This is a genomic window from Simplicispira lacusdiani (assembly GCF_003604195.1).
GTDB classification, from domain to species: Bacteria; Pseudomonadota; Gammaproteobacteria; order Burkholderiales; family Burkholderiaceae_C; genus Simplicispira; species Simplicispira lacusdiani.
Map to the genome: position 1 here is coordinate 1 of NZ_QXGR01000002.1, position 56,620 is coordinate 56,620.

General features: G+C 68.2%; 49 protein-coding genes and 2 pseudogenes (1 of these 51 cut by a window edge). 20 read left to right on the plus strand and 31 right to left on the minus strand.

Annotated features, from left to right (window positions below):
- From D8S75_RS17360 to D8S75_RS17570, 3 genes and pseudogenes are all read right to left on the minus strand, one after another.
- Positions 1-1,638, minus strand: a pseudogene (locus tag D8S75_RS17360) (hypothetical protein); the annotation flags it as partial.
- A 903-nt stretch (positions 1,639-2,541) separates the two neighbouring features.
- Positions 2,542-3,150: pseudogene (locus D8S75_RS17975) on the minus strand (DUF6531 domain-containing protein); the annotation flags it as partial.
- Complete coding sequence (locus tag D8S75_RS17570) at positions 3,071-3,256, minus strand: hypothetical protein (RefSeq protein ID WP_198673130.1); 186 nt, start codon at positions 3,254-3,256, stop codon at positions 3,071-3,073. The gene D8S75_RS17570 and the pseudogene D8S75_RS17975, both read right to left, overlap by 80 nt.
- A 286-nt stretch (positions 3,257-3,542) precedes the next feature.
- Between D8S75_RS17570 and gspG the strand changes: the two genes are divergently transcribed.
- The 10 genes from gspG to D8S75_RS02650 all read left to right on the plus strand — a co-directional run bounded on the left by gspG (position 3,543) and on the right by D8S75_RS02650 (position 12,799).
- On the plus strand, positions 3,543-3,992 hold the full coding sequence (gene gspG / locus D8S75_RS02605; RefSeq protein WP_119964400.1) for a type II secretion system major pseudopilin GspG: 450 nt from the start codon (positions 3,543-3,545) through the stop codon (positions 3,990-3,992).
- Between the two features lie 31 nt (positions 3,993-4,023).
- Complete coding sequence (locus D8S75_RS02610) at positions 4,024-4,500, plus strand: prepilin-type N-terminal cleavage/methylation domain-containing protein (RefSeq protein ID WP_119964401.1); 477 nt, start codon at positions 4,024-4,026, stop codon at positions 4,498-4,500.
- Entirely contained in the window at positions 4,497-4,859 is a 363-nt protein-coding gene (gspI, locus tag D8S75_RS02615; RefSeq protein ID WP_119964402.1) for a type II secretion system minor pseudopilin GspI, read from the plus strand. Before D8S75_RS02610 ends, gspI begins: the two co-directional genes overlap by 4 nt.
- 2 nt (positions 4,860-4,861) lie before the next feature.
- On the plus strand, positions 4,862-5,533 hold the full coding sequence (locus D8S75_RS02620) for a PulJ/GspJ family protein (RefSeq protein WP_119964403.1): 672 nt from the start codon (positions 4,862-4,864) through the stop codon (positions 5,531-5,533).
- Positions 5,530-6,525, plus strand: a complete 996-nt coding sequence (gspK, locus tag D8S75_RS02625) for a type II secretion system minor pseudopilin GspK (RefSeq protein WP_269813991.1) — start codon at positions 5,530-5,532, stop codon at positions 6,523-6,525. Before D8S75_RS02620 ends, gspK begins: the two co-directional genes overlap by 4 nt.
- The gene (gene gspL / locus D8S75_RS02630; protein WP_119964404.1) at positions 6,522-7,757 is read left to right on the plus strand and encodes a type II secretion system protein GspL; all 1,236 of its coding nucleotides are present in this window, start codon (positions 6,522-6,524) and stop codon (positions 7,755-7,757) included. The genes gspK and gspL overlap by 4 nt, the downstream gene beginning before the upstream one ends.
- Complete coding sequence (locus D8S75_RS02635; protein ID WP_119964405.1) at positions 7,754-8,320, plus strand: type II secretion system protein M; 567 nt, start codon at positions 7,754-7,756, stop codon at positions 8,318-8,320. The genes gspL and D8S75_RS02635 overlap by 4 nt, the downstream gene beginning before the upstream one ends.
- 81 nt (positions 8,321-8,401) lie before the next feature.
- Positions 8,402-9,145, plus strand: coding sequence for a type II secretion system protein N (gspN, locus tag D8S75_RS02640; protein WP_370807329.1), 744 nt, complete (start codon positions 8,402-8,404; stop codon positions 9,143-9,145).
- Between the two features lie 115 nt (positions 9,146-9,260).
- Entirely contained in the window at positions 9,261-11,399 is a 2,139-nt protein-coding gene (gene gspD, locus D8S75_RS02645; RefSeq protein ID WP_370807257.1) for a type II secretion system secretin GspD, read from the plus strand.
- Between the two features lie 11 nt (positions 11,400-11,410).
- A complete protein-coding gene (locus D8S75_RS02650; RefSeq protein WP_119964407.1) occupies positions 11,411-12,799 on the plus strand; it encodes a GspE/PulE family protein in 1,389 nt (462 codons plus the stop codon).
- 800 nt (positions 12,800-13,599) lie between these two features.
- Here the strand turns inward: D8S75_RS02650 and hisF are convergent.
- On the minus strand, positions 13,600-14,400 hold the full coding sequence (gene hisF, locus D8S75_RS02660) for an imidazole glycerol phosphate synthase subunit HisF (RefSeq protein ID WP_119964409.1): 801 nt from the start codon (positions 14,398-14,400) through the stop codon (positions 13,600-13,602).
- A gap of 184 nt (positions 14,401-14,584) precedes the next feature.
- Complete coding sequence (galE, locus tag D8S75_RS02665; RefSeq protein WP_119964410.1) at positions 14,585-15,595, minus strand: UDP-glucose 4-epimerase GalE; 1,011 nt, start codon at positions 15,593-15,595, stop codon at positions 14,585-14,587.
- Between the two features lie 260 nt (positions 15,596-15,855).
- Here galE and D8S75_RS02670 point away from each other — a divergent pair, with 260 nt between their 5' ends.
- Genes D8S75_RS02670 through D8S75_RS02705 form a run of 8 tightly spaced genes read left to right on the plus strand, consistent with a single transcriptional unit; the run spans position 15,856 to position 29,680 of the window.
- Complete coding sequence (locus D8S75_RS02670) at positions 15,856-18,708, plus strand: bifunctional glycoside hydrolase/polysaccharide deacetylase family protein (RefSeq protein WP_119964411.1); 2,853 nt, start codon at positions 15,856-15,858, stop codon at positions 18,706-18,708.
- Positions 18,668-22,573 (plus strand): tetratricopeptide repeat protein, encoded by a 3,906-nt coding sequence (locus tag D8S75_RS02675; RefSeq protein WP_232828859.1) that lies wholly within the window; start codon positions 18,668-18,670, stop codon positions 22,571-22,573. Before D8S75_RS02670 ends, D8S75_RS02675 begins: the two co-directional genes overlap by 41 nt.
- A gap of 22 nt (positions 22,574-22,595) precedes the next feature.
- The gene (locus D8S75_RS02680; protein WP_119964412.1) at positions 22,596-23,147 is read left to right on the plus strand and encodes a penicillin-binding protein activator LpoB; all 552 of its coding nucleotides are present in this window, start codon (positions 22,596-22,598) and stop codon (positions 23,145-23,147) included.
- Between the two features lie 17 nt (positions 23,148-23,164).
- Positions 23,165-24,541 (plus strand): PelD GGDEF domain-containing protein, encoded by a 1,377-nt coding sequence (locus D8S75_RS02685; RefSeq protein ID WP_119964413.1) that lies wholly within the window; start codon positions 23,165-23,167, stop codon positions 24,539-24,541.
- Positions 24,534-25,550 carry a tetratricopeptide repeat protein gene (locus D8S75_RS02690; RefSeq protein WP_119964414.1) on the plus strand — a complete coding sequence of 339 codons (1,017 nt, stop codon included), beginning with the start codon at positions 24,534-24,536 and terminating at the stop codon, positions 25,548-25,550. Before D8S75_RS02685 ends, D8S75_RS02690 begins: the two co-directional genes overlap by 8 nt.
- Positions 25,547-27,103, plus strand: a complete 1,557-nt coding sequence (gene pelF, locus D8S75_RS02695) for a GT4 family glycosyltransferase PelF (protein ID WP_119964415.1) — start codon at positions 25,547-25,549, stop codon at positions 27,101-27,103. Before D8S75_RS02690 ends, pelF begins: the two co-directional genes overlap by 4 nt.
- On the plus strand, positions 27,103-28,476 hold the full coding sequence (gene pelG, locus D8S75_RS02700; RefSeq protein WP_119964416.1) for an exopolysaccharide Pel transporter PelG: 1,374 nt from the start codon (positions 27,103-27,105) through the stop codon (positions 28,474-28,476). Before pelF ends, pelG begins: the two co-directional genes overlap by 1 nt.
- A gap of 34 nt (positions 28,477-28,510) precedes the next feature.
- The gene (locus D8S75_RS02705) at positions 28,511-29,680 is read left to right on the plus strand and encodes a spherulation-specific family 4 protein (protein WP_198673131.1); all 1,170 of its coding nucleotides are present in this window, start codon (positions 28,511-28,513) and stop codon (positions 29,678-29,680) included.
- On the opposite strand, the gene D8S75_RS02710 is transcribed toward D8S75_RS02705, so the two are convergent.
- The 8 genes from D8S75_RS02710 to D8S75_RS02750 form a co-directional block, all read right to left on the minus strand.
- Complete coding sequence (locus D8S75_RS02710; protein WP_119964417.1) at positions 29,646-30,527, minus strand: D-hexose-6-phosphate mutarotase; 882 nt, start codon at positions 30,525-30,527, stop codon at positions 29,646-29,648. The genes D8S75_RS02705 and D8S75_RS02710 overlap by 35 nt on opposite strands.
- A 166-nt stretch (positions 30,528-30,693) precedes the next feature.
- Positions 30,694-31,431, minus strand: coding sequence for a 1-(5-phosphoribosyl)-5-[(5-phosphoribosylamino)methylideneamino]imidazole-4-carboxamide isomerase (gene hisA / locus D8S75_RS02720; RefSeq protein ID WP_119964418.1), 738 nt, complete (start codon positions 31,429-31,431; stop codon positions 30,694-30,696).
- 87 nt (positions 31,432-31,518) lie between these two features.
- Positions 31,519-32,187 carry an imidazole glycerol phosphate synthase subunit HisH gene (hisH, locus tag D8S75_RS02725; protein WP_119964419.1) on the minus strand — a complete coding sequence of 223 codons (669 nt, stop codon included), beginning with the start codon at positions 32,185-32,187 and terminating at the stop codon, positions 31,519-31,521.
- Between the two features lie 50 nt (positions 32,188-32,237).
- Positions 32,238-32,861 carry an imidazoleglycerol-phosphate dehydratase HisB gene (hisB, locus tag D8S75_RS02730; protein ID WP_119964420.1) on the minus strand — a complete coding sequence of 208 codons (624 nt, stop codon included), beginning with the start codon at positions 32,859-32,861 and terminating at the stop codon, positions 32,238-32,240.
- The gene (locus D8S75_RS02735) at positions 32,858-33,976 is read right to left on the minus strand and encodes a pyridoxal phosphate-dependent aminotransferase (RefSeq protein WP_119964421.1); all 1,119 of its coding nucleotides are present in this window, start codon (positions 33,974-33,976) and stop codon (positions 32,858-32,860) included. The genes hisB and D8S75_RS02735 overlap by 4 nt, the downstream gene beginning before the upstream one ends.
- Positions 33,973-34,425, minus strand: a complete 453-nt coding sequence (locus D8S75_RS02740; protein ID WP_119964422.1) for a PIN domain-containing protein — start codon at positions 34,423-34,425, stop codon at positions 33,973-33,975. Before D8S75_RS02740 ends, D8S75_RS02735 begins: the two co-directional genes overlap by 4 nt.
- Positions 34,426-34,429: 4 nt before the next feature.
- The gene (locus D8S75_RS02745) at positions 34,430-34,654 is read right to left on the minus strand and encodes a CopG family transcriptional regulator (RefSeq protein ID WP_119964423.1); all 225 of its coding nucleotides are present in this window, start codon (positions 34,652-34,654) and stop codon (positions 34,430-34,432) included.
- Positions 34,655-34,703: 49 nt separating this feature from the next.
- Entirely contained in the window at positions 34,704-36,155 is a 1,452-nt protein-coding gene (locus D8S75_RS02750) for an aminotransferase-like domain-containing protein (RefSeq protein WP_119964424.1), read from the minus strand.
- 151 nt (positions 36,156-36,306) lie between these two features.
- Between D8S75_RS02750 and D8S75_RS17365 the strand changes: the two genes are divergently transcribed.
- The gene (locus D8S75_RS17365) at positions 36,307-36,618 is read left to right on the plus strand and encodes a DUF2917 domain-containing protein (protein ID WP_157982582.1); all 312 of its coding nucleotides are present in this window, start codon (positions 36,307-36,309) and stop codon (positions 36,616-36,618) included.
- Here D8S75_RS17365 and hisD read toward each other — a convergent pair.
- From hisD to D8S75_RS02815, 12 genes are all read right to left on the minus strand, one after another.
- Positions 36,608-37,927 (minus strand): histidinol dehydrogenase, encoded by a 1,320-nt coding sequence (gene hisD / locus D8S75_RS02760; RefSeq protein ID WP_119964425.1) that lies wholly within the window; start codon positions 37,925-37,927, stop codon positions 36,608-36,610. The two genes, D8S75_RS17365 and hisD, sit on opposite strands and share 11 nt — an antisense overlap.
- A gap of 9 nt (positions 37,928-37,936) precedes the next feature.
- Positions 37,937-38,599, minus strand: coding sequence for an ATP phosphoribosyltransferase (gene hisG, locus D8S75_RS02765; protein WP_119964426.1), 663 nt, complete (start codon positions 38,597-38,599; stop codon positions 37,937-37,939).
- Positions 38,596-39,867: a UDP-N-acetylglucosamine 1-carboxyvinyltransferase gene (gene murA, locus D8S75_RS02770; RefSeq protein ID WP_119964427.1), complete on the minus strand. Its 1,272-nt coding sequence runs from the start codon at positions 39,865-39,867 to the stop codon at positions 38,596-38,598. The genes hisG and murA overlap by 4 nt, the downstream gene beginning before the upstream one ends.
- A gap of 100 nt (positions 39,868-39,967) precedes the next feature.
- A complete protein-coding gene (locus tag D8S75_RS02775; protein WP_119964428.1) occupies positions 39,968-40,213 on the minus strand; it encodes a BolA family protein in 246 nt (81 codons plus the stop codon).
- A gap of 13 nt (positions 40,214-40,226) precedes the next feature.
- Entirely contained in the window at positions 40,227-40,982 is a 756-nt protein-coding gene (locus tag D8S75_RS02780) for an ABC transporter permease (RefSeq protein WP_119964429.1), read from the minus strand.
- Entirely contained in the window at positions 40,979-41,899 is a 921-nt protein-coding gene (locus D8S75_RS02785) for an ABC transporter ATP-binding protein (RefSeq protein WP_119964430.1), read from the minus strand. Before D8S75_RS02785 ends, D8S75_RS02780 begins: the two co-directional genes overlap by 4 nt.
- An 88-nt stretch (positions 41,900-41,987) precedes the next feature.
- Positions 41,988-42,260, minus strand: a complete 273-nt coding sequence (locus D8S75_RS02790) for an STAS domain-containing protein (RefSeq protein ID WP_119964431.1) — start codon at positions 42,258-42,260, stop codon at positions 41,988-41,990.
- 150 nt (positions 42,261-42,410) lie between these two features.
- On the minus strand, positions 42,411-43,046 hold the full coding sequence (locus D8S75_RS02795; protein WP_119964432.1) for an MlaC/ttg2D family ABC transporter substrate-binding protein: 636 nt from the start codon (positions 43,044-43,046) through the stop codon (positions 42,411-42,413).
- 301 nt (positions 43,047-43,347) lie between these two features.
- A complete protein-coding gene (locus D8S75_RS02800; protein ID WP_119964433.1) occupies positions 43,348-44,130 on the minus strand; it encodes an MlaA family lipoprotein in 783 nt (260 codons plus the stop codon).
- Entirely contained in the window at positions 44,127-44,609 is a 483-nt protein-coding gene (gene mlaD, locus D8S75_RS02805) for an outer membrane lipid asymmetry maintenance protein MlaD (RefSeq protein WP_119964434.1), read from the minus strand. Before mlaD ends, D8S75_RS02800 begins: the two co-directional genes overlap by 4 nt.
- Positions 44,610-44,627: 18 nt before the next feature.
- On the minus strand, positions 44,628-45,410 hold the full coding sequence (gene mlaE / locus D8S75_RS02810) for a lipid asymmetry maintenance ABC transporter permease subunit MlaE (protein WP_119964435.1): 783 nt from the start codon (positions 45,408-45,410) through the stop codon (positions 44,628-44,630).
- Positions 45,407-46,240 (minus strand): ABC transporter ATP-binding protein, encoded by an 834-nt coding sequence (locus D8S75_RS02815; RefSeq protein ID WP_119964436.1) that lies wholly within the window; start codon positions 46,238-46,240, stop codon positions 45,407-45,409. Before D8S75_RS02815 ends, mlaE begins: the two co-directional genes overlap by 4 nt.
- Positions 46,241-46,475: 235 nt before the next feature.
- On the opposite strand from D8S75_RS02815, the gene speD reads away from it, so the two are divergent.
- Positions 46,476-46,880 (plus strand): adenosylmethionine decarboxylase, encoded by a 405-nt coding sequence (gene speD, locus D8S75_RS02820; protein WP_119964437.1) that lies wholly within the window; start codon positions 46,476-46,478, stop codon positions 46,878-46,880.
- A gap of 86 nt (positions 46,881-46,966) precedes the next feature.
- Here the strand turns inward: speD and D8S75_RS02825 are convergent, their stop codons facing one another.
- The 6 genes from D8S75_RS02825 to D8S75_RS02850 all read right to left on the minus strand — a co-directional run.
- Positions 46,967-47,749 (minus strand): amino acid ABC transporter ATP-binding protein, encoded by a 783-nt coding sequence (locus tag D8S75_RS02825; protein ID WP_119964438.1) that lies wholly within the window; start codon positions 47,747-47,749, stop codon positions 46,967-46,969.
- Positions 47,730-48,383, minus strand: a complete 654-nt coding sequence (locus tag D8S75_RS02830) for an amino acid ABC transporter permease (protein ID WP_119964439.1) — start codon at positions 48,381-48,383, stop codon at positions 47,730-47,732. Before D8S75_RS02830 ends, D8S75_RS02825 begins: the two co-directional genes overlap by 20 nt.
- Before the next feature lie 172 nt (positions 48,384-48,555).
- Positions 48,556-49,350 carry an amino acid ABC transporter substrate-binding protein gene (locus tag D8S75_RS02835; RefSeq protein WP_119964440.1) on the minus strand — a complete coding sequence of 265 codons (795 nt, stop codon included), beginning with the start codon at positions 49,348-49,350 and terminating at the stop codon, positions 48,556-48,558.
- A gap of 252 nt (positions 49,351-49,602) precedes the next feature.
- Positions 49,603-51,081 (minus strand): glutamate synthase subunit beta, encoded by a 1,479-nt coding sequence (locus tag D8S75_RS02840; RefSeq protein WP_119964441.1) that lies wholly within the window; start codon positions 51,079-51,081, stop codon positions 49,603-49,605.
- A gap of 40 nt (positions 51,082-51,121) precedes the next feature.
- The gene (locus tag D8S75_RS02845) at positions 51,122-55,855 is read right to left on the minus strand and encodes a glutamate synthase-related protein (RefSeq protein WP_119964442.1); all 4,734 of its coding nucleotides are present in this window, start codon (positions 55,853-55,855) and stop codon (positions 51,122-51,124) included.
- Between the two features lie 179 nt (positions 55,856-56,034).
- Positions 56,035-56,620, minus strand: partial view of an REP-associated tyrosine transposase gene (locus D8S75_RS02850; protein WP_119964443.1) — the 3' portion only. 116 nt of this gene lie beyond the right edge of the window; 586 of the gene's 702 nt are visible here — the last part of the coding sequence; its start codon lies off the right edge, out of view — the gene reads right to left on this strand; it ends in the stop codon at positions 56,035-56,037.

Sequence of the window (56,620 nt, forward strand, 5' to 3'; positions counted from 1 at the left end):
GGCGCGTTCGCGCTGGCTGCTGGTGAGGTTGCCGTTGGGGTCGTATTGGTAGGTGGTGGTGTCCTTTGCATGGCCGCTGCCGCTGGTTTTGGTGAGGGCGCTCAGGCGCCCGGCGCGGTCGTAGCTGACGCTCCAGGTGGTGGGGCTTTGGGCGAGGGTGCTGTGGCCGCTGTCGGTGTCTGCGGGGTGCCACAGATGTTGGGTGAGGCTTTGGATGCGCCCTGCCCCATCGTACTGCTGGCTGGTGGTTTCTGTCGCGGTGGCCTGGCCTGCGCTGTTGTAGCTGCGGCTGGCGCTCAGGCTGGTGGCTGCGCCGGGCAGGGTCCAGTTCCAGCCCTGGGGCTGGCCCAGGGGGCTCCAGGTGATGGCTTGCACCAGGCTTTGGCCGGCCCAGGCCAGCGCGGTGATCTGGCCGGTGGCATCGCGCTGATATTGCAGTACCTGCCCGCCGGGGTAGATGGTGCTGGCCAGTAGGCCGCTGGCGTCGTATTGGTAGCCGATGCTACGGGTGTTGCCGCTGGCCAGGGTTTGGGTTTTGCGGGTGATGCGGCCCTGGGGGTCGCGCTCGTAGGTGGTGGTACCGCTGGTATCGGTGATGCTGCTCAGGTACCCCACGGTGCCCTGGTCGTACTGCAGGGTGGTGCTGGCGCCATCGGGGTGGGTGATGCGCGTGGGGCGGCCCAGCAGGTCGCGCTCATAGGTGGTGATGCGGCCCAGGGCGTCGGTCACTTGCTGGGGCAGGCCCAGGGCGTCGTACTGGGTGCGCTGCTGGCCGCTGTCGGGGCTGGTCTCCTGGGTGGGGTTGCCTTGTGCGTCGCGCTGGTAGGTGGTGCTGACGCCTTTGTAGTCTTTGGCCTGGATGATGGCGTCCTGGGCGTTGTAGGCCAGGGCGGCGCTGGCGTTGGCGGCGTTGGTGAGGGTTTGCACGCGGCGCAGGGCGTCGAGGCCGTAGTAGGTGGTTTCGCCCAGACCGTTGGTGGTGCTGGTGAGGTCGCCGTTGGCGTCATAGCCGTAGCGGGTGGTTTGCCCAGCCTGGATGATGCTTTCCACGCGGTTGAGGCTGTTGATGCTGCGCGCCAGTTGCCATACCTGGTGGCCCTGGGCATTGCGGATTTCTTCGCTGGTGCGGTTGCCCATGGGGTCGAGCTGGTAGCTGGCGCTGGCGCCGCGGTTGTCGCTCCAGCCCAACAGGCGCTGGGCGGCGTCGTATTGGTAGCTGATGCGGTGGCCGTGCGCAAAATGGGCGCTGGCCAGTTGGCCGCTGGGTGTGTAGGTGTAGTGGCTGGTGATGCCGCCCACGCTGGCGCTGAGCATGCGCCCGCGCAGGTCGTAGGTGTAGGTGCTGAGCACGCCGTTGGGGTCGGTCTGCGTGAGCACGCGGCCTGCACCGTCGTGGGTGTAGCGCTGGGTGTGGCCCAGGGCGTTGGTGCTTTGGGTGAGGTTGCCCAGGCTGTCGTACTGGTAGCTGGTCACCGCGCCGTTGGGGGCGGTTTCTGTGGCGACCAGGCTTTGGGGGGTGTAGGTCCAGCGCGTGGTGCGGGCGGTGGTGCCGTCGGTCACGGTTTGCGACAGGCGATTACCGCGTTCGTCATAGGTGTATTCGGTGGTGCGGCCTACTTCGGTGATTTTGGTGGGCAAGCTCCATTGGGGGTGCCATTGGTATTGAGTATTGCGGGATTCGGGCAGGCCTACAGCCTGTGTAACAGCAATGGGTAGGCGACGAGCGGTATCCCACTGGCGGGTTTGTCTGACCCCAAGGAAATCCACTTCTTGCTCGACCAAACCAAGGTCGCTGAGCTCGCGACTGGCGGCGCTGTCTTTGGCTGGATCATTTCCTGGCAGATTCCCCCCCTTGACAACCAACTGTCCCATCTTGCCTGCGTATTGGTAAGTGCGCTGCGTGCCCAAAGGGTCAACCACGGTTGCGCTGCCAGCGGCCGGACTTTCCATCCGGTAGGCATTGGCGCCACCTGCAAGACTGGTACTGACAGCCCGCCCTTGCCCATCGTAAGCAATCGTTGCCCAGCGCTGGCCGCTCTCATCCACGATGCCGGTCAAGGCATGGGGATAGCCGGCGTTTTCATACAGATAGTTGCGACTTGTACCGTTCGGGAAAACAACGGCGCTTAATCGACCCTTTTCATCGTAGGAATATCCGATCCGACTGCCATCTGGCGTGATCAGCGACGTGATCTTGTCATTGGTGTAAATAAAATCCAGCTTGCGACCGAAGGAGTTTTGCACAGAAGACAAACGCCCCATTCTGTCGTAGCTATAAGTTTTTCTCCATTGGTTGCGCTCAGTCTCTGATTGCAGCTTTCCATTGGCCGAGAAAATAATCGTTTTCCCGGAATCCCCGCCAAGGGCCAGACCCTGCCCCATATATACATACTTCCAACTGCCATCCGTCTCGCGATGCAGCATGTCGGCACTATTCAACGGCCGCCAAATGTCGCCCCCCGCCTTTGCAAAGGACCGCAGATTACCATCGGCAAAAATGATGCCTACAGATTCTGGAGCCATCACCGGCGCAAATGCCAATACGGGCGCATGGATATGACTCCATGCCAGCCCCAGGCCATTACCCATGCGGGAGGAATCCTTGGCTCGCAAACTACTGTAAATACGGACAAAGGAAAGAGCACCAGGCCCTTGCTCTGCCCAATCTGTTTCAACCAAAAACTCTTCGCCATACAGCGGAATGATGGGCTTCCCTCCGCTCTGCCCATCGGCACCACACATAGGCCTTAAAGGTCGACATTGATTGGTTGCCAGATCTTCCTGGTAATCATTATTGCAGTTGCACTTGCCGTCTATCAGTGTGCTGTTTTCTGGGCAGTCAGACCTTATGCGACTGTTCAATGATGTCTTGTGTGAGTTTTCGCCGCTCCATGGATTAACAGTCACCCAGACACATTCACCGACCCATGTACCATGCCATGGCCCTGTATTTTGCGGACCAACATATATCCAAGACAATAAGCCAGGATTATATCTCTCGCTCTGACTTCGCCAGTATTCATATTCATCCCGGCACGCAGCATCTCTGCTGTAAAACCATTTATTTCCATTATGGATATTTGAATTGTACTCCTTCAACAATCCCAAACCAGACCATGCCGACTGCATGAACAAGCACAAAATCGCCATGGCACCAGCCCATTTCAAGGAGAGAAGTAGCGCCATACAATTTCTCAGCCCCCGAAGCCACCTGGGATAATTTTTCATATTTTTCATATTTTTCATGCTTGCCCATGGATAATTTCTTCTGACGCCAACCATTCACTGTCTCCTATCGAGCGATGCGGCAGGTCTGCACTTCATAATATTGAACAACAAAGATACCTATGGGTCAGTGACCCGTATTGATATTTAGCAAAATTGAGCACAATGCCAATAAAAACCAACAGCAACGAAACAATGTGTAATTCAAGAGAATTTCTGAACCCGTCGCCCCAGGCACCTCACTTTCAAAGACGAGACCATCACGCGTCTATCATTCACGCCAAGCACTCTTTCGGAATCTCAGGACGATCACCGCCATGAACTCACGCTTCTTCCGCTCCTCACGTGTTCGCCGATATGCGACGACCGGCTTCACCCTGATCGAGCTGATGGTGGTGCTGGTCATCATCGGCGTGCTGGCAGCGCTCATCGTGCCCAACGTGCTCGACCGCGCCGACGACGCGCGCACCACGGCGGCGCGCACCGATGTCACCAACCTCATGCAGGCGCTCAAGCTCTACCGCCTGGACAACCAGCGCTATCCCACTTCGGAGCAAGGTCTGCAGGCACTGATCGCCAAGCCGACCTCGGGCCCACAGCCGCTGAACTGGAAGCCCTACCTCGAAAAGCTTCCCAACGACCCCTGGGGCCGCCCCTACCAGTACCTGAGCCCCGGCGTGAAGGGCGAGGTGGACGTGATGTCGTTCGGTGCCGATGGGCAGTCCGGCGGCGAGGGCAAGGACGCCGATATCGGCAGTTGGCAATAAACCGCTCGCCTTTTTCGGTCATCTCCAGCGCATGAAACGGGCTTCGTCCCCTGTCAGCGGACGCCGCGCAAGGGCCGCCGGGAGCGGTGCGGCGGCACGGGGCTTCACCCTGCTGGAGCTGCTGGTGGTCGTCGCCATCATGGCGCTGGCCACGGCCGGCGTGGGACTGGCGCTGCGCGACGGCGGGCAGGCGCAGCTCGAACGCGAGGCCGAACGGCTGGCGGCGCTGCTAGAAGCAGGCCGCGCCCAATCGCGCGCCAGCGGCACGCCGGTGCGATGGCGCGCCGTGCCCGGCGGGTTCCGCTTCGATGGCCTGCCCGCCACCGCGCTGCCCACGCAATGGCTGGTTCCCGAAACCCAGGTGCTCGGCCCGGCCGCGCTGGTGCTGGGCCCCGAGCCGCTGATTGCCTCCCAACAGGTGCTGCTGTCCCACCCCTCTCTTCCCGGGCGCATGCTGCGGGTGTCCACCGACGGGCTGCGGCCCTTCGCCGTGGAGGCCCAGCCATGACACGGCCTCAGCGCGGCTTCACGCTGGTCGAGGTGCTGGTGGCCCTGGGCATCGTGGCCATCGCGCTGATGGCCGGCTCCCAGGCCACCGCGGCGCTCACGCGCAACGCGCAGCGCCAGTCCGACGTGCTGCTGGCCCAGGTCTGTGCCGAAAACGAACTCATCAAGGCCCGCCTGTCGCGCCAGATGCCCGACGTGGGCGACAGCAGCCAGCCCTGCGAGCAGGCCGGGCGCGTGTTCAGCGTGGCCGTGATCGTGCGGCCCACGCCCAACCCGAGCTTCCGGCGCGTGGATGCGCAGGTGCTCGATGAAGCGGCCAGCCCGGTGCTGCGCCTCTCCACCATCATCGGGAGGCGCTGAACATGCGTCCAGGCGCCCGCTCCCGCGGCTTCACGCTGGTGGAACTGCTCGTGGCCATCGCGGCCATGGGCCTCATGGCCCTGCTGAGCTGGCGCGGGCTCGATGGCATGGTGCGCGCGCAGGAACAGACGCGCGCGCGCGGCGACCAGCTCCTGACCCTGCAGACCGCGCTGGCGCAGTGGAGCGCGGACCTCGACGCACTGCAACCCCTACCCCATGCCATGCCACTGGACTGGGATGGCCAGGTGCTGCGCCTGACACGGCGCGGCAGCGCCTTGGTGGACGAGGGCGCGATCGTGGTGGCCTGGACGCGGCGCAATGTGCAGGGCCAGGACCTGTGGCTGCGCTGGCAGTCGCCGCCGCTGCGCACCCGCGCGCAATGGCAGCAGGCCTGGCTGCAGGCCGCGACCTGGGCCCGCAACCCCGGCGAGGCCGAGCGGCGCGGCGAGGTGGCGCTGTTCCCGCTAGCGGGCTGGCGCGTGTATTACTACCGGGGCGATGCCTGGACCAACCCCATGTCCAGCGGCGACACTCCGGCCGACAGCGCCGTCGCCGCCAGCGCGCTCATCCCGGACGGCGTGCGCCTGCAGATCGAGCTGCCGCCCGGCCAGGCGCTTGCCGGGCAGATCACGCGCGACTGGATCAACCCGCGCAAGGGCGGAGGCAAGACGTGAGAACGCACCTCCCATCGCCCGAGCGCACGCGCGGCGCGGCGCTGCTCGCCGCCATGCTCACCGTGACGCTGGTCGCCACCTTCGCCGCCGCGGCCTTGTGGCGGCAGTGGCGCGCCATCGAGGTGGAGACCGCCGAGCGCGCCCGCGTGCAGTCGGCCTGGATCCTGCTGGGCGCGCTCGACTGGTCGCGCCTGATCCTTGTCGAGGATGGGCGCGCCGGCGGCGCCGACCACCTGGCAGAGCCCTGGGCCGTGCCGCTGGAGGAAGCCCGCCTGTCCACCTTCCTGGCGGCCGACCGCAACGTGGCACAGCAGGACGATGCCGCATCCGGCGTGCAGGACGCCTTTCTCTCGGGCCGGATCATCGACCTCCAGTCGCGCCTGAACCTGGCCAACCTCGTCAACGGCACCACGGTACACGAGGCCACGCTGGCCCAGTTCACGCGCCTTTTCACGCAACTGGGCCTGCCCGGGCAGGAACTGACCGTGCTGGTGCAGGGACTGCGCCAGGCACAGGAGCCCGCCGCCGGCAGCGCGAGCGCGCCACTGATGCCGCAGACCCTGGAACAGCTCACCTGGCTGGGACTGTCGGCAGCCACCATCGCGGCCCTGGCGCCGCACGTCACGCTGCTGCCCGAGCGCAAGCCACTGAACCTCAACACCGCCGGGGTCGAGGCGCTGCTGGCCGGCATCGAGGGGCTGGACCTGGCGGGCGCCAACAAGATCATGGCGGTGCGGCAGATGCAGCCTTTCAAATCCCTCGACGAAGTCACCGCGCTGCTCAATCCCACCGCGAGGGTGGACAGCAATGCCCACGCGGTGGCATCGTCCTTCTTCGAGGTCCATGGCCGCCTGCGCCTGGGCGACGCCGTGGTGCAGGAGCGCTCCCTGGTGCGCCGCCAGGGCCTGGAAGTGGCCACGGTCTGGCGCGAGCGAGGCGCACAGCTCCAGGCCGGCATGCCCCCTACAATGGCCCGCGAAAACCGTCCATGAGCACCCTGATCCTCACCCTGCCCCTGGCGCGCTCCGGCCCCGCCACCGAATACCGCTACACGCTGAGCGCCGACGGCCACGGCGCCACGCGCCATGCCAGCGCCCCGGCCGCCCTGCTGCCCGCCCCCGGCCGCGCGGGAGAAGTGGTGGCCGTGGTGCCGGCGCAGGCCCTGTCGTGGCAGCGCGTGCAGCTGCCGCCCGGCGTCGGTCTGCAGGCCCCACGCCTGCGTCCGGTGCTCGAAGGCCTGCTGGAAGAGCGCCTGCTCGATGAGCCCGCGCAGCTGCATTTCGCGCTGGAACCCGGTGCCAAGTCCGGCGCCCTGGCCTGGGTCGCCATCTGCGACCGTGCCTGGCTGCGCGAGTCGCTGCAGGCGCTCGAAGCCTCCGGCCGGCCAGTGGCGCGCGTGGTGCCCGAATTCGCGCCCGGCCCCACGGCGAGCGGCCAGTGCGAGCTGCACGCCCTGGGCACGCCCGAGGATGCGCTGCTGGTTCTCACCGGCCAGGGCGAGGCCCAGGCAGTGGCCGTGCTGCCACTCTCGGCCGCCGCGCTGGCGCTGGCAGGGCCCACGCCACCTGGGGAGGACCCGCTTCCCGTGCTGGCCGAGCCTGCCGTGGCCGCGCTGGCGGAGAAAACCCTGGGCCGCCCGGTGCACCTGCTGACCGACAGCGAGCGCGTCCTGCGCGCGGCGCGCGGCGGCTGGGACCTGGCGCAGTTCGACCTCGCCAATTCCGGCCATGCGCGCGCGCTGCGCAAGGCTGGCGGACTGGCCGGCGCCCTGCTGCGCGCGCCGCAATGGCGCGCAGCGCGCTGGGGCGCGCTGGTGCTGGCCCTCGCCCACCTGGCCGGCCTCAATGCCTGGGCCTGGCAAGAGCGCCAGGCGCTCGCCGCCAAGCAGGCCGGCGTGCACAGCACCCTCACGCAAACCTTCCCGCAGGTCAAGGTGGTGGTCGATGCCCCGGTGCAGATGGAGCGCGAGCTGGTCCAGTTGCGCCAGGCCGCCGGCACACTCTCGCCCCGCGACCTCGAACCCCTGCTCGCCGCGGCCGCCCAGGCCCTGCCGCCAGGGCAGCCCCCCACGGCCCTCGACTACGCCAGCGGCGAACTGCGCCTGCGCGGCATCACGCTCGACCCGCAGGCACTGGCCACGGCCGAGAGCACCGCGCACGCCAGCGGCCACCAGCTGCGCACCGAGGGCGACAGCCTGGTGCTGCGCACCACACCCACCCCATGACCCCCGGCATGCACCGCACCGACAGCCCCTCCTCCGCCCTGCAGGCCCGCTGGCAGGCCCTGGCGCCGCGCGAACAGAACCTGCTGCTTGCCGCTGGCGCGCTCGTGGCCGCCGCGCTGCTGTGGTGGCTGGCGCTGGCCCCGGCGCTGCAGACGCTGCGCGGCGCGGGCCCGCGCCATGCCGCCCTCGACGCACAGCTGCAGCGCATGCAGGCCCTGCAGGCCGAGGCCGTGCAGTTGCAGGCCCTGCCACGCGCCAACCCCGACGAGGCCCAGCGTGCCCTGCAAGCCTCGGTGACCGAAACCCTGGGCGCCAGTGCCCGCCTTGCCCTGGCAGGCGACCGCGCCACACTGACCCTCCGGGGCACGCCCGCCGATGCCCTGGCCGCCTGGCTGGCACAGGCGCGCGCCAACGCACGGGCCGTGCCCCAGGAAATGCACCTGGTCCGCGCCCAGCCCGCCGAAAGCCGTGCCGCGCGGACGGCCCCACAGCCCGAGCGCCCCCAGGCCACCGCCCCGGTGCGCTGGGACGGCACCATCGTGCTGGCCCTGCCGCAACGCTGAGAACGCGTGAACGACTACGCCGTGAGCCGCCCCCGCCGCCACACCCCGCCACCCGGAGCGCAGGCCCCGTGGGGCTGGGCCGTGGCGGGCTTGCTCGCTGGCGCCACCTGCGCGGTGCTCGCCTTCATGCCCGCGCGGTGGCTGGCCGCCGGCGTGGCCCAGGCCAGCGGCGAACGCGTGCTGCTGGCCGAACCGAGGGGCACGGCCTGGAACGGCTCGGCGCGGCTGGTGCTGACCGGCGGCGCCGCCAGCCAGGACCGCGCCGCCCTGCCCGGCCGCCTGCACTGGCGGCTGCGCCCCGGCTGGAGCGGGCTGCGGGCAGAGGTCCGCGCCGAATGCTGCACCCCGGCGCCGCTGCACCTGGCGCTGCGGCCACGCTGGAACGGCGCCCACGTCACCGTCGCCGATGGCCAGAGCCAGTGGCCCGCCGCCGTGCTGACCGGCCTGGGCACGCCCTGGAACACGCTGCAGCCCCAGGGCCAGCTCGCGCTGCAGACCCAGGGCCTGCAGGCCGACTGGGCCGCCGGGCGCCTGGTGCTGGCGGGCCAGGCGCGGCTCGATGCGCTGGAGATCTCCTCGCGCCTGTCCACGCTGCGCCCCATGGGCAGCTACCGCCTCACGCTGGCGGGCGGCGCCGCGCCCACGCTCGCGCTGCAGACCCTGCGGGGCGACCTGCAGCTCTCGGGCAACGGCCAATGGGTGGGCCAGCGCCTGCGCTTCACGGGTGAGGCCAGCGCCGCGCCCGAGCGCGAGGGCGCGCTGTCCAACCTGCTCAACATCATCGGGCGGCGCAATGGCGCGCGCTCCCTCATTTCGCTGGGTTGAACCTGGAAACCGTATGACCTCCCTGACCAAGCATCGCCTGCCATTCGCTATCACAACAATAGCTACCAGCGCTTTACTGGCAAGCTTTAGCGGCATAATCCATGCCCAAACCGCTGTGGGCACGGGCACGGCCAGCGTGCGCGCGGGCGAGCCCGTGACACTGAACTTCGCGGGCGCCGAGATCGAGGCCGTGGCACGCACCATGGCCACCATCACCGGCCGCAACGTGGTGGTGGACCCGCGCGTCAAGGGCCAGCTCAACCTGGTCACCGAGCGCCCGGTGCCGCCCGCTGCCGCGTTCCAGCAGTTCCTGGCGGCGCTGCGGCTGCAGGGCTTCACGGTGGTCGAGTCCGCCGGGCTCTACAAGGTGGTGCCCGAGGCCGACGCCAAGCTGCAGGGCGGCAGCGTGAGCGTGGCGCAAAGCGGCGGCAGCGGCCCGGCGGGCGGGCAGATCGTGACGCAGATCTTCAAGCTCAACTACGAGAGCGCCAGCAACCTCGTGCCGGTGCTGCGCCCGCTCATCAGCCCGAACAACACCATCAACGTGAGCCCCGGCACGAACGCGCTGGTGATCACCGACTACGCCGACAACCTGCAGCGCCTGGGCAAGATCATCGCGGCCATGGATGTGTCGAGCGCCAGCGACGTGGAGATCATCCCGCTCAAGCACGCCATCGCCACCGACCTCGCGCCGCTGGTCTCGCGCCTGATCGACGCGGGCTCCGCCACCGGCGCGCCCAGCGCGGCGGCGGCCGCGCCAGGCCAGGCCGACACCTCGTTCAAGACCACGCTGCTGGCCGAGCCGCGCAGCAACGCTCTGGTGCTGCGCGCCGCCAACCCGGCGCGCGTGGCCCAGGTGCGCGCCCTGGTGGAGAAGCTCGACCAGCCGCCGGCGCCCGGCAGCAGCGCCGCCAGCGGCAATATCCACGTGGTCTACCTGAAGAACGCCGATGCCACCAAGCTCGCCACCACGCTGCGCGCCGCCATGGCCGCCGGCACCGGCAACGCGGCCAGCGGCGGCGGCGCCAGCACCACCAGCCCGGCGGCCACATCCACCAGCATGGCACCGCAGACCAATACCGGCCTGGGCGGCTCCAGCAGCGGCGGCGGCCTGGGTACCTCCAGCACGGGCACCAGCAGCGCCAGCAGCAACCAGCCCTCGACGGGCGGGCAGATCCAGGCCGACCCGACCACCAACTCGCTCATCATCACCGCACCCGAGCCGCAGTACCGCCAGCTGCGCGCCGTCATCGACAAGCTCGACGGCCGGCGCGCGCAGGTGCTGGTGGAGAGCCTGATCGTCGAGATCACGGCCAACAAGCTGGCCGAGTTCGGCATCCAGTGGCAGGGCGTGATGGGCAAGCAGGGCGACGGCACGCTGGGCGTGATCGGCACCAACTCGGGCGCCTCGGGCGCCAACATCCTGGGCCTGACGACGGCGCTGGCCTCGGGCAGCGCCAGCAGCATCGGCACGGCCGTGAACTCGCTCGGCGGCGGGCTCAACCTGGCGCTGGCGCCGCGCGTAGGCGGCCAGTACTACCTGGGCGCGCTGGCCAACTTCCTGCAGAACAGCGGCGACGCCAACGTGCTCTCCACGCCCAACCTGATGACGCTGGACAACGAAGAGGCCAAGATTGTCATCGGCAACAACGTACCCTTCCCCACGGGCTCGTATGCCAACACCGGCGGCAACAGCGGCGCCGTGAACCCCTTCACCACCGTGGAGCGCAAGGACGTGGGCCTGATGCTCAAGGTGCGCCCGCAGATCAACGAGAACGGCACCGTCAAGCTCGCGATCTACCAGGAGATCTCGAAGGTGGACACGGCCACGCTCAAGGACACCAACGGCCCGACCACGAGCAAGCGTTCCGTCGAATCCAATGTGCTGGTGGAAGACGGCAGCATCATCGTCATCGGCGGCCTGCTGGAAGACAGCTATGCCCAGGGCGAGGACAAGGTGCCCTTCATGGGCGACATCCCGGTGCTGGGCAACCTGTTCCGCAGCGAGAACCGCTCGCGCCGCAAGACCAACCTGATGATCTTCCTGCGCCCCGTGGTGGTGCGCGACGCGGCCTCCAGCGATGCGCTCATGATCGACCGCTACGAGGCCATCCGCGCGCAGCAGCAGGTGGTGCAGCCCGCGCGCAGTTCGGTGCTGGGCTCGGTGTCGGGCGCGCCCGTGCTGCCGCCGCTGCGCCCCGCGCCCGCGCCCGAGACAGCAGCGCCCGCACCGGCCCCTACCGCCCCGCAGTGAGGCCGCCGCCCATGCGCCACCCCCTGCCTTACGCCTTCGCCCGCGCCGCCCAGCTGCTGCTGGAGGACGACGGCCAGCGGCTCGTGCTCTGGCACGGCCCCACGCCCGACACCGCGCTGCTGGGCGAGGTGCTGCGCAAGCATCCGGTGCGCCAGTTGCTGCCGCTGGATGCCCATGCGCTGGCCCAGCGCATCAGCGCCGCCTACGCCCAGGGCGAATCGAGCGCCGCCACGGTGGTGAGCGAGGTCGAGTCCGACGCCGACCTCTCGCGCATGATGCAGGAGCTGCCCGCCGTGGAGGACCTGCTGGAGGCCGCCGACGACGCGCCCATCATCCGCATGCTCAACGCCCTGCTCACGCAGGCCGCGCGCGACGGCGCGAGCGACATCCACATCGAGCCCTACGAGCGCCACAGCAGCGTGCGCTTCCGCGTGGACGGCACGCTGCGCGAGGTGGTGCAGCCCAACCGCGCGCTGCATGCCGCGCTGATCTCGCGCCTGAAGATCATGGCTGAGCTGGACATCTCGGAAAAGCGCCTGCCGCAGGACGGTCGCATCAGCCTGCGCCTGGGCACGCGCGCCATCGACGTGCGCGTCTCCACCCTGCCCAGCGCCCACGGCGAGCGCGCGGTGCTGCGCCTCTTGGACAAGAGCGAGAGCAAGCTGAGCCTGGAGGCCGTGGGCATGCAGGGCGACACGCTGCGCCGCTTCGAAGGCCTGATCGCGCAGCCGCACGGCATCGTGCTCGTCACCGGCCCCACGGGCTCGGGCAAGACGACCACGCTGTACGCCGCGCTGTCGCGCCTGGACGCCACGCGCAACAACATCATGACGGTGGAGGACCCGATCGAGTACGAGCTGCCCGGCGTCGGCCAAACGCAGGTCAACGGCAAGATCGACCTGAGCTTCGCCAAGGCCCTGCGCGCCATCCTGCGCCAGGACCCGGACATCATCATGATCGGCGAGATCCGCGACTTCGAGACCGCGCAGATCGCCATCCAGGCCTCGCTCACCGGCCACCTGGTGCTGGCCACGCTGCACACCAACGACGCCGCCAGCGCCGTCACCCGCCTGACCGACATGGGCGTGGAGCCCTTCCTGCTGAGCAGCTCCCTGCTCGGCGTGCTGGCCCAGCGGCTGGTGCGCAAGGTCTGCCACACCTGCGCCGGCAAGGGCTGCGAGGCCTGCGGCCACACGGGTTATGCGGGGCGCACGGGGGTGTTCGAGCTGCTGGTGACCAACGACGCCATCCGCGCGCAGATCCACAACCAGGCATCCGAGGCGGACATCCGGGCGGCTGCGCTGGCCAATGGCATGACGCTGATGCGGGACGATGGCGAGCGGCTGGTGGCGGCGGGCGTGACCACGCGCGAAGAAGTGTTGCGGGTGACGCGGGATTGAGTTCTTTGATCTCCAGCGCTTATGGGTTGTGCGCTGGCAGCTATCATTTTTGACAGTGCGCTTCGTTGAAGGGGAGAGGCCGGGATGTGCCCCCGGCGGGGCACCTTCTTTTCTTGTCTCGCCAAGAAAAGAAGGCAAAAGAAGGCGACCCCAAGTCTGCGACCCCTTCGCGTTGCGAAGGGGCAAACCTGCGCCGGGGCGCTTGCGGGGTGCGCCGTGAAACTCGCTACGCGCTGGCGCGCTGCGCTCGAACAACCACGGCGAGTCAGTCTACGCAAGCATGCGCGCTCCGACGCGCATGCCACCCCGCAAGCACCCCGCCGCAGGCGCAGCCACAAGGGGTTTGAAGTCCGCACGGGCCATCGCTGCGCTCGGCCCCCAAGGGCGCCGGCGCTTTGCGCCGCGCAAGCCAGGCCGAGCGCAGCGATGGCCCGTATGGATGTTGGATGTCTGGGTTCCCTTCTGGCCGTGCCGAGAAGCGCAGCGCAGGGAGTGGGCATGCGTGCCGAAGGACACGCATGCTTCGTGCTCTGGCTTGCCGTGGTTGTCCGAACGGAGCGCGCCAGCGCGCAGTGAGTTCCACGGCGCACCCCCTGCGCGAGCATCGCAGGTTGCCCCGGAGCGAAGCGCAGGGGTCACGGACAGTAGGGTCGCCTTTCTTTTGCTTACTTTTCTTTGGCGAAGCAAAGAAAAGTGAGTCGCCCGCCGGGGCGACATCCCGGCCTCTACCCTTAGCAAAAGCACCGCCGCAAACTATCAAAAAGATAGCTAGCACCGCAACGCCAATAAGGCCAAAAGCCTCACAGTCGCACCGGAATCCCCCGCTCCCGCATATGCCGCTTGGCCTGCTCCACCGTGTACTCGCCGTAGTGGAAGATGCTCGCCGCCAGCACCGCATCCGCACCGCCGATCTGGATGCCGTCGGCCAGGTGGTCCAGGTCGCCCACGCCGCCCGAGGCGATCACGGGCACGTCCACCGCGTCGCTCACGGCGCGCGTGAGGGCGAGGTCGAAGCCGGCCTTGGTGCCGTCGCGGTCCATGCTGGTGAGCAGGATCTCGCCCGCGCCGCGCCGTGCCATCTCGGTGGCCCACTGCACGGCATCCAGGCCGGTGTTCTTGCGGCCGCCGTGGCTGAACACGTCCCAGCCGGCGCCCACGGGCTGGCCGTCGGCACCGATGCGCGTCTGCTCCTCGGCGTTGCGGCGCTTGGCGTCGATGGCGACGACGATGCACTGCGCGCCGTATTTGTCGCTCGCCGCATTGATCACGTCGGGGTTGGCGATGGCGGCGGAGTTGAAGCTGGTCTTGTCGGCGCCCGCGTTGAGCAGGCGGCGCACATCGTCCACGGTGCGCACGCCGCCACCCACGGTCAGCGGAATGAAGACCTGGCTGGCCACGGCCTCGATGATGTGCAGGATCAGGTCGCGCCCGTCGCTGGTGGCGGTGATGTCGAGGAAGGTGAGTTCGTCGGCGCCTTGCGCGTTGTAGCGCGCGGCGATCTCGACAGGATCGCCCGCGTCGCGCAGTTCAACGAAATTGACACCCTTGACGACCCGGCCGCCGGTCACGTCGAGGCAGGGGATGATGCGTTTGGCAAGCATGCGCGGGGAATGTGGCTGTTGAAGACAAGGCCCGCAAGATACCACGCAGGCGGCCCCGGGCCGGAGAGCCGGTTTTCATGCTATTAAAAAAAGAGCTTATGGCGCTTTTATTCATTGAGTTTCAAGCATATTCCGCATTGAAACCCTTGAAAAACAAGCGCTAGCAGCTCCAAATTAAATAGCATCATTCCAGGCTGCATGCCTCGCCAGCCTGCCAGCGCCAGGCATCCTGGCACATGCGCTCCACACCGTGGCGGGCACGCCAGCCCAGCAGGCGCCCGGCCAGGGAGGGGTCGGCCCAGCACTGGGCCACGTCGCCCGGGCGGCGCGCCACCACCTGGTACGGGACGGCGCGGCCGCTCGCCTGCTCGAAGGCCCGCACCATCTCCAGCACCGAAATCGGGGTACCCGTGCCGAGGTTGACCGTCAGCAGGCCCGGGTGCCGCTCCAGGTAGCGCAGCGCGGCCACATGGCCCTCGGCCAGGTCACAGACGTGGATGTAGTCGCGCACCCCGGTGCCGTCGGGCGTGGGGTAGTCGTTGCCATAGACGCTCAGGCGCTCGCGTCGACCGGCCGCCACCTGCGCCACGTAGGGCAGCAGGTTGTTGGGCGGCCCCTGCGGGTCTTCGCCGATGAGGCCGCTCTCGTGCGCGCCCACGGGGTTGAAATAGCGCAGGCGCGCCAGCCGCCACAGGCCTGGCTCGGCGGCGTCGGCGTCGGCCAGCACCTGCTCCACCATGAGCTTGCTCCAGCCATAGGGGTTGGCGGCAGAGAGCGCGAAGTCCTCGCGGATGGGCAAGGCCGCGGGCTCGCCATACACCGTGGCCGACGAAGAGAACACCAGGGTGCGCACCCCGGCGCGCCGCATGGCATGCAAGAGCGTGACCGTCCCCGCCACGTTGTTGTCGTAATAGTGCAACGGCTCGCGCACCGATTCGCCCACGGCCTTGAGCGCGGCGAAATGGATCACGGCGCGAATCCGGTGCTGCGCCAGCACCCGGTTCAGGAACGCGGCGTCGCGCACATCGCCCTCGACATGCATCGGCCGGTGCCCGGTGATGCGCCCGATGCGCTCCAGCACGGACGGCTTGCTGTTACAAAAATTGTCCAACACGAGGTAGGGCATGCCCGCCTCCGCCAGGGCCACGCAGGTGTGCGAACCGATGAAGCCGGCTCCGCCAGTGACAAGAATCAAGCTGCTGCTCCTCGCCGGACAACCCCGGCTTCCCAATACAAGCACATGGTGAAAACCATCAAATTCTATTTAGAATCCACAACCCATACACTGAATCAATCAATCCAATCCTAGAATCCGCGGTCACATTTCGACACTTTCCCGGATACATCACGATGCATCTTGCAACGATTGTCCATGGAGACAAGCGTGCAAGACCGTGGCGATCCACCCTCCCGTTCCGGTCCGTGCCGTCCTCCTGGCACACGAACTTCATCGGCATGCCCACTCGATCCCTGGTTTCCGCCGCGCGCCGCGTCCACTGGCTGCTGGCCTGCCTGCTGGCCTGCCTGCTGGCCTGCCTGCTGGCTCCATCCATGGCACGGGCCGCCCCTGCCGTGGCGCTGTACTACGGGAACGCCCTTCCACTGGCGGAATTCAGGGCCTTCGATACCGTCGTGGTCGAACCCGGCCACGGCCATGACCCCGTGCGGCACCGCGCCAGCGGCAGCGAGCTCTATGCCTATGTATCGGTCGCCGAGGTCCAGCCCTCGCGCCCCTATTTCGCGGACATTCCCGCCGCCTGGAAGTTGGCCCGCAACGGCCACTGGGACTCGGTGGTGCTCGACCAGACCCCCGGGGCCTGGCCGGATTTCTTCGCCAGCCGGGTCGTGGGGCCGCTGTGGGAGCGGGGCTACCGGGGCTTCTTTCTGGACACCCTGGACTCCTACCGCCTCGCGGAGCGCTTCGACGAGAAGGCGCAGCAGGAGGGCCTGGTGCGCGTCATCGAGACCCTGCACCGCCGCTTTCCCGGCATCCGCCTGATCCTCAACCGGGGCTTCGAGATCGTTCCGCACGTGCGCGACAAGATCGAGATGGTGGCGGCCGAATCGTTGTACCGGGGCTGGAACGCGGGCACCCGGCGCTACGAGGAAGTGAAGGCGGAGGACCGCGCGTGGCTCCTGGAGCAGCTGCGCGCCATCCAGGAACGCGACCGCCTGCCCGTGCTGGCCATCGACTATGCGCCGCCGCACGACCGCGCCCTGGCGCGCGAGACCGCCCGGCGCATCGAGGCCCACGGGTTCATCCCCTGGGTGGGCGACAGCCAGTTGCACACGCTGGGCGTGGGCAGCATCGAGGTCGTGCCCCGGCGCATCCTGGTGCTCTACAACGGTGCCGAGGCGGTCACGCTGAACTACACCAACGCGCACCGCTTCCTGCAGATGCCGCTAAACCACATGGGCTATGTCGTGGACTACGCGGACACGCGCGAGCCGCTGCCCGAAGGCATCCACCGCGACCGCTACGCCGGCGTCGCCACCTGGTTCTCGGGCTTTGTTCCGGCGCACAAGAGCAAGGAGCTGAGCCGCTGGCTGCTGGCCCGGGTGGCCGAGGGCATGCCCCTGGCCATCCTCGACGACTTCGGCTTCCAGCCCGACCGCGACTGGGCCGCGCAACTGGGCCTCCAGGCCACCCACGTGGAGCCCCAGGGCGCGCTGCTCACCGTGCGCCAGCACGCCATGATGGGTTTCGAGGCCGCCACGCCCGCGCCCCAGCGCGACTACGCCCCGGTGCGCCTGGCCGGCGCCATGGCCGCGCGGTCGACCCCCCTGGTGGAGCTGCAGGACGCGCGCGGCCAGGTGTTCGTGGGGGGCGCCCTCATGCCCTGGGGCGGGTTCGCGCTGGACCCCTTCGTCATGACCGAACTGCCCGGCGTGGAGCAGCAGCGCTGGGTGCTCGACCCCTTCGCCTTCCTCACCCAGGCGCTGCGCCTGCAGCCCATGCCGGTGCCCGACGTGACGACCGAAAATGGCCGGCGCCTGCTGATGGCCCATGTGGACGGGGACGGCTTCCCCTCGCGCGCCGAAATGGCCGGCAGCCCCTTCGCCGCCGAAGTGCTGCTCACGGAAGTCTTCGAGAAATACCGCATTCCCCAGACCATGTCGGTCATCGAGGCCGAAGTCGCGCCGCATGGCCTGTATCCGCAAAAGAGCGCGCAGCTCGAAGCCATCGCCCGGCGCATGTTCCGCCTGCCCCACATCGAGATCGCCAGCCACAGCTATTCCCATCCCTATCTCTGGGACCAGGGCGCCAAGCACGGCATGTTCCTGGAAGAAACGCAGAAGGACTACCACCTCGACCTGCCCGGCTACACCTTCGATCTGGAACGTGAAATCGTGGGCTCGGTGGACTACATCCGCCAGCGCCTGGCCCCCGCGGGCAAACCGGTCGGCATCATGCTGTGGACGGGCGACACGGCCCCCAGCGCCGAGGCCCTGGCCATCGCCAGCCGCGCCGGGCTGCTCAACATGAACGGGGGCGATACCTTCATCTCGCGCAGCCATCCCTCGCTCACGCTGGTGCGCAGCCATGGCATCCACAAGAACGGCCACCTGCAGGTCTACGCGCCCATCACCAACGAGAACATCTACACCAACCTCTGGCAGGGGCCTTTCTACGGGTTCGAACGCGTCATCGAGACCTTCGAGATGACGGACAGCCCCCGCCGCATCAAGGCGGTGGACATTTACTACCACACCTACTCGGCCAGCAAGCGTGCCGGCTTGAACGCGCTGCACAAGGTCTACCGCTGGGCACTGTCACAGCCCCTGCACCCGGTGTTCACCTCCGAGTACATCCGCAAGGTGCAGGATTTCTATGGCTATACGATCGCGCGCGACCGGCAGGGCTGGCGCGTGCGCGGCACGGGCGAGCTGCGCACCCTGCGGCTGCCGCCGCAATGGGGCGCCCCGGCCCTGGCGGACAGCCAGAACGTGGCCGGCTACCGTGCGGGCGTGGAAGGCACCTACCTGCACCTGACCGGCGGCAGCGCCTGGTTCAGGGCACAGGAATCCGCCGCGCCCCCCGCGCCTGCGCGCACCTACCTGCACGATGCCAACGCCCGCGTCCAGGACTGGCGCGTCAGCGCCGATGGCGCGCGCACCGAATTCACGCTCCAGGGGCATGTGCCGCTGCAATTTGGCCTGGCCCCGGCCTCCAGCGCCTGCCAGATCCGCGCCAACGGGCGCGCGCTCTCGCCCACGCGCACGGCGCCGCCCGCACACGCCGATATCCAGACCTTCCAACTGCCCGATGCTTCCGCGCACATCCAGATCCTCTGCCCAGCCCGTTGAGCGCCCCGTCCTGGCCCCCCACTGGCTGACGCTCCTGCTGGCCGGCATGGTCGGCGGCGCGCTCTGGCTGCTGTACCCGCGCCAGGACCTGGAGCGGCGTCTGGCGGGGGCCCGGGATGACTCCGCCCTCTCCACCGCCTACCTGCACAACCTGCTGCGCAGCGATCCGGACAATCCGCAGCTGCGCCTGCTGCTGGCCCAGCGCCAAGCCACCGAGGGAGAACTGGAGCAGGCGCGCGAGACGCTGCGGCCGGCCGCCGACTCCACCGATCCGCAACTGCACCGCGACGCCGTCTGGACGCTTTGGGAGGCCACGTACAACAAGTACCAGAAAACACCGTCCCAGGAAAAGGCCGCGCGCGATGCCTTGCGCCAGGACCTCGGCCACCAGCTCGGCGCGCTGGCACGGGAAGACTGGCCCCTGGCGCAGCACCAGCAGCTCACGCGCCAGGCCTTCCTGCTGGGCGCGCGCAGCGAAGGCATCTTGCTGCTGCGTGGCCTGGCCTCGCGCGAAAAACAGCCCGGCATGGCGGCCTCGCTCTACGAAAGCGCCGCGCGCGAAGCCCTCGCGGCCTCGAACCACCCGCTCAGCGCGGAGCTGTATCTGCTGGCCCGCCGGTCCGCGCCCGACGCCCAGGCCGCCAAGCAGTATTACCTCTCGGCTGTGGCGGCCATGCAGTCGAGCGGCCAGGCCATGGCGGCGCTCGAACTGGCGGAGCACGAGCTGGGCGAGCTCCACGACGACCCCGACACCCTCCACCGGCTGGTTCAGTTGGCACGCTCCGCGGGCCGGCCCGACATCGCGGAACGCTATGTGAAGCAGTTGCTGCGCCTGGCGCTGCTGCTGCAATGGCAGAACAGCGTGCTGGCGCAGGCCGCGCCCCCCCCGGCCTTGCCACTGCAGCCCGCCGTGGCAAGGCCTGCGGGGATCGCGTCGGCGTTGCTGCACGACGGCCAGGAACACCCCGGCGCACCGCGCTACCACCTCGCGGTGCAAAAAACAGCCCCGGACGCCAAGGCCGGTCCCGGCCTGCCGTTCGACGACAAGACCTATGCCCTGGGGTACAGCGTGTTCCTGGAGAACCGGAACCTGGAAGACGCCTGGCTGGTGGCGCGCGCCGCCGTGCAGCAATCGCCCCGCGACATGGTCTGGCGCGAACGCCTGGCCCAGGTTTCCGAATGGACCCTGCGCCTCGGACCGGCCCTGGAGCACTGGCTCGTGCTGGCACGGCAAACCCAGAAGAACGCGGCCTGGCAGGCCGTTCTGCGGCTGGCGCCAGGGCAGTTCGACGATACCGCGCTCATCGAGGCCCTGCGCTTTGAACTCCAGCGCCAGCCCGGCGATCCCCGGCTGCTGCAAGAGCTGGTGGCCGCCCATGAGCGCATCGGCACCCCCGAGCCCGCCATCGATGTCCTGCGCCAGCAGCCGCGCACGCCCGGCACGCTCGAAATGCTGGCCGGCCTGGCCAAGCGGGCCGGCGACCTGGACACGGCCTTCGAAAGCTGGCGCCTGCTGTTCCAGGACCCCTCCCAGATCACCCCGGAACGCGCCATGCGCGCCGCCGTCCTGGCGTTGCTGCGCGGGCAGGGGGCACAAGGTCTCGCGTGGCTGGAGGCCGCCCAGGGCCAGGTCACGCCGCGCACCGAGAATGCCCCGGGCTTCTGGCGCTTCACCGCGCAACTCGCGGAAAGACAGCAGAAGGACACCCTGGCGACGCAGGCCTACCGCCAGCTGCTGGACACGGAGGATGCCGATGTCGGGGATTTCGACGCCCTGGTCCGCCTCCTCCAGACCGATCAGCCGCTGGAAGCCGCCACCATCGCCACCCTGGCCTGGGAGCGCTACGACGAGCCACGCCATCTGGTGCAAGCCCTGACGCTGTATGTCAGCCGCAGCCAGTGGCCCGACATCCGGCGCCTGCTGGGCCGGATCGATCCGGCGCCACAGGCCGGCCGCCATGCGCTGGCGCGCCTGCTCAGGGAGCCCGAGTTCCTGCGGCTGGCCGGCACCTATTACCAGAACACGGGCCAGCACGCGCAGGCGCGCCAGTACTACGAAGCGGGGCTGCGGGCGGCGCCCCAGTCCTCGGCCATGCGCCATGCGCTGCTGTGGCTCTTCATCGACAGCAACGACACCGTGGCCTTGCGCGAGCTGCTGGCGCTGCACGAGCCCGAATGGAGCCGGGACGAGGAGGTCCACGACGCCCTCGCCTCCGCCTACCAGGCCCTCTCGCTGCCCACGGTGGCGCTGGAGCGCTACCTCCAGCCACGGATCGCCTCGCACCAGACCGACCTGCTGTGGCTCATGAACTATGCCGACGCCCTGGACCAAAACCAGCAATCCGACCGCGCCTGGCGGCTGCGCCGGCACCTGCTGTCCGCCGAATGGCAGAAGGCCCGGCAGAACGACGGCGGCCCGCGCCTGGACCATGCGCAGGCCCGCGCCCGCTGGCTCACCGAAGAGGGGCTGGATGAAGTGCGGCGTCTGGCCCGCACCCGCCTGCAGCTCATGCAGCGCCCGGGGGACGAGGGGCTGGAGACGCTGCGCGAACTGCTGCGTCTGGACCGTGACGCACGCGGCGGCTTCTCGAACGCGGCCGCCGAAACGGCCATCGGCTGGCTGCAAGATGCCGGCGAATACACGGCCGAACGCGGCTTCCTGTGGCACCAGTACGCACGCAGCCACAGCCTGCGGTCCAACCGGCCCCTCTGGGCCGAGATCACCGTGGCCCTGGCGGAAAAGGACAAGGCCGCGACGGGCCAGCTGCTGGAAACCTTCGATGAGCGCCTGCCACGCTACGACCGTGTCAACGCCGCAGCGGCCGTGGGAGACATCCGGCGGGCGCAGACCGCCGCCTTCGAGACCCAGGGCGACCAGCCCGACGACAACCCCATCCACCTGCAGCTGACGGAAAACCTGCTGGCGTTCAGCGACCATGCGGGCGCCGAGATCACCTCGCGCCAGCTCGACAGCATCGACGAACGCGAAGCCGGCGCGCAACTGCATCTGGCGCTCACCCCCCGGCTGTTCCTGGATCTGCGGCTCCTGCACATCGACCGGCGCGCGCGGCTGCCCCAAACCGTGTACGACCCCTCGCCCGAGGATGCGCTGCAGGCCGAACTGCGCTGGCTGCACGCCCACGGCAGCACCGTGCTGCGCATCGCGCGCAGGGAAAGCCTGGCCGGCTACAACTCCTTGCAGGCCGAACAGGAATGGCGCCTGGACAACCGGTTGACGCTGCGCCTGGACCTGGGCAAGCAATTGCCAACCCAGGAAAGCCTGGTCCTGCGCATGGGCGGCATGAAAGACCGCCTGGGCGCCAGCCTGCGCTACCAGCCCACGCGGCTGGACCAGTTCGCCGTCGAGCATTGGCGCGACAAATACCAGCTGCAGACGGGCGGCCAGCTCGGCAGTGGCCGCCACACCGCGCTCAGCTACACGCACACCTACCGGCTCGACGCACCCACGGTGGACGTCGGCGCCTTCTGGTCCGGCCATGCCTACCGCCGCAACGACCCGGCGGGGCTCGCCGGCGCCGATCTGGCCTTCCTGCGCTACCTGCCCCCGCAAGCCTTTCCAGTGGGAGCGGGCTATTTCCTGCCGGAGAACTTCAGCTTCTACGGCATCCAGCTGAGCACCAACACGCGCTTCGAGCGCGACTACACACGCGCGCTGCGCCCCTTCGCCGCCATCGCGCGCACCTGGCACAGCCGGCAAGGCCCCGGCTACAGCCTGCGGCTGGGATTCGCGGGCAGCCTGCTGGGCACCGACCACCTGAGCCTGGTCTGGAGCCTGGGCAAATCCGGTGCGCAGTCGCCCGGCCGGACCCGCGAAATCCAGCTGAACTACCGCAACCATTACTGACCATCCTCCAAGGTAAACCACCATGCGCCATCCGTCCCGCCTCCTGCCCCGCCTGAAGACCCTGGCCTGCACCGCGTTGCTGGCCCTGCTGGCGGCCTGCTCCACCATGGACCGCGGCAAGCCCCCCGCATTGGAGCGCGATGCCACCTGGGCCGTCCTGCCCTTCGCCAACCACACGGAAACCCCCCTGGCGGGCAACCGCGCCGAGACGATCGCCGAGGCCCTCCTGCACGCCCAGGGCGTGGGGCGCGTCAAACGCTACCAAGGCAACACGCAGCAGGAGGCCCTGTTCGACGCGGGCGCACCGCGGCGCCTGGAGGAAGCCCTGGCCTGGGCCCGCGAACAGAAAGTGCGCTACGCCCTCGCCGGCGCCGTGGATGAGTGGCGCTACAAGGTGGGCGTGGACGGCGAGCCCGCGGCGGGCGTCACCCTGCAGATCATCGACGTGGCCAGCGGCGAGACCGTCTGGAGCGGCGCGGGCGGCAAGAGCGGCTGGAGCCGCGAGGCCCTGTCGGCCGTGGCACAAAAGCTCATCCGTGAACTGCTGCAGGCCGGCCTGGCCGGCGCGCGCTGAAACACCCCGCCCCCGCCATGCACACCGCCACCGCCGCTGGCCAGCAGCCCCCCGCGCAACCCCAGCCCCTGCCCCGGGCCACGTACAGCACGGATTTCGCCGGCTCGCCCCTGGGCAAGCTGGCCGCCACCGGCGTGCCGTCGTGGATCGTCCTGCTCGAAACCCTGCTGGTCCCGCTGACGGCCCTGGGCATCGGCCTCATGGTCAACCCGGAAGATCCGCTGTGGGTCCATGCGGATTTCCATTGGGCCTGGCTGGCGCCGGTGATCGTGGCGCTGCGCTATGGGCCCTTGACGGGCCTGGGCGCGGCCGGCGTGCTGCTGCTGGGCTGGCTGGCATTGAACCGGGGGCATTACGACCAGTTTCCCCAGGTGTTCTTCCTGGGGGGCCTGATCATCGTCATGCTGGTCGGCGAGTTCTCCAGCCTGTGGATGGCCCGCACCCGGCGCGCGGAAACCGTGCAGCATTACCTGAACCAGCGCATGGAGCACCTGATCCGCCAGTACTACCTGCTGCGCCTGTCCCATGACCGGCTGGAACAGGAGTTGATCGGGCGCCCCATGTCGATGCGCGACGCGCTCAAGACCCTGCGCGGGCTGGGCAGCGTACAGGCCGACTCGCAGACCTTGCTGCGCCTGCTGGCGCAATACTGCCAGATCAGCGCCGCGGCGCTCTACCGCGCGGATGGCGAGCGGCTGGCCGCCGACCCCCTGGCCCGCATCGGCTCTCCCATCCCCCTGCACGCCGACGACCCGCTCGTGCGCCAGGCCCTGGAGACGGGGAAGCTCTGCCATGTGGTCCAGGCGACCGCCATGCAGCAGACCAGCCGCTATCTCGTGGCCGCCCCCCTGCTCGACCTGGGCGGCGAGGTGTACGGCATGCTGCTGGTTGATGACATGCCGTTCTTCTCCGTGCAGGAAGAGAACCTGCAGACCATCAACCTGCTGCTGGGCTACTACACCGACGGCCTGTCCACCCAGGCCCTGGCGCAGCCGCTGCAGCAGGCGCAGCCCGAATGCCCGTCGGAATTCGCCTTCGAGATGCAGCGCCTGTGGCGCATGCACCAGAAGGCCGGCGTGCCCAGCGTCATCGTGGCGCTGGAGTTCGCCCCCGCCGCCATCGAACGCGACCTGCCGCAGCAGCTGTTGCGCCTGCGCCGGCTGATGGATGAAACCTGGCTGATCCAGGGCCCCGGCCGCCAGGTGCTGGCCGTGCTGATGCCGCTGGGCGATGCCTCCACCGCCGAGGGTTTCCTGGCCCGGCTGGAACGCTGGATGCACCAGAAGGAAGGCATTTCACTGGCCGATGCCGGCGTATACCCGCACCATTTGCCGCTGGGCCATGCCACGCCCCTGGCCACGCTGCAGCGCCTGCACGGGATCGCGCATGCTTAGCACCAAACTCGGCCTGTCGGCCGTGCTGATGGAACTGGCCGCCTGGAGCAGTCCCTTGCTGCTGCGCGGTCATTCCGACGCGGCCCTGGCCAGCTACCTGCTGGCCCATGCCCTCGCCAGCGCCCTGCTGGCCCTGTTCATCCTGCCGCTGCTGCGTGGCGCGCAGACACGGCCGCGCGCCCCCATCCTCGCCCTGCTGGCGCTGTGCAGCTACGCCGTGCCGATCGCGGGTTTCCTGGGCGTGCTGGCGGGCGCGCTGGTGCTGCGCTACTACCGCTCGCCCCCCCCGCGCGGCACCTTCGAGTCGCTGCAGCTGCCGGAATTCGACCTGCACCAGCGCATCAAGGGCGGGTTTCGCCAGACCGGCCTGCGCTCCTTCCTCGGCAATGCGGAAGTCCCCATGAACTCCCGCATGCGCGCCATGGTGTCCTTGCAGCATGTATCCGGCCGCGTGGCCTCCCCCTTGCTGCGCAATGTCCTGAACGACCCCAGCGAAGACCTGCGCCTGCTGGCCTACGGCATGCTGGACACGCTGGAGCAGCGCATCAGCCGCTCGGTGGACCATGAGCTCCAGGCCTGGCGCGTGGCCCAGGCCACCGAGGGAACGGAGCGCCCGGGGCCGCTGACGCTGAAAGCCGCGCACAACCTGTCGGACCTCTACTGGGAATTCATCTACCAGGACCTGGCCCAGGGCGATCTGCGCGACTACGCCAGCCACGAGTCCCTGCGCTACTGCGAACAGGCGCTGGCGCTCCAGCCCGACAACGCCCCGCTGCGCTTGCGCCAGGGCCTGCTGCTGCATGCGCTCGGCCGCCTCGACGAAGCGGCCCAGGCCTATGACAAGGCACATGCGCTGGGCTTGCCCGCCACGCGCGTGCTGCCCTACCAGGCCGAGCTGAGCTTCGAACGCCGGGATTTCGCCCGCACGCGCGAACTGATGCGGCGGCTGGACCAATGGAGCGCGCTGCCCCGGCTGCGCCCGGTGATCGACTACTGGAGCGCGCGATGAGTCCCGCCGTTCAGCACCCCCAGGCCCAGGAAGCGGACATCGCGCTGATCCTAGAGGGCACCTTCCCCTATGTCAGCGGCGGCGTTTCCAGCTGGATCAACCAGGTCATCCGCGCCTACCCCGGCTACCGCTACGCCATCGTCTTTCTCGGCAGCCGCCGTTCCGACTACAGCGGCTTCAAGTACGAACTGCCCCCCAACGTGGTGCATTTCGAGGAGCACTACCTCTACGACCATCTGTCCAGCCACGGCATGCCCGAGCCGCGCCGTGGCGATGACTTCGCCTTCGAGATGGCGCAAACGCTGATGGAGTCCCTGCGCCACGGCGATGCCGACCGGGCGAAAACCTTGCAGTCCCTGCGCGGCCTCACGCGCGAGATGATGCCGGGCGGACGCCTGCGGATCGAAGATTTCCTCTACAGCGAGCGCGCCTGGGAACTGTTGTGCGACACCTACCGGCGCTACTGCACCGACCCCTCCTTCGTGGACTACTTCTGGACCGTGCGCATCATGTTCCAGCCCCTGTGGCTGCTGGCGCGCGTGGCGCACCAGCTGCTGCCGGTGCGCGCGCTGCACAGCGCCTCGACCGGCTATGCCGGCTTCCTGGGCGCGCTGCTGCACGAGACCCGCGGCCTGCCCCTGGTGCTGTCGGAGCATGGCATCTACACCAAGGAGCGCCAGATCGACCTGCTCAAGAGCGAATGGATCCGGGACAACCGCAACGTCTTCCAGCGCGACCCCACGGAGCTGTCGTACTTCCGCCAGATGTGGATCCGCTTCTTCGAATGGATGGGGCGCTACTGCTACGACGCCGCCGACCCCATCATCGCGCTCTACGAGGCCAATCGCCTGCGCCAGATCCATGACGGCGCCGAGGCCTCGCGCACCTTCAACATCCCCAACGGCATCAACCTCGCCCGCTTCGCGCCGCTGCGCCAGCAGCGCCAGCAGCGCCCCGCCACGCCCCCGCAGGTGCTGTGCCTGATCGGCCGCGTGGTGCCCATCAAGGACGTCAAGACCTTCATCCGCGCCATGCGCCGCGTGGTCAACCAGATGCCCGCCGCCGAGGGCTGGATCGCCGGCCCGGCCGAGGAAGATCCGCAGTACGCCCAGGAATGCCAGAACCTGGTGCAGAGCCTGGGCCTGCAGGAACACGTCAAGTTCCTCGGGTTCCAGCGCGTGGAAAACCTCATGCCCCAAATCGGCCTGGTGGTGCTCTCTTCGATCAGCGAGGCCCTGCCCCTGGTGATCCTGGAAGGCTACGCGGCCGGCGTGCCAACGGTCTCCACCGACGTGGGCTCGTGCCGGCAACTGATCGAAGGGCTGGACGACGAGGACCGCGCCCTGGGCCACAGCGGCGCCGTGGTCCCCATCGCCGACCCGCAGGCGCTGGCGGACGCCTCCATCGCGCTGCTTTCGGACACGGCCGCCTGGAACAGCGCCAGCGCCGCCGCCGTCGCCCGCGTGGAACGCTACTACACCGACACGATGATGTTCGACCGCTACCGCAAGGTGTACGAAAAGGCCCTGCGGGGCCAGAAGGAGTCCGGCTGATGGCGGGCATTGGTTTCGAGTTGCGCCGCCTGTTGCGCAAGAACACCCTGGTGGGCCTCATGGAGGCCTACGCCTACGCGGGCGTGATCGGCTCCGGGCCCTGGGTGTTCTCCATCATCGGCATCCTGCTGGTGGGTATCTTCAGCGCCACCGTGGTGGTGCCGTCCCACCTGGTCACGCAGTTCCAGACCTCGGTGACCTACCTCGTGGCCTGCAGCCTGATCCTGACCGGGTTCGTGCAACTGGCCTTCACGCGCTTCGTCTCCGACCGGCTGTTCGAGAAACGCAAGGACACCATCCTGCCCAACCTGCACGGCCTGCTGCTGATCGTGGTGGCGGCCGCGGGCGGGCTCGGCACGCTGGCGCTGTTCCTGCTGCTGCCAGGCGAGGCGCTGGTGTACCGCCTGCTGATGCTGGCGGGGTTCACGGTCATGTGCGGCGTCTGGGTGCTGACCATCCTGCTGTCGGGCATGAAGCGCTACAAGGCCATCACGGTGCTGTTCGGTGCGGCCTATGCGCTCATCGTGGCCGCCTCGCTGCTGATGCGCCCCTGGGGCCTGGAGGGGCTGCTCGGGGGCTTCGTGCTCGGCAACCTGGTGCTGCTCATGGGCATGTGGCTGCTCATCGTGCGCGAGTTCAACCCCGAGGGCCGCCTGATCGCCTTTGATTTCGCGCGGCGCGGCATGCTCTACCCCTCCCTCGTCGCCGTGGGTTTTCTCTACAACTTCGGCATCTGGGTGGACAAGTTCATGTTCTGGTACTTCGCGCCCACCTCGGAGGCCATCATCGGTGGACTGCGCGCATCGCTGATCTACGACCTGCCGGTCTTCCTTTCCTACCTGTCCATCATTCCCGGCATGGCCGTGTTCCTGGTCCGCATCGAGACCGACTTCGTCGAGTTCTACGACAAGTTCTACGACGCGGTGCGCAGCGGCGGTTCGCTCGAATACATCGAATCCATGCGCGATGAAATGGTCTACTCGACCCAGCAAGGCCTGGGCGAGATCGCCAAGATCCAGACCCTGGCCGTGCTCATGACCTTCGTCGCGGGCCCATCGCTGCTCAACGCGCTGGGCATCTCCCAGCTGTACCTGCCCCTGCTCCAGGTACAGGTGGTGGGCGCGGGCCTGCAGGTGGGCCTGATGGCCGTGCTGAACGTGTTCTTCTACCTGGACCAGCGCCGCATCGTGCTGTTCCTGTGCGCGCAGGCCGTGGTGCTCAACATCGTCCTCACCGCCTTCACCCAGTATTTCGGGGCCGCGCTGTATGGCTATGGCTTCGCTCTGGCCATGCTGATCACGCTGTGCACCGGCCTGGCCCTGCTCACGCGCCAGTTCAACCGTCTCGAATACGAGACCTTCATGCTTCAGTAAGATCGGACTCCAACCTCGCACCGAGTCTGCCGCCATGCCCCACCCGATCTCCCCCCGCCTCCCTGCCGGCGTGCTCTGCCTGGCCGCCTTTCTCTCGGCCTGCGGCGGGGGGGCCGAAACGCCGGCCCCCACGCTCGGCGTCAGCCTGACCGCGCCGGCCAGCGCCAACCAGGTTTTCACCCTCCAGCAGCCCATCGCGGTGAGCGCCCGCATCACCGTGGACGGTGCATCGGCCCCCGATGGCACGGCGGTGAACTTCTCCACCCCGGCCGGCAGCTTCGCCCCCGCCAGCGCCTTGACGCGCTCCGGCACGGCCAGCACCACGCTGACCGGCGCCACGGCGGGCCGGCAGACGCTCACGGCCAGCGCCACGCTGTCGGGTGTCACCGGCTCCGCGACGCAAACGCTGTACCTGCGCCAGCCCCCGGCCCCGCTGGAGATCCTGGTGCCGGCCTATTTCTATCCCTCGGCAGGGGGCTCCGACTGGGACCGTCTGAGCGCCAGCGCGCTCGCCCATCCCGGATTGAAGCTCACCGCCATCCTCAACCCCGCCAACGGCATCTTCAGCAGCACCGAACCCCGCTACCTGCAAGCCGCGCAGGACTTTGTCGGAGCGGGCGGCCGCTTGCTGGGCTATGTCTACACCCGCTATGGCACGGGCGCGCGTTCCGTCTCCGACATCAAGGCCAACATCGACCGCTACCTGGATCTGTACGGGCGTGGCCTGATCAGCGGCATCTTCCTGGACGAAATGGCGGCCAATGCCGCCAGCCTCGGCTTCTACCAGGAGATCTACAACCACATCAAATCCCGCGATGCCAGCCTGCGCGTGCTGGGCAACCCCGGCACGGTTCCCACCGAAGGGTACGCGGGTGTCGCCGACGCCCTCGTCACCTTCGAGGGCACGGGCGCCGACTATGCCGGCTACGACCCCCGCCAGACGGGGGATTGGCTGTATGCGCGGGCCAACAGCACCCAGGCCATGCTGGTCCACAACGCCATGACATGCCAGGCCATGCAAGCCGCCGTGGCCACGGCCGCCACGCCATTGGCCAATGCGGGCCTGGTGTACGCGACCGACCGCGTCTTCGACTACGCCACGCAAACGGGCAACCCCTGGGCCACCCTGCCCAGCTACTGGACACAGTTGCTGGCCACCGTGGCCGCCGTCAACCAGGGGCAGGCGCTTCCCGCGTGTCCATGACCCGCAGCATTTGCCAGCCCTGCCACTGCGCGCCCGGCGCCAGGGGCACGGGCTCATCGATCTGCGCCGCCTCCACGCACAGCATGGAGCGGTAGCCATCGGCAGGCAGATCCGCCAGGCGTGAACACAGATGGGCGCCCGGGTTCCACACCACGGTGCTGCCCAGGCCCTCGCTCTGGCTGATCCGCAGGCCCCAAGGGCCATCGCGCAGGAGCATGGGCTGCCTGGGCGCGCGGAAGACGCTGTCGTACTCGCCTGCAATGGTCACCACGCCGGACTGAAGGCCATGCCTGTCCCGCACGGCATCCCAGCGCGCGCAGCCTTCCAGTCCTTCCAGGCGGACGTTTTCCACCGCATCGACCGCCAGGTAGGTGTGCAAGGCCGTGGTGAATTCCCACGGCGCCTGGCCGGTATTGCCGACATCCAGGTGGACACGCATCCACCCCGCGCCCAGCGACAGGGTGAGCCGCACCTCGAAGTCCTGCGGCCAGAGCGCCCGGGTGCCATCACTGCTGCACAGCCGCAGGCACTGCACGGTGGCGGCTTCTTCGGCGTTCCACCAGGGCGCCTGCGCGGTCCACGCCAGGTTGCGCGCGAAGCCATGCTTGGGCAGCAGGCCGCGCTGGTTGAATTGGGGAAAGCACAGCGGAATGCCGCCCCGGATGGCGGCCTGGCCGTCGAACACGGCCCGGGGACTCAGGTAGAGGCGCTCGCGCCCGTCCGCCACCCAGGACAGCATCTGGGCGCCGTGCAGCGCCACCAGGGCGGTGTCGCCATTGCCGGCCCGCAGGCGGATGCAGGGCTGGCCGTGGAAGGTTTCAGCCACGCCGCTGGGTTTCCGCAACATGCACTGCGTTGGGGACGGATGCCATGCAGGCAATGGGCGCTGCCCGGACCAGCGGCCACCGCGCAAGGGCCGCCCCGCCGCGCTGGTGGCGTCCCCCTGCCCGCAGCGCACAGCGCTGCGAGAGCGGGGGAAAGGCCCGCAGGGCCTCAGGGGGGTGTTTCACACCTCACGCGAGTTCATCGGCGCGCGCCTGCGCAGCGGCGAAATCGAGGTCGCCCGAATAGATGGCCCGGCCGCAGATCACGCCTTCGACGCCCTCGTCCTCCACGGCGCAGAGCTGCTCGATGTCTTTCATGCTGCCCAGGCCGCCCGAGGCGATGACGGGGATGGTGAGGGCCTGCGCCAGCTTGACCGTGGCGTCGATGTTGATGCCCGAGAGCATGCCGTCGCGGCCGATGTCGGTGTAGATGATGGACTCGACGCCCCAGTCCTCGAACTTCTTCGCCAGGTCCACGACCTCGTGGCCGGTGAGCTTGCTCCAGCCGTCGGTGGCGACCTTGCCGTCCTTGGCGTCCAGGCCCACGATGATGTGGCCGCCGAACGCGGTGCAGGCGTCCTTGAGGAAACCGGGGTTCTTCACGGCGGCCGTGCCGATGATGACGTAGCGCAGGCCGCCGTCGATGTATTTCTCGATGGTGTCGAGGTCGCGGATGCCGCCGCCCAGCTGCACCGGGATGTCGTCACCGACCTCCTTGAGGATGGACTTGATGGCGGCGTAGTTCTTGGGCTTGCCCGCGAAGGCGCCATTGAGGTCCACCAGGTGCAGGCGGCGCGCGCCCGCGTCCACCCACTTGCGCGCCATCGCGGCCGGGTCTTCGCCAAAGGTGGTCGATTGGTCCATGTCGCCTTGCTTGAGGCGAACGCAGTGGCCGTCCTTGAGGTCGATGGCGGGGATCAGAAGCATGGTGGGTTCGGGGATAAATGGGCTTCGACAGGCTCAGCCCGAACGGGGTGGAAAAACGTTGTTACCGGGAAAAGTGTAACCGGCTGCTCACGGGTTCCAATGCAGGAAGTTGCGGTAGAGCTGCAAGCCATGCTCCGCGCTCTTCTCCGGGTGGAACTGCGTGGCGAAAATATTATCGCGTGCAACCGCGGCGGCAAACACGCCGCCGTAGTCGGCCTCGCCCGCGCAATGGCGCGGGTCCCGAGGCCGGGCATAGAAGCTGTGCACGAAATAGAAATAGCTGTTGTCGGGCACGCCGGCCCAGACCGGGTGCACGGCGCCGCCGTGCGGCACCTGGCGCACGGTGTTCCAGCCCATCTGCGGCACCTTGTAGCGGCTGCCGTCCTGCTGCGTGCGGCCGGCCAGGTCGAACTTGACGACCTCGCCCGGGATCAGGTTGAGGCCCGGCGTGTCGCCCTCGGCGCTGTGCGTGAGCAGCATCTGCATGCCCACGCAGACGCCGAACATCGGCTTGGCGGCGGCGGCTTCGAGCACGGATTCGCGCAGGCCCGAGTCGCGCAGCTCGCGCATGCAGTCGGGCATGGCGCCCTGGCCCGGCAGCACGATGCGCTGGGCCGCGCGCACTTCTTCGGGGCGCGAGGTGACCACCACTGTCCAACCCGTGTCATGCGCGGCGGCCTGCACAGCCTGCGACACGGAGCGCAGGTTGCCCATGCCATAGTCCACCACCGCCACGGTTTTTACTACTGAATTCATAGCTGTTAGCGCAATCTGGATAAGCGCCGGAGGCCTGTTTTGCTTGAAATTTAGAGAGAACCCTTGGTCGAGGGGATGGTGCCGGCGCTGCGCGGGTCGCGCTCGACGGCGGCGCGCAGGGCGCGGGCGAAGGCCTTGAACGCCGTTTCGCACTGGTGGTGCGCGTTCACGCCGCGCAGGTTGTCGATGTGCAGCGTGGCGCCGGCGTGGTTCACGAAGCCCTGGAAGAACTCGTGCGTGAGCTGGGTGTCGAAGGCGCCGATCATGCCGCTGGTGAACGGAATGTTCATCACCAGCCCCGGGCGGCCCGAGAGATCGATGACCACGCGCGAAAGCGCCTCGTCGAGCGGCACGTAGGCGTGGCCGTAGCGGCGAATGCCCTTCTTGTCGCCCACGGCGCGCGCGAAGGCCTGGCCGATGGTGATGCCCACGTCCTCCACGGTGTGGTGGCCGTCGATGTGCAGGTCGCCATCGGCGTGCACTTCGAGGTCGATCAGGCCGTGGCGCGCGATCTGCTCCAGCATGTGGTCGAAAAAGCCGATGCCGGTGCGCAGGCTGGACTGGCCCGTGCCGTCGAGGTTCAGGCGCACGGTGATGCGCGTCTCGGCGGTGTTGCGGCTGACTTCGGCCGTGCGGTCGGTGGAGGCGGAAGGAACGAGTGCGGAAGAGGTCATAACGAGGCCTGGAGTGCTTGCAGCATGATCGCATTGTCGGCGGCGGAGCCCACGGTCAGGCGCAGGCAGTTCGCCAGCAATGGATGCATTGTAGAAACGTTCTTGACGAGCACCTTGCGCTCGCGCATGGCGGCGAAGGTGCGGGCGGCGTCGGGCACGCGCACGAGCACCATGTTGGCTTCGCTGTCCCAGCATTTCTCAACACCGGGCAGGGCGCGCAGCGCCGCGATCAGCGCCGTGCGCTGGGCGCGCAGTTCGGCGGCCTGCGCGGCGAAGACCTCGGCATGCTCCAGCGCGAACAGCGCCGCCTCGCAGTTGAGCACGCTCACGTTGTAGGGCGGGCGCACCTTGTCGATCTCGCCCACCAGGGCGGTGGCGCCGATCAGGTAGCCCAGGCGCACGCCGGCCAGGCCGAACTTGCTGAGCGTGCGCATGAGCAGCACATGGCCGTTGCGCGCCGGCTCGGCGCGCATGCGGTCCAGCCAGGTGCGGCTGGCGAAGGGCTGGTAGGCCTCGTCCACGACGACGATCCCGCCCACGGCGGCCACGGCGTCGATGACGCGCTGCACCACGCCCTCGTCCCACAACGTGGCCGTGGGGTTGTTGGGGTAGGCAATGTAGGTGATGGCGGGGCGGTGCCGGGCGATGGCCGCCAGCATGGCAGCCTCGTCGAGTTCGAAGTCTGGCGTGAGCGGCACGCCGACGAAGTCCAGCCCCTGCAGCTGCGCGCTCATGCCGTACATGACGAAGCCCGGCACGGGTGCGAGGGCCACCGGACGCCGGCCGTCGGCGGCCGGTGGCAGGGCACAGGCCAGTGAGACCAGGCTGATGAGCTCGTCCGAGCCGTTGCCCAGGATCAGCGTGCAACCCTCGGGCATGCCGGCATGGCGCGCCAGCGCGGCGCGCAGGTCGTCGGTGCGCGGGCCGGGATAGCGGTTGAGCGCCAACGCGCCCAGGCGCTGGCCTAGCGCGGCCTGCAGCGCGGGCGGCAGGCTGAAGGGGTTCTCCATCGCGTCCATCTTGAGCAGGCCCTCGGCGCCCTGCACGGCGTAGGCATGCATGGCGCGCACGTCGGGGCGGATGCGATCAAGGGCAGCGGCCAGCGCAGAGGTCATTCGAGCGATTCCAGTTCGGCGGGAGCCAGGACAAAGGGGTTCACGGCACGCACGGCGTCGTACTGCCGGCCATGGGGCAGCACGTCGCCCAGCACATAGCGGCAGCCCTGCTGGTGGGCCGAGGCGAGAATGAGCGCGTCCCAGTAGCCCAGGCCGTAGCGGTCCTGCAGGTCCCAGGCGCCGTCCACGGTGTAGGCGTCGAGGTGCGGCGGCTGCCACACGCGCAGGCGCCGCACCTGGGCGCGCACGAGGTGCAGAGTCTGCGGGCCGGGGAAGCAGACGATGGCGTTGTGGTACAGCTCGTTGAGCACCTGCGAGCTGATGCGCCCGCAGCGCTCCTGCCAGCACAGCGCCAGCCACTCGCGGGCGCGGGCCTGGCGCGCGCCATCACGCTCGTCCACGCTGGCAAGCAACACCGAGGTGTCGACGAAAAGCAGCGGCTGGGCCATAGCGTCAACGCTCCAGCAGCTCGGGGCGCGCCAGGTAGGGCCGCGTGGAAGCGCCCCAGGATTCAAACCCCAGGGCTTCACGCATGGCCTGCGCGTAGGCGTCTTCCTGGCGCATCTTGTCCGCCAGCCATTCGCCCAGCAGGCGCGACACGCTGCTGCCGCGCTTGGCGGCCTCGACGCGGACCCATTCGGCGACCGCGTCGTCCATGGTGATGGTGACGTTCTTCACGGCGGAAAGTTTACACGAACTTCGTGCAACACGAAGTTCGTGTACCTACTCATGCCACCCGCCGCGCGGGCGCCGCCGCCATCGCACACGCCAGTTCGCCCACACGGCGCAGGGCGCTGACGTGGTGGGGCGTCCAATCGCCGCCCACGCCAATGCGCAGACAGTTGCGAAAACGCCCGCCAGTGCCAAAGATGGTGCCGGGCGGCACCAGAATGCGCTCTGACAAAAAGGCCTGGTGCAACTGCACGGTGTCCACGCCGCGGGGCAATTCCAGCCAGAACAGCAAGCCGCCAGGGGGATCGCTGACCCGTGTGCCGGGCGGAAAGGACGACGCGATCACCCGGCGCACCTCGTCCACGCGCGCGGCGATGGCCGTGCGCAGCTGGCGCATCGCGGCCGCGTGGCCCGTCTGCAGGATCAGGTCCGCCAGGGCCAGCTCCAGCACCGGCGACTGACCACCGGCCTGCAGGTCCTTGATGCGGCGCAGCGGCTCGGTCCAGCGCCCGGCCTCGACCCAGCCCAGGCGCAGGCCTGGGGCCAGCGTCTTGGAGAACGAGTCGCACAGCATCACATGGCCCGTCGTGTCGTAGGACTTGATGGCGCGCCGATGCTCGTCCTGCTCCGCCAGGTCGCTGTAGACAGCGTCCTCGATCACGGCCAGGCCGTGGCGCGCGGCCATCTGCGCCAGGCGGCGGCGCTCGGCCTGCGGCATGCAGGCTCCCAGCGGATTGCTGAGCGTGGGCACGACGAGCAGCGCCTTCACGGGCTGCGTCTCCAGCGCGAGCTGCAGCGCGTCGAGCGAAATGCCATGGCGCGGGTGCGTGGGAATTTCCAGCGCCTTGAGGTGCAGGCCCTGCAGCACCTCCAGAAAGGAGAAATGCGTGGGTGATTCCAGCGCCACCACGTCGCCGGGCTGCGTCACCGTGCGCAGGCACAGGCTGATGCTGTCCATGCAGCCGCCGGTGACGAGGATACGCCCGGGGTCCAGGCTGCATCCCAGCCCCACGGCGTAGCGCGCGATGGCGCGGCGTGCGTCCTCATGCCCGCTGGACGAGGGATAGGTGCACAGCAACTGCCGGTGGCGCTGGGCAGACCGGGTGACGGCACGGCGCACCCGGTCCACGTCGAGCAGGTCCGGCCCCGGCGTGCCGCTGCTGAACGACACCACGTCGGCGGAATGCGCCGTTCCCAGGATGCGCTGGCCCAGCCAGTCCACCGAGACATCGCGCGGCCGGCGCAGGCTGCGCGACACCGAGGGCTCGGGCAGCGCCGCCGGGCGCGGCGCGACGAAGTAGCCCGAGCGCGGCCGCGCCGCGATCAGGCGCGCATCCTCCAGCCAGTGGTAGGCCTGCACCACGGTGCTCTGCGCCACGCCGCGCTGGCGCGCCAGTTCGCGCACCGAGGGCATGCGCGCGCTGCGCGCGAGCGTGCCGTTGCGGATGAGTTCGGCCATCTGCGTGGCGATCTGCAGGTACAGCGGAGGGGAGTCGTCATTGGCCATGCCCCATTCTGTATCGCCCCGGTCCATGGCAACCCATACAGATGGGCACCAGACCGGGCAGCACAGTTGCACTGCGACAGGGTTCTGTACTGCCCCGTCTGGCCGCCGCCTGCGGCTGTTGCGAGTCCGGCCCGGCGCGCACAGTGGAGCCATGAACCTGCTCAACCTCTCCCCCTCCTCCCAGGTGCTCCAGATCACGCTGGAGCCCGGCCAACCCGTGCTGCCGCTGCAATGCCGGCCGGGCCAGCGCGCGCTGCTCGAAGTGCTGGCCGGGCGCGCATGGATCACCCAGCCGGGGCGCCCCAGCGACCTGTTCCTGGACGCGGGCCAGGGCCTGACCCTGCAAGGCCCGGCCCTGGTCTATGCCAGCGCCGAGGGTACGGTGCCGCTGCGCCTGCGCTGGGCGCAGGAGGCCGTTGCGACGGTGCTGGCACCGGCGCGGCGCGCGCCGCTCACCGCGTGAGGCGCAATTCGGCGGCCTGGGCGTGGGCCTGCAGGCCCTCGCCGTAGGCGAGCGTGGCGGCGATGGGGCCGAGCTTCTGGGCGCCGGCCTGGCTCACCTCGATGATGCTGCTGCGCTTCTGGAAGTCGTACACGCCCAGCGGCGAGGAAAAGCGCGCCGTGCCGCTGGTGGGCAGCACATGGTTGGGGCCAGCGCAGTAGTCGCCCAGCGATTCGCTGGTGTAGGCCCCGAGGAAGATGGCGCCCGCGTGCCTGAGCAGCGGCTCCCAGCGGTGCGGCTCGCTGCTGCTCACCTCCAGGTGCTCGGGAGCAATGCGGTTGGAGATTTCGCAGGCCTCTTCCATGCTGCGCGTGTGGATCAGCGCGCCGCGCCCGGTGAGGCTCTTGGCGATGATCTCGGCGCGCGGCATGGTGGGCAGCAGGCGGTCGATGGCGGCCTGCACCGCGTCGATGTAGGCGGCGTCGGGGCACAGCAGGATGCTCTGCGCCAGTTCGTCGTGCTCGGCCTGCGAGAACAGGTCCATGGCCACCCAGTCGGGCGGCGTGCTGCCGTCGGCCAGCACGAGGATCTCGCTCGGGCCGGCGATCATGTCGATGCCCACGGTGCCGAACACATGCTTCTTGGCGCTGGCGACGTAGGCATTGCCGGGGCCGGTGATCTTGTCCACCTTGGGCACCGTCTGCGTGCCGTAGGCCAGCGCGGCCACGGCTTGCGCGCCGCCGATGGTGAAGGCGCGCGTGACGCCCGCCACGTAGGCCGCCGCCAGCACCAGCGGGTTCTTCTCGCCGCGCGGCGTGGGCACGACCATGATGATCTCGCCCACCCCGGCCACGTGCGCAGGGATGGCGTTCATGAGCACGCTGCTCGGGTAGGCGGCCTTGCCGCCGGGCACGTAGATGCCCACGCGGTCGAGCGGCGTGACCTTCTGGCCCAGCAGGGAGCCGTCGGCGTCGCGGTAGCTCCAGCTCTCGCCGCAGGCCTTCTTCTGCGCCTCGTGGTAGCCGCGCACGCGCGCCGCAGCGGCCTGCAGCGCGCCGCGCTGGTCGGCGGGCAGGGCGTCGAAGGCGGCCTTGAGCTCGGCCTGCGTGAGTTCGAGGGCCTGCAGCGTGGTCGCCGGCAGCGCGTCGAAGCGCGCGGTGTATTCCAGCACGGCGGCGTCGCCGCGCGCGCGCACGTCGGCCAGGATGTCGGCCACGCGCTGCTCGATCGCGGCGTCCGTGTCGGCCGACCAGTGCAGGCGGGCCGCGAAATCAGCCTCAAAAGTGCTGGAAACGCTGGACAGACGGGCGGGAGCAGCTACGAAATTCATAGTGGATTCTCAGTCCTGGGTAACAGCGGAGGCAAACGCATCGATGATGCGGCGCAGCGGCGCCTGCTTGAGTTTGAGCATGGCCTGGTTGACCACGAGGTGCGAGCTGATGTCCATGATGCGCTCGACCTCCACCAGGTGGTTGGCCTTGAGCGTGTTGCCGGTGGACACCAGATCGACGATGGCGTCGGCCAAGCCGGTCAGCGGCGCCAGCTCCATGCTGCCGTAGAGCTTGACCATGTCCACATGCACGCCCTTCGCGGCGAAGAATTCGCGCGCGATGGCCGGGTACTTGGTGGCGACCTTCAGGCGCGAGCCCTGGCGCACGGCCTGCTGGTAATCGAAGTCGGCGCGCACGGCCACGCTGACGCGGCAGCGCGCGATGCGCAGGTCCAGCGGCAGGAACAGGCCCGAGCGCGCGGCCCCGCCCCATTCGGCGCCATGCTCGATCAACGTGTCCTTGCCGCACACGCCCATGTCGGCGCCGCCGTACTGCACGTAGGTGGGCACGTCGGAGGCACGCACCAGCACCACGCGCACGTCGGCCTGGTTGGTGGGCAGGATGAGCTTGCGCGACTTCTCGGGGTCTTCCAGCACCTCGATGCCGGCGGCGGCCAGCAGCGGCATGACTTCGTCGAAGATGCGGCCTTTGGAGAGAGCAAGGGTGATCATTGGATTCTTTCGATGTCTGCGCCCAGGCCGCGCAGCTTGGCTTCCATGCGGTCGTAGCCCCGGTCGAGGTGGTAGATGCGGTCCACCACGGTCTCGCCCTCGGCCACCAGGCCGGCGATGACCAGGCTGGCCGAGGCGCGCAGGTCGGTGGCCATGACGGTGGCGCCCGACAGGCGCTGCACGCCTTCCGAGATGGCCACCCGGCCGTCGACCTGGATGCGCGCGCCCAGGCGCAGCAGCTCGTTGACGTGCATGTAGCGGTTCTCGAAGATGGTCTCGGTGACCGTGGCCGTGCCCTGCGCCACCGTGTTGAGCGCCATGAACTGCGCCTGCATGTCGGTGGGAAAGCCGGGGTACTCGGTGGTGCGGAAGGCCTGCGCCTTGAGCTGCGCGGCGCCCGGGCTGCGCACGCGCATGCCGCCCTCGACGGCCTCCACCTGCACACCGGCCTCGCGCAGCTTCTCGGTGACGGCGTCGAGGTGGTCGGCGCGGGCATGGCGCAGGAAGGCATCGCCGCCGGTGGCGGCCACGGCGCACAGGAAGGTGCCGGCCTCGATGCGGTCGGCCACCACGGCGTGCTCGCAGCCGTGCAGCCGGTCAACGCCCTGGATGCGGATGCGGCTGGTGCCGTGGCCCTCGATCTGGGCGCCCATCTTGATCAGCATCTCGGCCAGGTCGGTGATCTCGGGTTCCTGGGCGGCGTTCTCCAGCACCGTCTCGCCCTCGGCCAGCGCGGCGGCCATGAGGAAGTTCTCGGTGCCGGTGACGGTGACCATGTCGGTCGTGATGCGCGCGCCCTTGAGGCGCTTCCAGCCGGCCGGCAGGCGGGCGATGATGTAGCCGTGCTCGACCACGATCTCGGCGCCCATGGCCTGCATGCCCTTGATGTGCTGGTCCACCGGGCGCGAACCGATGGCGCAGCCGCCGGGCAGCGACACCGTGGCCTCGCCGAAGCGCGCCAGCAGCGGGCCCAGCGCCAGCACCGAGGCGCGCATGGTCTTGACCAGCTCGTATGGCGCCTCGGGCGTGTTCAGGCGGCCCGCGTCGATGCGCACGCAGCCGTCGTCTTCGCGCTCGGCCACGACGCCCATGTTGCGGATGAGCTTGAGCATGGTGCTCACGTCCTGCAGCTGGGGCACGTTGCGCAGCACGACGGGTTCGGCCGTCAGCAGCGCGGCGCACAGCTCGGGCAGCGCGGCGTTCTTGGCGCCGGAAACCAGCACCTCGCCCTGCAAGGAGCGGCCGCCGCGAATGAGGAGCTTGTCCATGGTCGGAAATTCAGATTTCAAATAAAAATGGGCTCAATGGCATATGGGTGCTGCGGTATAAGCTATGTTTTTAATAGCATCTGCAGCCCCCCCCCCCGGCTCACTGGCCGCTCTGCGCCGCCCATTCGGCGGGCGTGAAGGTCTTCATCGACAGGGCGTGCACCTCGTCGCTCTGCATCTTGCTGCCCAGCGTGGCGTACACGCGCTGGTGGCGCGCAATGGCGCGCTTGCCCTCGAACTCGGGCGAGACGATGGTGGCGTACCAGTGGCGGCCATCGCCTTCGAGCGTAATGTAGTCGCAGGCCAGGCCGGCGGCGATAAGGTCTTTGATTTGGTCGGCGGTCATGTCATGGATCCAATCAGTTCCGGATTTTGTAGCCGGTGCGCAGCAGGTGCACGGCCAGCAGGCTCACGCCCAGCCAGGCGCTGCCCACGATGCCCAGGCTGAGCCAGGGCGAGACGTCGCCCTGGCCGAAGAAGCCGTAGCGGAAGCCGTCGATCATGTAGAAGAACGGGTTGAGGTGGCTCACCGCCTGCCAGAACGGCGGCAGCGAACCGATGGAATAGAACACGCCCGAGAGGAAGGTCATGGGCAGGATGATGAAGTTCTGGAACGACGCCATCTGGTCGAATTTGTCGGCCCACAGCCCGGCGATCACGCCCAGCGTGGCCAGCAGCGCTGCGCCCAGCAGCGCGAACACAAGAATCCAGCCCGGCGCGGCGAACTGCGGCGTGGCGAAGGCCAGCGTGACGATGAACACGCCCAGCCCCACGACCAGGCCGCGCACCACGGACGAGCCCACGTAGGCCGCGAACCAGGCCCAGTGCGACAGCGGCGTGAGCAGCTGGAACACCAGGCTGCCCATGATCTTGCTCTGGATCAGGCTGGACGAGCTGTTGGCGAAGGCGTTCTGCAGCACGCTCATCATCACCAGGCCCGGCACCAGGAAGGCGGTGTAGCCGATGCTGCCGTACACCTTCACATGGTCTTCGAGCACGTGGCCGAAGATCAGCAGGTACAGCACGGCGGTGAGCACCGGCGCGGCCACGGTCTGGAAGCTGACCTTCCAGAAACGCAGCACCTCCTTGTAGAACAGCATCCGCCAGCCGGTCATGCCACCTGCCCTCCGCTGGCCGAGGCCATGACACTGAGGAACACGTCCTCCAGGTCGGCCCGGCGGATCTCGACGTCCTGCACGTCCACGCCGGCCTGGCGCAGCGCGGCCAGGTGCTGCTCGATGTCCTGCGCGTCGTGCGCCGCCATCTGCACCACGCGCCCGGTGACGCGCGCCTGCGCGGCCAGCGCGGGCGGCAGGGCGCTGTCGGTCTTGAACACGAGCACATTGCCCGAGGCGGCCTTGAGCAGCTCGGAGGTGCGGTCGAGCGCCACCACGCGGCCGCTCTTGAGCATGGCGATGCGGTTGCACAGCGCCTCGGCCTCTTCCAGGTAGTGCGTGGTCAGCAGCACCGTGTGGCCTTCCTTGTTCAGGCGCGCGATGAAATGCCAGAGCGTCTGGCGCAGCTCCACGTCCACGCCGGCCGTGGGCTCGTCGAGCACGATGATGGGCGGCTTGTGCACCAGCGCCTGCGCCACCAGCACGCGGCGCTTCATGCCGCCCGAGAGCTGGCGCATGTTGGCGTTGGCCTTGTCGGCCAGGCCCAGGCTGGCGAGCAGCTCGTCGATCCAGTCGTCGTTGTGGCGCACGCCGAAATAGCCGGACTGCAGGCGCAGCGCCTCGCGCACGTTGAAGAAGGGGTCGAACACCAGCTCCTGCGGCACCACGCCGAGCTTACGGCGGGCATTGGCGTAGTCCTGCTGCACGTCGTGGCCCAGCACGGTCACCCGGCCCTGCGTGGCACGCGCCAGGCCGGCCAGGATGCTGATGAGGGTGGTCTTGCCCGCGCCGTTGGGGCCCAGCAGGCCGAAGAATTCACCTTCCTCGATGTCCAGGCTCACGCCGCTGAGCGCATGGAACGGTCCGCGGGGCGTGGTGTAGGTCTTGGAGACGGATTGGAAGGAGACGGCGGGCATGAAGCCGGTGATTTTACGGCCTCAGCGCCGCAGGGCCGCCACGGCGCTCCCGGCACCGGACGGGGCATGGGGACATCGGCGGACCGGCTCAGGCGATGACCGGCAACAGGGCTTCGACGCCGTAGAGCCCGGCCATGCCGGCCAGCGCGGCCGGCAGGCCTTTCACGGCGAAGGCCTTGCGCTCGGCCAGCGCCTCGCGCCGGCATTCGAGCAACACGGCCAGCGCCGAGGAATCGAACACCTGCAACGCGCCCGCATCCACCACGATCTGCGGCCCCTGGTCGGCGCGCAGGCCCTGCAGCAGCATGGCCAGCGCTCCGCTGGCCTGGCGGTGCGTGAGTTCGGCGGGCAGGACCAACATTTCAAATTTCCTCTGCTTCAAGCGCAACGCCTGACCGTTGCAACCGGCGCGGCCACGCCAGCGCCCCCGTGGAACTGGCTTTGCCAGGCCACCGGGTGCGCCCCCTTCCCGAAGGAGAGGGGGAAGGCACGAAGCGACTCAGGGGGAACATCACTTCGCCGCGTTGCCCTTGTTGCGCGCGGCCAGGGCCTCGATCAGGCCGTCGATGCCCTTGGCGTTGATTTCCTGGGCGAACTGGCTGCGGTAGGTCTCAACCAGCCAGGCACCGAGCACATTGAGGTTGTAGATCTTCCAGCCCGCGCCCTGGCCCGGCGTCTTTTCCAGGCGGTAGTCGAGCTGCACCGGGTCGCCCCGGCCGCGCACCTCGGTGCGCACCAGCACGTCCTTGTCGTCGGCCGCCGCGCGCAGCGGCTTGACGACGATGCTCTGGTCGCTCACCTGGGCCAGCGCGCCCGCGTAGGTGCGCACCAGGAGCTGCTTGAACTCGTCCTGCAGGCGCCTTTGCTGCTCGGGGCTGGCCTGGCGCCAGCCGGGTCCCACGGCGGCGGCGGTCATGCGGCGGAAGTTCACGTTCGGCATGATGGTCTTGTCCACCAGCACGATGATCTTGTCGATGTCACCGGCCTTGATGGCCTTGTCGGCGCGCAGCGCGTCGAGCACCTCGGTGGACAGGCGCTGGACGAGCGCATCGGGCGCCTCGTCGGCCGCATGCGCCGGCAGGCCCAGTCCGAGCGCCAGCACGGTGGCCAGGCCGGCCGCCAGCCGGCCCAGAAAACGTCGGTTCATTGCAATGTCCTCATGGTTCAAGGGAAATCCTGCCTAGGGCCTGTTCACACTATTTTTGTCAGTGCGAACGGGGTGGAAACCGCGCCAATCTAGGCGCGTGACGACGCCAAGGCCGGGGCCTTGGCTAGGAGGGCAACGACGGGTGGCGCGGTTTCCACCCCGTTCCCTGCGGGTTGCGACCAAAAAGGGCCATTCGCGGCGTTGCCAAGCCTCGCTGGGGCCGCACCCCAGCTTCGTTTGGCGCCTAACGCCTGGCCCTTTTTGATCACAACGCATCTGGCAAAAATAGTGTGAACAGGCCCTAGTCGGGTTCCGGAGGAAGCCGGCCATCGTCGGCGCCACGCGGGACATCCCGGCCGGCGGCGGCATCGGCGCGCTGCTGGCGCACCTGCAGGAAAACGTCGCGCGTGAAGCTGTATTTGTCGAGCGCCGCATCGTCGAGCACCTCGCCGGCGCGCAGCAGGTTGGCGCGCGCATCCACGGCGCGCAGGACGTACAGGCCGTTGCGCGCGGAGACCGGATCGACATACCGCAGAGCGTTGCCGCGCAGGTCCACCGGCAAGGCCAGCGTGTCGCGCACGGTGGACGGCCCGAGGATGGGCAGCACCAGGTAAGGGCCGGGCTGCATGCCCCAGCGGCCCAGCGTGAGGCCGAAGTCCTGCTTGTGGCGGTCTATGCCCATCTCGCTGGCCACGTCGAGCACGCCGCCCAGGCCCATCACGGTGTTGATGTTGAAGCGGAAGAAGCTCGCCAGCGCGCCTTCGGCGTGCAGCTGCAGCGTGTTGTTCACGAAGGACCAGGCATCGCCCAGGTTGGCGAAGAAGTTGCTCACCCCGGTGCGCACGGGCGCTGGCGTGGCCTGCTGGTAGGCCGTGGCCACGGGCTTGAGCAGCGCGGCATCGACCGCGTCGTTGAAGCGCGTCATGCCACGGTTGTACGGTTCGAGCGGGTCGTCGGGGTGCGCGCGGGGACCGCTGGCGCAGCCGGCCAGCACCAGCACGCCCAGCGCCAGGGCTGCGGCCCGCAAGCGCGTGGCAGCGGGCTGTTCGGAACGGGAGCGGTCCAGGAGGGAGGGATGGGTCATTTTTTGCTGTCCACGGCCGGCGCGCCTTCGGCGGCCTTGCTGAAAAGGAACTGGCTGATGAGGTTTTCCAGCACGATGGCCGATTGCGTGGCCGCGATGGTGTCCCCCGCGGCCAGGTTCTTCTCGTCCGCCCCGGCCTCGATGCCGATGTACTGCTCGCCGAGCAGGCCGCTGGTGAGGATCTTGAGCGAACTGTCCTTCGGGAAAGCATAGCGCTCCTGCAGCAGCAGCGTGACGCGGGCCTGGTAAGTCTTGTCATCGAATGTGATCGATTCCACGCGCCCGACCACCACGCCAGCGCTGCGCACGGCGGCCTGGGGCTTGAGCCCGCCGATGTTGTCGAACTTGGCCGTCACGCGGTAGCCCGACTCGAAATTGAGGCCCAGCAGGTTGGCCGCCTGCAGGGACAGGAACAGCAGCGCCGCCGCCCCCAGCAGGACGAACAGGCCGACCCAGACATCGTTCTTGGACTGTTGCATAGATTCTTCCTCAGGCCCTCAGAGGCCGAACATCAGGGCCGTGAGGACGAAGTCCAGGCCCAGCACCGCGAGCGATGCCATCACCACGGTGCGCGTGGTCGCGCGCGACACCCCTTCGGGCGTGGGCCGGGCCGTGTAGCCCTGCAGCAGCGCCACGAAGGTGACCGTGAAACCGAACACCAGGCTCTTGAGGACGCTGTTGCCGACATCGCTGAAGACCTCGACCCCCCCTTGCATCTGGCTCCAGAAGGCGCCGTTGTCCAGGCCGATCATGCCGACCGCGACCACCCAGCCGCCCATCACGCCCACGGCGCTGAACACCGCCGCCAGCACGGGCATGGCGATCACGCCGCCCCAGAAGCGCGGCACGAGGATGCGGCGCACCGGGTCCACGGCCATCATCTCCATGGCGCTGAGCTGCTCGCCCGCGCGCATCAGGCCGATCTCGGCCGTGAGCGAGGTGCCCGCGCGCCCGGCGAACAGCAGCGCCGCCACCACCGGCCCCAGCTCGCGCAGCAGGCTCAGCGCCACGAGCTGGCCCAGCGCCTCGGTGGAGCCGAAGTCCTGCAGCGTGTAGTAGCCCTGCAGCGCCATCACGAAACCGACGAACAGCCCCGACACCGCGATGATGGCCAGCGAGTAGTTGCCCAGGAAGTGCACCTGGTCGCGCACCAGCCCGGGGCGCTGGAAGGCCGCCGGAAGCAGCCGCAGCAGCTTGGCGAACAAGCGCGCGCCCAGGCCGATGTCGGCCAGCTTGCAGCGCACGGCGAAGCCCACGTCGGAAGGCCGCCACCAGCTCATGCCACCCCCCCGCCCGGCGGGCCGAAATCCTGGGCCACCTCGGGGCCGGGATAGTGGAAGGGCACGGGCCCCGTGGGCAGCGCGTGCACGAACTGGTGCACCAGCGGGTCTTCGCTGTGGCGCACCTCGTCGGGCGTGCCCTGCGCGGCGATGGTGCCCGGCCCCAGGATGACCACGTGGTCGGCCAGCTCGAACGTCACCTCCAGGTCGTGCGAGACGATGATGGTGGTGAGCCCCATGGCATCGTTGAGCTGGCGGATGAGCTGGGCCGCCGTGCCCAGGGAGATCGGGTCGAGTCCGGCGAAGGGCTCGTCGTACATGATGAGCTCGGGGTCCAGCGCGATCGCGCGGGCCAGCGCCACGCGCCGCGCCATACCACCGGACACCTGCGCCGGCATGAGGTCGCGCGCGCCACGCAGGCCCACGGCATGCAGCTTCATGAGCACGATGTCGCGCACCAGCGCCTCGGGCAGATCGGTGTGCTCGCGCAGCGGAAACGCCACGTTCTCGAACACGCTCATGTCGGTGAACAGCGCGCCGAACTGGAACAGCATGCCCATGCGCCGGCGGGCGGCGTAGAGCTGGTCCGGGTCCATGCGGCCCACGTCCTGGCCATCGAACAGTACCTCGCCCTGCTGCGCGCGCTGCTGGCCACCGATGAGGCGCAGCACCGTGGTCTTGCCGCCGCCCGAGGCGCCCATGATGGCCGTGACCTTGCCGCGCGGCACCGTCAGCGACAGGTCGCGCAGCACCGTGCGCTCGCCGTACCCGAAGGTGACGTTGCGCAGTTCCACGAGGGCGCCGGAAGGCGGTGGTGTGTTGGTGGACATGGGTGGGGGACAAGGCGCCGCCAGGGCGCGCGCCCTGGCGGGAAACCCGTCATCATAGGGGAAACCCTTTGACCGCGCCCTTCCGGGTTCCATCCCCACGCCCGGCCCGCCCCCCGCCCTTGGCTATGATCATGGCTTCCGGCCCAGCCCCGCCCGCCGCGCCGGGTGCCGCGATGCCGGGGCGCTCCGGGCATGCCACGGAGCCACCACCCCCTGAGAAAAGGCCTCCCGCTCCATGAAGCATGTCCCGCCCGCCGCCTCCCTCCCGGCCGTCCAGCGGCAGGCCGCCGGCCTGCACCTGATGGGCGACCTGCATGGCTGCCGGTGCGACAGCCGTCTGATGCGCGATGCGGCACACCTGGAATCCTTCTGCACCGAGCGCGTGACGGCCGCCGGACTGACGTCCGTGGGCAGCCTGTTCCATGGCTTCGGCGCGGGCGGCGGCGTGACGGGCGTGGTGGTGCTGGCCGAGTCGCACCTGTCGGTACACACCTGGCCCGAGTCGGGCTACGTGACGCTCGACGTGTTCGTCTGCAACCACTCCGCCGACAACGGCCCCAAGGCGCAACGCCTGTTCGACGCGCTGCAGGCCGCGTTCAACCCGCGCGAGCCGCACCTGCGGCGCGTCGAGCGGGCCTGAAACGCCGCAGAGCGCCAACAATTGCTATTCATTTAATAGCCAATAGCGCTTATTTGTAGAGCGCAAAAGCCCGATTCATCTTGGAATCACAGCATGTGTTCCAGGAACGCCCGCGCCCGCTCGTGCCCTGGGTCGGCAAAGAACTCCGCCGCCGGCCGCGCGGCGATGAGTTCGCCCTGGTCCATGAAGGCCACGGTGTGGGCCACCTCGCGCGCGAAGCCCATCTCGTGCGTGACCACCAGCATGGTCATGTGCTCGTCGGCCAGCTCGCGCATGGTGCGCAGCACCTCGCCAGTGAGTTCGGGATCGAGCGCCGAGGTGGGCTCGTCGAACAGCATGATGTCGGGCTGCATGCACAGCGCCCGCGCGATGGCCACGCGCTGCTTCTGCCCGCCCGACAGGCGCGCCGGGTAGTTGTCGCGCTTCGGCAGCAGGCCCACCTTGGCCAGCAGCGCCTCGGCGCGGGCGATGGCCGCGTCGCGCGCCAGGCCCTGCACCACCAGGGGCGCCTCGATGAGGTTTTCCAGCACCGTGAGGTGCGGGAACAGGTTGAAGTGCTGGAACACCATGCCCGTCTTGGCGCCGATGCGGCGCACCTCGGCATCGGGTACGTAGGCGCAGCGGCCCTGCGCGTCGGTCGTGGCCAAGGTTTCGCCCTCGATGGCGATGTGGCCGCTGTCGATGGTTTCCAGATGGTTCAGGCAGCGCAGGAAGGTGCTCTTACCCGAGCCCGAGGGGCCGATCACCGCCACCACCTCGCCCTTGCGGACTTGCAGCGACACGCCGCGCAGCACCTCGTTGGGGCCGAAGCGCTTGCGCACGTCGCGCGCCTCGATCATCAGCGCGGCATCACTGGTCGTATCTGGCATAGCGTTTCTCCAGGCGCTGGAAGCCCCAGGTGAGCAACAGGGTCATGAGCAGGTAGAAGGCCGCCGCGACGATGAAGGGCGTGGTCGTGAAGTCGCGCTGCACGATGCCGCGCGCGGCGCGCAGCAGATCGTTGAGCGCCAGCACGTAGATGAGCGAGGTGTCCTTCACCAGGGTGATGGTCTCGTTGCTCATGGGCGGCAGGATGCTGCGCACCATCTGCGGCAGCACGATGCGGCGCATGGTCTGGCCATAGCTCATGCCCAGCACCTTGGCGGCCTCGTACTGGCCCCGGTCCACCGACTGGATGCCGGCGCGGAAGATCTCGGCGAAGTAGGCCGCGTAGTTCAGCGCGAACGCCACTACAGCGGCCGGAAAGTCCGGCAGACGCACGCCCACCACCGGCACGAAGGGCAGCGCGAAGTAGATGAACAGCATCTGCAGCATCAGCGGCGTGCCGCGCATGAGCCAGATGTAGCCGTTGACCGCTGCCGACAGCGCCTTCCAGTGCGACACCCGCGCCAGCGCCAGCACCAGGCCCAGCGGCACCGCCAGCGCCAGCGTGATGACGAACAGCTTGAGGGTGACGGTGGCGCCCTGCGCCAACGGCCCCAGGAGGGAGAGAACGTAGTCCATAGCGCAACGGTTCAGAGTTTTGTACAGCCTGCTGCCGTCTCAACGGGCGCGCCCCCAACCAGCGACCGCCGCGCAAGGGCCGCCCCGCCGCGCTGGCGGTGTCCCCCTTCCCGAATTGCGTAGCAATTCGAGAGAAGGGGGGAAGGCGCGCAGCGCCTCAGGGGGTTGCACTTTATTTAATGATGTTCTTGCCAAACCACTGCTCGGCAATTTTCGCGGCAGCGCCGTCCGCCTTCATGTCGGCCAGGACCTTGTCCAGCTGGCCCTGCAGCGCGCTGTCTTCCTTGCGCACACCCACGCCATAGTCTTCGGTGCCGAAGTGGTCCTGCAGCACGGCGTACTGGTCCGGCTTCTTGGCCACGTAGTAGCGGCCCACCACCTCGTCCACCACCACGGCTTCGAGGCGGCCGGTGGAGAGGTCCATCAGGGCGGTCACGTTGTCGCCGAAGGTCTTGAATTCCTTGAACGACTTGAAGACGGCGTCGTCCTTCTTCACGGCGTCCACAGCGCTGCTGCCTTCCTGGGCGCCGACCACCTTGCCGGCCAGATCGGCCTTGGTCTTGATGGCGGAGTTGGCGGGCACCACGATGATCTGGTGGTTTTCCATGTAGGGCGCGGTGAAGGCGATGTTCTGCTTGCGCTCTTCGGTGATGGTCAGGCCGTTCCACAGCGCGTCCACGCGCTTGCCCGACAGTTCGGCTTCCTTGGCACTCCAGTCGATAGGCTTGAATTCCACTTCCACGCCCAGGCGCTTGGCCGCTTCCTTCGCCATGTCGATGTCGAAGCCAACGAGTTCGTTCTTGTCGTCGCGAAAGCCCATGGGCGGGAAGTTGTCGTCCAGGCCGACGACGATCTTGGCCACGGCGGCCGGCGCGGGCGCGGCGGCAGGTTGTGCGTTTTCGTTCTTGCTGCATCCAACCAGCGCGGCGCCCAGGGCCAGCAGCGCGACAGCGGCGATCTTCTTCATGGTGTAGTGGCTCTCGATAAAGACAGGGGAGGAACCGGACGGAACCCGCCGCCTGCTCGTGGCGGCGGCGCGGCGCTCCCTCCGGGAAAACCCTGCATTGTCCACCATCCGCGCTTTCCGGCCGAGCGCCAGGCCTTCTATTTCAAGCAAAATCCGCCTCCAGAGCCCATCCATCAAGCGCTGGCAGCTATTAAATACAGAGCATAAAAAACGGCGCCCAAGGGCGCCGTTCTCTTGGACCGGGCCGAAATATCAGCGCGGCAGTTCGCTCGAACCCATCAGGAACTCATCCACCGCGCGCGCGGCCTGCCGGCCCTCGCGGATCGCCCAGACGACCAGCGACTGGCCCCGGCGCATGTCGCCCGCGGCGAACACCTTGGGCACGCTGGTGGCGTAGCCGCCGGTGAAGTCGGTCGTTGCACGGGCGTTGCCGCGTGCATCCTTCTCGATGCCAAAGGCGTCGAGCACGGCGGCCACGGGTGCCGTGAAGCCCATGGCCAGCAGCACCAGGTCGGCCTGGTAGTGCTTCTCGGTGCCGGGGATCTCGACCAGCTTGCCGTCCTTGAACTCCACCTGCACCGTGGTCAGGCCCTTGACCTTGCCCTTTTCGCCCGTGAACTCCTTGGTGGAGATGGCGAATTCGCGCACGCAGCCTTCCTCGTGGCTGGAGCTGGTGCGCAGCTTGAGCGGCCAGTAGGGCCAGGTCAGCGGGCGGTTCTCGACCTCGGGCGGCATGGGCATGACCTCGAACTGGGTCACGCTGGCGGCGCCATGGCGGTTGCTGGTGCCCACGCAGTCGGAGCCGGTGTCGCCACCGCCGATGACGATGACATGCTTGCCGTCGGCGCGGATCTGGCCCTTGAGCTTGTCGCCGGCGTTGACCTTGTTCTGCTGCGGCAGGAACTCCATGGCGAAGTGGATGCCGTCGAGGTCGCGGCCGGGCACGGGCAGGTCGCGGCTCTGCTCGGCGCCGCCGGTCAGCAGCACGGCGTCGAATTGGGCCTGCAGCTGCGCGGGCGTGATGGTCTCCTTGGACCAGTTGGTCACCTTGGAACCCTTGCCCAGGCCGTCCTTTTCAGCGCCCACGAACACGCCGGTGCGGATGACCACGCCTTCGGCCTCCAGCTGCTTGACGCGGCGGTCGATGTGCGTCTTCTCCATCTTGAAGTCGGGGATGCCGTAGCGCAGCAGGCCGCCGACACGGTCGTTCTTCTCGAACAGCGTCACATCGTGGCCAGCGCGCGCGAGTTGCTGCGCGGCCGCCAGGCCCGCCGGGCCGGCGCCGACCACGGCCACCTTCTTGCCGGTCTTGCGCTGGGGCAGGCGCGGCTGCACCCAGCCGTGCTCCCAGGCGCGGTCGATGATGGCGTGCTCGATGCTCTTGATGCCGACGGCGTCGTTGTTCACGTTGAGCACGCAGGCGGCCTCGCAGGGCGCGGGGCAGATGCGGCCGGTGAACTCGGGGAAGTTGTTCGTCGAGTCCAGCACGGCGAACGCGCTCTTCCAGTCGCTCTGGTACACAAGATCGTTGAAGTCCGGAATGATGTTGTTCACCGGGCAGCCGTTGTTGCAGAACGGCGTGCCGCAGTCCATGCAGCGCGCGGCCTGCACGCGGGCCTGCGCGTCATCGAGGCCGATGACGAATTCGCGGTAGTTCTTCAGGCGCTCGGGCACGCTTTTGTAGCCCTCTTCGATGCGCCCGTATTCCATGAAGCCTGTGGTCTTTCCCATGTCTGTTTCCTCGTGGATGCTGTGCTTTACGTGCGGGGCCTTACTTGGCCGCCGCCGCTACTTTTTCAGGAGCTGCCACCGCAGGCGTGGCGGCCTCTTCAAGCACTTTTCGTTCATACATTTCAGACAGGGCACGCTTGTATTCGGTCGGGAACACCTTCACGAACTTGCTGCGCGACGCGGCCCAGTTGTCCAGCAGCTCGCGCGCGCGCTTGCTGCCGGTCCAGCGGTTGTGGTCTTCCAGCAGCTTCTTGAGCTGGGCCTCGTCGGTCTGGTCGCGGTGCCAGGTGGCGCGCGGCATGGTCGTCATCTGCTCGTCGCTCGGCAGGATGCGTTCGAGCGTGACCATCGACAGGTTGCAGCGCGAATCGAACTGGCCGTCCTCGTCGTAGACATAGGCCACGCCGCCGCTCATGCCGGCGGCGAAGTTGCGGCCGGTCTTGCCGAGCACGACCACGGTGCCGCCGGTCATGTATTCACAGCCATGGTCGCCCGTGCCTTCCACCACCGCCGTGGCGCCCGACAGGCGCACGGCGAAGCGCTCGCCAGCCACGCCGCTGAAATAGGCCTCGCCGCTGGTGGCGCCGTACATCACGGTGTTGCCCACGATGGTGTTGCGCACGGCCTCGCCCCGGAAGTCCAGGCTGGGACGCACCACCACGCGGCCGCCCGAGAGGCCCTTGCCGGTGTAGTCGTTGGCGTCGCCGATCAGGTACAGCGTGATGCCGTTGGTCAGGAACGCGCCGAACGACTGGCCGCCCGTGCCTTCGAGCTGGATGCGGATGGTGTCGTCGGGCAGGCCGTCGGGGTGCACGCGGGTGACCGCGCCGGACAGCATGGCGCCGACCGAGCGGTTGACGTTGCGCGCCACCTCGATGAACTGCACGCGCTCGCCCTTCTCGATGGCGGGACGCGAGCGCTCGATGAGCTTGCGGTCCAGCGTGTTCTCGATGTTGTGGTCCTGCACATCCACATGGAAGCGCGGCACATCGGCGGGGACATTGGGCTGGGCGAACAGGCGGCCGAAGTCCAGGCCACGGGCCTTCCAGTGCTCCAGGCCCTGGCGCATGTCGAGCAGGTCGGTGCGGCCAATCAGCTCGTCGAACTTGCGGATACCCAACTGGGCCATGATCTGGCGCACTTCCTCGGCGACGAAGAAGAAGTAGTTCACCACGTGCTCGGGCTTGCCCGAGAACTTCTGGCGCAGCACCGGGTCCTGCGTGGCCACGCCCACCGGGCAGGTGTTCAGGTGGCACTTGCGCATCATGATGCAGCCCTCGACGACCAGCGGCGCCGTGGCGAAGCCGAACTCGTCGGCGCCCAGCAGCGCGCCGATGGCGACGTCGCGGCCGGTCTTCATCTGGCCGTCGGCCTGCACGCGGATACGGCCGCGCAGGCGGTTGAGCACCAGGGTCTGCTGGGTCTCGGCCAGGCCGATTTCCCAGGGGCCGCCGGCATGCTTGATGGAGGACCAGGGCGAGGCGCCCGTGCCGCCGTCATGGCCGGCGATCACGACGTGGTCGCTCTTGCACTTGGCCACGCCGGCCGCGATGGTGCCCACGCCCACTTCGGACACGAGCTTGACCGAGATGTCGGCGTGCGGCGCGACGTTCTTCAGGTCATGGATGAGCTGCGCCAGGTCCTCGATGGAGTAGATGTCGTGGTGCGGCGGGGGCGAGATCAGGCCCACGCCAGGCACGCTGTGGCGCAGCTTGCCGATGTAGTTCGAGACCTTGCCGCCGGGCAGCTGGCCGCCTTCGCCGGGCTTGGCGCCCTGGGCCATCTTGATCTGGATCTGGTCGGCGCTGGACAGGTATTCGGCGGTGACACCGAAGCGGCCCGAGGCCACCTGCTTGATCTTGGAGCGCAGGGAGTCGCCATCGGCCAGCGGCAGATCGACCTCGACGTTCTCCTCGCCGATCACGCTCTTGAGGCTGTCGCCCTGCTTGATCGGGATGCCCTTGAGCTCGTTGCGGTAGCGGCGCTGGTCTTCGCCGCCCTCACCGGTGTTGCTCTTGCCGCCGATGCGGTTCATGGCCACGGCCAGCGTGGCATGGGCCTCGGTGGAGATGGAGCCGAGCGACATGGCGCCGGTGGCGAAGCGCTTGACGATGTCCTTGGCGGGCTCGACCTCTTCCACGGGGATGGCCTTGGCGGGATCGAACTTGAACTCGAACAGACCGCGCAGCGTCATGTGGCGCTTGCTCTGGTCGTTGACCAGCTGGGCGTATTCCTTGTAGGTGCTCCAGTTGTTGGCGCGTGTGGCGTGCTGCAGCTTGGCAATGGTGTCGGGCGTCCACATGTGCTCTTCGCCGCGCGCGCGCCAGGCGTATTCACCGCCCGTGTCGAGCATGGTGGCCAGCACCGGGTCGTCGCCAAAGGCCGCCTTGTGCATGCGGATGGCTTCCTCGGCGATTTCGAACACGCCGATGCCTTCCACGCGGCTGGCGGTGCCCGTGAAGTACTTGCCCACGGTGTCGGTGTTCAGGCCGATGGCCTCGAACAACTGTGCACCGCAGTAGCTCATGTAGGTGCTCACGCCCATCTTGGACATGATCTTCGACAAGCCCTTGCCGATGGCCTTGACGTAGTTGTAGATGGCCTTGTCGGCCGAGAGGTCGCCGGCCAGGTCCTTGTGCATGTCGGCCAGGGTTTCCATGGCCAGGTAGGGATGCACGGCCTCGGCGCCGTAGCCCGCGAGCACGGCGAAGTGGTGCACTTCGCGCGCGGTGCCGGTTTCCACCACCAGGCCGGCCGTGGTGCGCAGGCCCTCGCGCACCAGGTGCTGGTGGATGGCCGACAGAGCGAGCAGCGCGGGGATGGCCACCTGCGTGGCGCTCACGCCACGGTCGCTGATGATGAGGATGTTGGAGCCGCCCTTGATGGCGTCCACGGCCTGCGCGCACAGCGAAGCCAGCTTGGCCTCAACACCCTCGCGGCCCCAGGCCAGCGGGTAGGTGATGTCGATGGTGGCGCTGTGGAACTTGCCCTGCGTGTGGCGGGCGATGTCGCGCAGCTTGGCCATGTCGTCGAAGTCGAGCACGGGCTGGCTCACCTCCAGGCGCATGGGCGGGTTGACCTGGTTGATGTCCAGCAGGTTCGGCTTGGGGCCGATGAAGCTGTTGAGCGACATCACGATGGCCTCGCGGATCGGGTCGATCGGCGGGTTGGTCACCTGGGCGAACAACTGCTTGAAGTAGTTGTACAGCGGCTTGTTGCGGCCCGAGAGCACGGCCAGCGGGCTGTCGTTGCCCATGGAGCCGATGCCTTCCTCGCCGTTGCGCGCCATGGGCGCCATCAGGAACTTGATGTCTTCCTGCGTGTAACCGAAGGCCTGCTGGCGGTCGAGCAGCGGCAGGCTGGCAGCGGCGGGCGTGGCGGCGGCCTCACCCGTCTCGATGCTGTCGAGCTTGATGCGCAGGTTCTCGATCCACTGCTTGTAGGGCTTGGTGTTGACGATGTTGGCCTTGAGCTCGTCGTCCTCGATCAGGCGGCCCTGCTCCAGGTCGATCAGGAACATCTTGCCGGGCTGCAGGCGCCACTTGCGCACGATCTTGTTCTCGGGCACGGGCAGCACGCCCGACTCGGAGCCCATGATGACCAGGTCATCGTCGGTGATGCAGTAGCGCGAGGGGCGCAGGCCGTTGCGGTCCAGCGTGGCGCCGATCTGGCGGCCGTCGGTGAACACGATGGAGGCCGGGCCGTCCCAGGGCTCCAGCATGGCGGCGTGGTATTCATAGAACGCGCGGCGGCGCGGGTCCATGGTGGTGTGCTGTTCCCAGGGCTCGGGGATCATCATCATCACGGCCTGGCTGATGGGGTAGCCGGCCATGGTCAGCAGTTCGAGGCAGTTGTCGAACGTGGCGGTGTCGGACTGGTCGGCGAAGCTGATGGGGTAGAGCTTCTGCAGGTCGGCCGCGAGCACGGGCGAGGACATCACGCCCTCGCGTGCCTTCATCCAGTTGTAGTTGCCCTTGACGGTGTTGATCTCACCGTTGTGCGCCACGTAGCGGTAGGGGTGGGCCAGCGGCCACTCGGGGAAGGTGTTGGTGGAGAAGCGCTGGTGCACCAGGCCCACGGCCGAGACGCAGCGCTCGTCCTGCAGATCGAGGTAATAGGTGCCCACTTGGTCGGCCAGCAGCAGGCCCTTGTAGACCACGGTGCGGCTGCTCATGCTGGGAACGTAGTATTCCTTGCTGTGCTTGAGCTTGAGGTTCTGGATGGCGGCGCTGGCCGTCTTGCGGATCACGTAGAGCTTGCGTTCCAGCGCGTCCTGCACGATCACGTCGTTGCCACGGCCGATGAACACCTGGCGCAGGATGGGCTCCTTGGCGCGCACGGTGGGCGACATGGGCATGTCGCGGTTCACCGGCACGTCGCGCCAGCCCAGCAGCACCTGGCCCTCGGTCTTGATGGCGCGCTCCATCTCCTGCTCGCAGGCCAGGCGCGAAGCGTGTTCCTTGGGCAGGAAGATCATGCCCACGCCGTATTCGCCCGCGGGCGGCAGCGTCACGCCCTGCTTCGCCATCTCTTCACGGTACAGGGCATCGGGAATCTGAATCAGGATGCCCGCGCCGTCGCCCATCAGCTTGTCGGCACCGACGGCGCCGCGGTGGTCGATGTTCTCCAGGATCTTAAGCGCCTGCGTCACGATGTCGTGCCGCTTCACGCCCTTGATGTGCGCCACGAAACCCAGCCCGCAGGCGTCATGTTCGTTGGCGGTCGAATACAAACCGTGTTGCTTCAGATGCTCTATCTCGGCGGCCGTGGTCATGGCACTTTCCTCATTCATTTCGCAGGGACTGCTAGGTTAGTGCATTGCAACATGAACAGGCAAGTAAAATAATTGGGGTCAGAGACTAATTTTTTGCCACAAAAAGAATAAAAAATTTAATTGGGGACACATCAAATTTGATAGCATTTAGCCGTTGTTTAAAAACAATTTCCAGGGAATCAGCCGCTGTTCTTAGGGGTGGAAGCAGGCCGACCGGCCTTGGCCCGCGAGACGCGCCGCTCTATTTTTTTTTGCAACGCCTCCAAAAACGCGGGCTCGCCCAGGGCCCAGCCGCGAAGAGCGGCGTCAGTCAGGCGGCCCTGCTCCTCCGCCGGCACGCCCCGCTGCACCAGCTCCGCATAGGCGGCTTCGCGCGCGAAAGGCGTATTGCCCATGGCCCAGAAAAGCGCATGGGGGGTGACAAGACGATCGTTGCGCAAACCCAGGTAGTGCGCATGGCTGGACCAGGGCCAGTCCGCCGCCCGCGCCACCAGACCGGCACGCACCGGATTCAGGTCGATATAGGCCATGCAGGCCAGGAGATGGCTTTCCGCCTGGATCAGCGTGGACCGGTATCTCCCCTCCCACAGGGTGCCCGTGCGGCCATGGCGCTGGTTGAAGTAGCGTACATAGCTGCGCCCCACCGCCTGCATCATGCCAGGGAGAGCATCGCTCCCGGCGGGCGTGACCAGCAGATGGAAGTGGTTGTCCATGAGCACGTAGGCATGCACGGCCACACCGAACTTCTGCGCGGCATCCCCCAGA

Bases quoted from the DNA above. Each gene is read 5' to 3' on its own strand.
- D8S75_RS17570 (WP_198673130.1), bottom strand. From the start codon at position 3,256: ATGGGCAAGCATGAAAAATATGAAAAATATGAAAAATTATCCCAGGTG.
- gspG (WP_119964400.1), top strand. From the start codon at position 3,543: ATGAACTCACGCTTCTTCCGCTCCTCACGTGTTCGCCGATATGCGACG.
- D8S75_RS02610 (WP_119964401.1), top strand. From the start codon at position 4,024: ATGAAACGGGCTTCGTCCCCTGTCAGCGGACGCCGCGCAAGGGCCGCC.
- gspI (WP_119964402.1), top strand. From the start codon at position 4,497: ATGACACGGCCTCAGCGCGGCTTCACGCTGGTCGAGGTGCTGGTGGCC.
- D8S75_RS02620 (WP_119964403.1), top strand. From the start codon at position 4,862: ATGCGTCCAGGCGCCCGCTCCCGCGGCTTCACGCTGGTGGAACTGCTC.
- gspL (WP_119964404.1), top strand. From the start codon at position 6,522: ATGAGCACCCTGATCCTCACCCTGCCCCTGGCGCGCTCCGGCCCCGCC.
- D8S75_RS02635 (WP_119964405.1), top strand. From the start codon at position 7,754: ATGACCCCCGGCATGCACCGCACCGACAGCCCCTCCTCCGCCCTGCAG.
- D8S75_RS02650 (WP_119964407.1), top strand. From the start codon at position 11,411: ATGCGCCACCCCCTGCCTTACGCCTTCGCCCGCGCCGCCCAGCTGCTG.
- hisF (WP_119964409.1), bottom strand. From the start codon at position 14,400: ATGCTTGCCAAACGCATCATCCCCTGCCTCGACGTGACCGGCGGCCGG.
- D8S75_RS02670 (WP_119964411.1), top strand. From the start codon at position 15,856: ATGCCCACTCGATCCCTGGTTTCCGCCGCGCGCCGCGTCCACTGGCTG.
- D8S75_RS02675 (WP_232828859.1), top strand. From the start codon at position 18,668: ATGCTTCCGCGCACATCCAGATCCTCTGCCCAGCCCGTTGAGCGCCCC.
- D8S75_RS02680 (WP_119964412.1), top strand. From the start codon at position 22,596: ATGCGCCATCCGTCCCGCCTCCTGCCCCGCCTGAAGACCCTGGCCTGC.
- D8S75_RS02685 (WP_119964413.1), top strand. From the start codon at position 23,165: ATGCACACCGCCACCGCCGCTGGCCAGCAGCCCCCCGCGCAACCCCAG.
- D8S75_RS02690 (WP_119964414.1), top strand. From the start codon at position 24,534: ATGCTTAGCACCAAACTCGGCCTGTCGGCCGTGCTGATGGAACTGGCC.
- pelF (WP_119964415.1), top strand. From the start codon at position 25,547: ATGAGTCCCGCCGTTCAGCACCCCCAGGCCCAGGAAGCGGACATCGCG.
- pelG (WP_119964416.1), top strand. From the start codon at position 27,103: ATGGCGGGCATTGGTTTCGAGTTGCGCCGCCTGTTGCGCAAGAACACC.
- D8S75_RS02705 (WP_198673131.1), top strand. From the start codon at position 28,511: ATGCCCCACCCGATCTCCCCCCGCCTCCCTGCCGGCGTGCTCTGCCTG.
- D8S75_RS02710 (WP_119964417.1), bottom strand. From the start codon at position 30,527: ATGTTGCGGAAACCCAGCGGCGTGGCTGAAACCTTCCACGGCCAGCCC.
- hisA (WP_119964418.1), bottom strand. From the start codon at position 31,431: ATGCTTCTGATCCCCGCCATCGACCTCAAGGACGGCCACTGCGTTCGC.
- hisH (WP_119964419.1), bottom strand. From the start codon at position 32,187: ATGAATTCAGTAGTAAAAACCGTGGCGGTGGTGGACTATGGCATGGGC.
- hisB (WP_119964420.1), bottom strand. From the start codon at position 32,861: ATGACCTCTTCCGCACTCGTTCCTTCCGCCTCCACCGACCGCACGGCC.
- D8S75_RS02735 (WP_119964421.1), bottom strand. From the start codon at position 33,976: ATGACCTCTGCGCTGGCCGCTGCCCTTGATCGCATCCGCCCCGACGTG.
- D8S75_RS02740 (WP_119964422.1), bottom strand. From the start codon at position 34,425: ATGGCCCAGCCGCTGCTTTTCGTCGACACCTCGGTGTTGCTTGCCAGC.
- D8S75_RS02750 (WP_119964424.1), bottom strand. From the start codon at position 36,155: ATGGCCAATGACGACTCCCCTCCGCTGTACCTGCAGATCGCCACGCAG.
- D8S75_RS17365 (WP_157982582.1), top strand. From the start codon at position 36,307: ATGAACCTGCTCAACCTCTCCCCCTCCTCCCAGGTGCTCCAGATCACG.
- hisD (WP_119964425.1), bottom strand. From the start codon at position 37,927: ATGAATTTCGTAGCTGCTCCCGCCCGTCTGTCCAGCGTTTCCAGCACT.
- hisG (WP_119964426.1), bottom strand. From the start codon at position 38,599: ATGATCACCCTTGCTCTCTCCAAAGGCCGCATCTTCGACGAAGTCATG.
- murA (WP_119964427.1), bottom strand. From the start codon at position 39,867: ATGGACAAGCTCCTCATTCGCGGCGGCCGCTCCTTGCAGGGCGAGGTG.
- D8S75_RS02775 (WP_119964428.1), bottom strand. From the start codon at position 40,213: ATGACCGCCGACCAAATCAAAGACCTTATCGCCGCCGGCCTGGCCTGC.
- D8S75_RS02780 (WP_119964429.1), bottom strand. From the start codon at position 40,982: ATGACCGGCTGGCGGATGCTGTTCTACAAGGAGGTGCTGCGTTTCTGG.
- D8S75_RS02785 (WP_119964430.1), bottom strand. From the start codon at position 41,899: ATGCCCGCCGTCTCCTTCCAATCCGTCTCCAAGACCTACACCACGCCC.
- D8S75_RS02790 (WP_119964431.1), bottom strand. From the start codon at position 42,260: ATGTTGGTCCTGCCCGCCGAACTCACGCACCGCCAGGCCAGCGGAGCG.
- D8S75_RS02795 (WP_119964432.1), bottom strand. From the start codon at position 43,046: ATGAACCGACGTTTTCTGGGCCGGCTGGCGGCCGGCCTGGCCACCGTG.
- D8S75_RS02800 (WP_119964433.1), bottom strand. From the start codon at position 44,130: ATGACCCATCCCTCCCTCCTGGACCGCTCCCGTTCCGAACAGCCCGCT.
- mlaD (WP_119964434.1), bottom strand. From the start codon at position 44,609: ATGCAACAGTCCAAGAACGATGTCTGGGTCGGCCTGTTCGTCCTGCTG.
- mlaE (WP_119964435.1), bottom strand. From the start codon at position 45,410: ATGAGCTGGTGGCGGCCTTCCGACGTGGGCTTCGCCGTGCGCTGCAAG.
- D8S75_RS02815 (WP_119964436.1), bottom strand. From the start codon at position 46,240: ATGTCCACCAACACACCACCGCCTTCCGGCGCCCTCGTGGAACTGCGC.
- speD (WP_119964437.1), top strand. From the start codon at position 46,476: ATGAAGCATGTCCCGCCCGCCGCCTCCCTCCCGGCCGTCCAGCGGCAG.
- D8S75_RS02825 (WP_119964438.1), bottom strand. From the start codon at position 47,749: ATGCCAGATACGACCAGTGATGCCGCGCTGATGATCGAGGCGCGCGAC.
- D8S75_RS02830 (WP_119964439.1), bottom strand. From the start codon at position 48,383: ATGGACTACGTTCTCTCCCTCCTGGGGCCGTTGGCGCAGGGCGCCACC.
- D8S75_RS02835 (WP_119964440.1), bottom strand. From the start codon at position 49,350: ATGAAGAAGATCGCCGCTGTCGCGCTGCTGGCCCTGGGCGCCGCGCTG.
- D8S75_RS02840 (WP_119964441.1), bottom strand. From the start codon at position 51,081: ATGGGAAAGACCACAGGCTTCATGGAATACGGGCGCATCGAAGAGGGC.
- D8S75_RS02845 (WP_119964442.1), bottom strand. From the start codon at position 55,855: ATGACCACGGCCGCCGAGATAGAGCATCTGAAGCAACACGGTTTGTAT.